This window comes from Runella sp. (genome assembly GCF_965279615.1).
Classification (GTDB): Bacteria; Bacteroidota; Bacteroidia; order Cytophagales; family Spirosomataceae; genus Runella.
The window spans coordinates 6,029,631-6,087,301 of the sequence record NZ_OZ257252.1 but is presented as its reverse complement, the minus strand read 5'-3'; the positions used below and the strand labels follow the sequence as shown (position 1 = coordinate 6,087,301).

The window sequence follows — 57,671 nt, the reverse complement described above, 5'->3', positions numbered from 1 at the left end:
ATTCCTACAAAAGAGACCGGCAAAACCATCGAATATTATATCTCTGCCGCCTCAAAATCAGGACGTAATGAGACCATGCCGCGAACGGCTCCGGACGGATTTTATACGATGAACTATGAGAAAGATTAACGTACCTTAACTTTTGAAAATTATCAAATCAGTATATTTAAAACACTTGATGAATGAGCACTTAAGTGCAGCTACTATTTAACAACCCTTTCATTTTATTCAACCCTTATGAAAAACGATTCTTTACAGCAAACGGTAGACCCTCCCCTTTATCCAATGCTTTGGGGACTGGCTGTACTTGGCGCTTTATTGCTGAATATCCAGACCTTTGGCATTACTCAAGCAAGTATCAATCAATTGATCGTCCATCCGCACGGCGGCAATTATTGGGTATTGACGATCATCAATACCGTGTTTGGCAACAAATTTTCGGCATTGCTTTCTATCCTTTTTGGGGCAGGCATTGTGCTGTTTTTTGTAAAGGTCAAATCGACCAATGGCTTTTCTATGGTGGAACTCTTCATTCGGCGGCAACTGTGGCTCATGGTATTTGGGCTGATCAATGCCATTATTTTACTTTGGCAAAACGACCTACTGTTTCCTTTCAGCATCGTAGGCGTACTGCTTTTTCCACTTTATCGCCTGTCAGCTCGGGCGTTGCTGATCGGGGCCGTAATCATGGCCCTTCTTTTCGGCGGGAAATCCTATTGGAATTTTTTCGAAACAAAACAGAAATACGAAAAATACCAAAAGGTAGTCGCCATTGAAAAGAAGAATAAAAAACTCACTAAAAAGAAACAGGTAAAACTGACCGATGAACAAAAAGCTGACACCACTGCTTGGAAAGGAATTGTCCAACGACAAAAATTTGATAAAAAAGCGAACGAAGGCGAGATAAAAGCCATGCGTTCAGATTATACCAAAGTATGGAGTCACGTTTTGCCCAACAGCCAATGGAAAGAAGCCGGTTGGCTTTATCGTATAGGCCTTTGGGAATTCGCTTCTTTGATGCTCTTAGGCATGTCTCTGGTTAAATGGGGCTTCTTTTCCAACGCATTTACTACCAAACAATACGGGCTTTTTTCTATTGCAGGACTGGTCGCAGGGCAAGCATTGGCTTGGCTATCGCTCGGAAATTTTGAATTACGAATTGTTGACATCACAAAGTATGTCACGGAAAATTACCTCCCGCTCTATGATGTGCTATTGCCCTTTGAACGCGCCCTGACTGCCATGGGCTGGGCATCTTTGGCTATCGTATTGTATCGGTCAAACATAATGACTTGGCTGTGGCGCGCCTTCGGTGCAGTGGGTGAAATGGCCCTGACCAACTATTTATTACAAACCATTGCCTGCACGTTGTTCTTCAATGGTTACGGCATGAGTTATTTTGGAGAGTTGAAATTTTATCAGTTGTATTTTATCGTTGCCGAGATCTGGTTATTACAATTGATACTCAGCGTCGTTTGGTTGCGCGTTTTTCATTTTGGCCCTGCCGAATGGCTTTGGTACTCGCTGATCCAATGGAAACGGCAACCCATGCAAAAAACGGAATCCACTACCTCTGTCGAATCCTCTATCACTGCTTAACCTACTCATTTTATGGAAACTACAAATACACTCACTACTGATATACTCACCGAACTGATTCCTGATCATACACCGCGCCCCGTTGCCAAAGCCGACCGGATTCAAACCATCGACCTTGTACGCGGATTTGCTCTTTTAGGTATTTTGATGATGAATATCCCGGGGTTTGGTTTTTTGAACTCCGGTATTTTTGCGGTAGTAAAAAATACCAAAAGCGCTGATTTTTATACCTTTGCCACCGTTGGTGTCGCTTTTGAAGGAACCATGCGGGCACTGTTTTCAATGCTTTTCGGGGCAGGAATGGTCTTATTTATGACCACTAAAAAAACAACCGAAAACGGCGTTCCCGTTGCCGAATACTACTATCGGCGCTTAGTCTGGTTAGTACTTTTCGGGGTTTTCAATGCCTATGTGTTGCTTTGGTGGGGCGATGTTTTGTACTTCTACGGTTTGTGCGGTATGCTTTTATTTCCTTTCCGAAAATTCAAACCTGTCTGGTTGATCGTGCTTGCCATTGCCTGTATGGGTGTAAATTTCTACCGAAACGATCTGTGGTTTGACGGAATGCGCGAAAACAGAGCGGGCTATAAAGAGGCCGTCCGTCTTGAAAAAGCCAAGAAAAAGCCAACGCCCAAACAGTTGGAAGCTAAATCCGGTTGGGAAGAATTCGAAAAAAGATTCAAACCCGACAAGAAAAAAGACGACCAAACGCTGAAAGAAAGGCGGGGAAACTATGGTTCCGTATTTATGAATCTCTTACCCGAAAACAGCAACGGTGAAAGTTGGGGAATGTATTTTGGTTGTTGGGATATGCTGGCTATGATGTTTGTCGGCATGGCGTTATTCAGTTGGGGATTCTTTTCCAATAAATTACCGAACTCCACCTACGCCGTAACATTGTTGGTCGGTTATGGAGTCGGCTTACCCATCAGTTGGTTCTATGTTAAAACACAGGCCGAATGGCTCGTAAATCCCGGCCAGTTTGTTGATTATTTTCGAGTCATCCCTTTCAATGTATACGATATCAGAAGGGCCCTGTTGGCAGTAGGGCACGCCAGTCTGTTGATTTTGGTCTACCGGTCAGGCATCGTTCCGTGGCTCATGAAATCGTTGACCGCCGTTGGACAAATGGCTTTTACCAATTACCTGATGCAGTCTATTATTTGTACCCTCATTTTTCATGGCTACGGCTTGGGTTATTACGGCAAATTGGCGTATTACCAACTCTATTACGTCGTATTCGGTGTATGGGTATTCCAGATGATCCTATCGCCCATTTGGCTCAATTATTTCCGTTTTGGCCCTTTTGAATGGGCATGGCGCAGCCTAACCTACTGGAAACGCCAACCCATGAATGTGGTACGGACGGCCCGTCCGTAAACAAAAAATCAAACCGAAGAAAAAAAGTTAATATGCGTATTTGCCGAAGACGCATTCAGTAAGCCATAAAATCAACGTTACTCCTTAGTAAACATCAATGAAACCAACCCAATCCATCAATTACCGCTACATCACTGTATTCTTTATTGTCTTCTTTTTGTTGGCGGTCATTGGTTTTTGGAGTTCTTATTTCACCAAAATTTTTGTTCAGGAAAGCTACCGAATGCACACGCACGGCATTGCTCTGATTTTGTGGCTTGCTTTGCTCATCATTCAGCCTTATTTGATACAGGCAAAAAAAGTACGGCTTCACAAAACGCTTGGAAAATTTTCCTACCTGTTGGTGCCCGTGTTGGTACTCACTACCCTGGACTTACTGAAATACAGCTTATCAAAGTTGGAGCAGCTTGGAAACACCGGCTATTTTTTCGTGGCGTTGGTCGTCAATGCGTTGATTGCCTATTTGATTTTTTATGGATTGGCGATTTATCATAAGCGCAAGGCCAACATCCACGCCCGTTACATGATCTGTACGGCGTTTCCGATGTTTACGCCCATTACGGACCGCATTATTGGCCATCATTTCCGGTCGTTAATTGCTTACGTACCCACTATTGACAGCATGCCGGTTGTTCCTGTCATCGGGTTTCTAATGGCCGACTTGATCGTACTGGGGTTATGTATTTGGGACATTCGCTCCAATAAGCGATGGAATATTTTTCCGGCTGCCCTGGTCATCTTACTGTTCTACCATTTTTCGGTACTCAACTTTTATAAATATCCTTTTTGGCAATCGTTCTGTGAATGGTTTCATGCAATTTAATGAGGGCTCGGAAGGTGAAGTAACAACGTTTATTATGAAACTTTCTATTTAAACCTACCGACAATTATACACCCGTTCTGACCGCATATCTGACTCAAAAAACAACCAACATGAAAAGCACCCTACTGTTTGTATTCTTCATTTTCTCATTTTCGGCAATTAGCCAAACGCAGTCCTCTAAACGGGAAATTCGAGAAGTCCGACTTTCGGGCAGTGGCTATGCATTGGGCCTGCAACACGGCAAACTCTTGAAAAAGGAAATCGGAGAGCTTGTTGTTAAGATGAAAAAGAACACTGCCGACAATCTGCACAAAGACGCCGATAAGGCCATAAAGGAATTTTTTGACTATGCCCAATTTACCGATGACATCAAGAAGTATACGCCCGAACTGTACGAAGAAGTCAAAGGCATTGCCGACGGCTCGGGACAGTCTTTTAACGACATTATGTTGTTCAATCTTTTGGACGAGTTTTGGGTGTATATCGACGCTATTTCAAACCATCATTGCAGCGGCATAGGCGTGCCTTCGGTCAACGGAAGTGTGGGCTATATCGCTCAAAATATGGACATTGAAAGTTACACGGATGGCTATCAGATTTTGATTCGATTGGAAAGAACAGACAAACGCCCGGAGCAATTTATCCTAACGCACCCGGGCGCTATCGGTTTCAACGGCATGAACGAAGCAGGCATCGGCGCCTGTATGAATACGATAATGCAGTTGAAAGCCTCTAATAAAGGATTGCCGGTAGCGTTTATCGTACGGCGTATTCTCAACTCAACCGACAAAAATGATCTGCTGAATTTTATCCAAACAGTACCGCACGCTTCCGGTCAAAACTACCTCATCGGTATCCAAGGCGAAGTGTATGATTTTGAAGCCTCGGCCAACAAAGTCGTTCGATTTGACCCTAAAAATCCCAATAGAACGGTCTATCATACCAATCATCCGATTGTCAATGATGATGTGAAAGAATGGGCCAAAAGATTTGACCCAACTTCAGCAACAAAGCCCATAAATTCAAACAGTTACATTCGATTAGCCGCGGTTCAAAATAGAGTGATGGCAAGCCCAACCCTGAATGATGTACTCATAAAAGAAACATTGCGCTCCAAAGATGACAAAGAAAATCCCGTGTGCAGGGCTCCCAAAAACGGCGGATTTACCTTTGCCTCGGTCATCATGACGCTTACCGGTACGCCTAATCTCCAAGTCACGGCAGGGCCACCCGATGAATCGGAATATAAGCGATTTGACTTTAAGTAGATGCTCTGGATTTGTTTGACCCCATCCGGGGTCAGACGTTTGTAGCTAGATAGGCCAATTTCTACAAACATATGACCCCGGATGGGGTCAAACAGCAAGCGAAACTTTGATTCCTAATCTTCCAAATAATATTTGATTACAACAACTTTCTTTTCCTGCCATTAACCGGTATTCTTTTATTTTTTTTGTAAAATGCATAGAATTCCGACCTCTCATTTTCAACGCATTCTTATCCCTTTTTAAATCATAAAATTCTTTTTTTGATGCAAAAAAAATACCCGATCGCCTGGCTGTTGCTTTTTACCATTTCAGCCAATGCTCAAACCCAAAAGGTTTTTACCGCAGCCGATTATGATCGTGCCGCCACTATGCTCGTCCCCAACGCGACCAAGTACATTGACAATCAGATACAGCCGCAATGGTTGCCCGATGGTCGACTTTGGTATCGTATTTTGACGGCCAATGAATCAAAATACGTTTTATACAATCCCGCTGACGGCAAAAAAACTACGGCAAATTCGAGAAAAGAATTGTTGGAAGGTGTAGCTGCCGCGCCAACTCCGCCAAAAGTTTCCTTTATAGAAGCGCTGTCGCCGGATGGCAAAAAGGTTGTCTTTATCCGCAATTGGAATGTATGGGTAAAAGACCTGAGTACCGGCAAAGAAACGGCCCTGACCACCGATGGCATCAAAGACTTTGGCTATGCTACCGATAATGCCGGCTGGAAACATTCGGCCAAAGCCATTGTAAGTTGGTCGCCGGATTCAAAAAAAATTGCCACGTATCAGCAAGACCAACGCCATACCAAAAGTATGTATTTGGTAAAAACAACGGTAGGTTCGCCCGAATTGGAAGAGTGGAAATATCCCCTGCCGACCGATTCCGCCGTTATCAAAATTCATCGGGTTATTATTGATATTGAATCGCCCAAAGTGATTCGCCTTGCCTCAAAGGCCGATGACCGACGCAGCACCCGAGGCGATGATATATCGCACAATGGCGAATTGGATGATACGGACTGGAGTGATGACGGTAAGCAGCTTGCTTTTGTATCAACCACCCGAGATCACAAACAGGCTACCCTACGCATAGCCAATGCCGAAACGGGTGAAGTAAAGACTGTTTTTGAGGAAAAAGTAAACACTCAATACGAATCCGGGCAAGGGGCCGTCAACTGGAAGTTTCTGCCGAAGACCAATGAAATCATCTGGTATTCGGAAAGATCAGACTGGGGGCATTTATATCTCTACGATGCCACGAGCGGTAATGTTAAAAATCAGATCACTACCGGCAATTTTGTGGTTACCCGTGTTCTGAAAACAGATGCTTCGCAACGCGTGATCTATTTTGAAGGAAAAGGAAAAGAACCCGGTCAAAACCCCTATTTCTCTTATGTGTATCGGGTTGATTTCAGCGGTAAAAATTTGACATTGCTAACCCCCAATGCCGGCCATCACACGATCAGCTTTTCGCCCGACGGGAAGTATTTTACCGATACCTATTCCCAACCGAATGTACCGCCCGTTACAGAAGTACGCGATTTGAAAGGCGCATTGATTACGACTTTAGAAAAGACCGACATAACGCGCTTAAAAGCCATTGGCTGGACTCCGCCAACTCCTTTCAGCGTAAAATCGGCAGACAATAAATGGGACTTATATGGCCAGATGTTTACTCCCTCCAACCTAAATCCTTCTGAAAAATACCCCGTGATTGTCTACATCTATCCCGGTCCGCAGGGCGGCAGTGTGGGTTCGTGGAGCTTTTTAGGAGCCACCCGAGACAATCAGGCGTTGGCCGAATTGGGCTTCGTGGTGGTGGTTTTGGAAGGCAGTTGTAACCCGAACCGTTCCAAGTCTTTTCATGATGCCTGCTACGGCAATATGGGCGAAAACACCTTACCCGACCAAATGGCGGGGCTAAGACAACTGGCCGAAAAATATACGTATCTGAATTTGAATAGTGTCGGCATTTGGGGACATTCCGGAGGAGGATTTGCGACGGCTGCCGCGCTGTTCAAATACCCTGATTTCTTTAAGGTCGGCATTTCAGAATCCGGCAATCACGAAAACAGAAACTACGAAGATGATTGGGGCGAACGCTACATTGGATTGGAAACAAAAGGCGAAATGGGCATTTCTAACTATGAACAACAGGCGAATCAGGTATACGCCAAAAATTTAAAAGGAAAACTGTTACTGGTGCATGGCGGCATGGACGATAATGTTCCTCCCTATAATTCGTATCTGGTAGCCGATGCATTGATCAAAGCCAATAAAGACTTTGATTTTCTTATTTTCCCCAATGCCCGCCACGGCTATGGAGAAAGCACTTATTACATGATGCGCAAGCGATGGGACTATTTTGTACAACATTTGATGCAGGCAACACCTCCCAAAGAATATCAGATCAAAATAACATCTGACCCAAGAGCGAAGGAATAGAACGATAAGTAGCCCACTAAACCCTGTGATTATTTTACGATGAAAAAGGTGTTCCTCCTTCTGTTCGCAACCTGTTTACTTCAGTTAAAGGCCAATGCCCAAAAGCCCAGGGTAATCGTCTTGGCTACCGGAGGAACCATTGCCGGAAAAGGGGCTAATCCGGACCGGGCCGCTTATGAAGCGGGAAAAATCCCCATTCAGGATTTGTTGGTCGCTATTCCCACCATCAATAAATTGGTCGATGTACAGGGTGAGCAGATAGCCTCTGTCGGCAGCTACAAGATCACGATTGACATTTGGTTGAAATTGGCAAAGCGCATCAATGAAATAGTCGCTAAAAATGAAGCGGACGGGATTGTCATTACCCACGGAACCGATACGCAGGAAGAAACTGCCTACTTTTTAAGTCTCACCACCGGTTCAGCTAAACCGGTGGTGCTGACCGGCTCCATGCGTCCTTCAACGGCCATCAGCACCGACGGGCCTAAAAACCTGTACGATGCTATTTTGGTAGCCGCCGCTCCCCAAAGCCAGGGCAAGGGCGTGATACTGAGCTTTAATGAACGGATCTATGATGCAAAAAATGTAACAAAGATCAATACACTGGATGTCAATGCGTTTGATTCACCCAATACCGGCTCCATCGGAAAAATACACGACGGTCAGGTTAAATATCATAGTCAACCTCTCTACCTCGGTCTGAAACCTTTTTTTGACATAAGCAAAATTTCTGCTTTGCCCAAAGTGGAAATTGTTTCCATGTATGCAGATGCCTCCGCAATACCTATAAATGCCTTGCTTAATGAAAACATTGACGGAATCGTGATTGCCGGCGTCGGTAACGGCCATTATAATCAAGCCGTTCAAGAGGCCATCCAAAAGGCAAAGGCAACAAAAACCATTATCGTGCGCTCCTCCCGGGTAGTTTCAGGAAATACCGAGATCGCTACCGAAGATGAGTTTAACGACGTTAAAATGAACACAATAGCGGCCCTTGATCATAATCCTCAGAAAGCACGTATCTTATTAATGTTAGCCCTCACCAAGACGCAAGACCGGGAAAAAATACAGGAAATCTTCCTGACCTATTAATGCATCAATGCTGAACATAAGTAGGTATCTTTAGCCCAATACTAATCACAGCCGGTGCCGTGGCAGGGTTCTTTTAACAACTGGCAGAGTCTAAGCAATTAAATCATTCATTTAATCAAATTCTACATGAAAGCTTCTGTTGGTGTGTTTGTTGCGTTTTTAGGATTAGGAACTATGGCAGTAGCCCAAACCAAAGCTACGGCTGTTTCGCGCTCCGTTACCGTTTCACAGGGAGGGGTAGCGCGTTGGGCAGGCAATTGTTTACGATGTAGTTTTGAAAAACAGGCTTGGAAAGCCGTGGAAGGAACGTGTTATTATCCCGTGGACATGGAAAGAAAGCCGGGTGTTTATAGTATATCACGCCGAACAACCGGTGGCAAGCTTGAAAACGCCAAGATGACAGTTGAATTAAAAGAGTGTGAGAAAGAAGACATCACTAATTTTACAAAAACCGAATACATTGATGTTTCCGCCGAAAATTTGGCAAGAAATCGAAAAGAGTCCGCCGTTATTCGTCCTTTATTGGCTTTCAGCAAAGCCGAAACAGCGCCCACTTTTGACCTGCCTTTAAGCAAACCCGCCAAACCGCTTGCCAAAGGAACTGACAACTTTGGCACTTGCCGCACCTTTAATGGTCAAGCCCGCGACCGCCATACCGGCACCGACTACCCAGTAACAGGCGGCGAATCCATATTGAGCGTGGCCGATGGAACAATTATTCTGGCAGCAGGTCATTTTTACAGTGGCAATTCTATTTATATCGACCACGGCAACGGGCTTATCAGCGAATATTTTCACCTCAAAAATATTGAAGTAAAAGAAAATCAAGCAGTTAAAAAGGGGCAAAAAATTGGAACGGTAGGTGACACCGGCCGCACTACGGGGCCTCATCTGCATTTGGGGGTGCGGTGGCACGGTGCTCGTATCGACCCTACTTTGTTGTTTGGTGACCCAACCAATTTGCCTGATGTACGATAATTCGGCCGCTTTTCATCGCGATCTGTATCCACACCCTTGTAAGATTTAAGAGTCGATTTTACCAAGAAATAAAGCCATTCGTATGAAAAATGCAGTCATTCTTGTCTTACTTTTTTGTGTACAAATTGGATACTCCCAAAAGCCGCGAGCAAGAACCCTCGGAATTCCTTTTGACGGTACACCCGGCAAATTCAACGCCATTACCGACGTAAAAGGCGTGGAAGTGGGCTACAGTACCATCATCTCGGGGCAAGGCAAAAACGTGCGCGGCAAAGGCCCGGTCCGAACGGGCGTAACGGCTATTTTGCCAAGGGGACGAAACAATAACCCGGTGTATGCCAACTGGTATTCGTTAAACGGCAACGGCGAAATGACCGGCACCACATGGATCACCGAATCAGGATTTTTGGAAACACCCATCATGATCACCAATACCAACAGCGTGGGCGTAGTACGCGATGCGGTGTTGAAATGGTTTGTGGAAACCAAATGGTACAAAGAGGATTTCTGGTACACTTACCCCGTCGTGGCTGAAACCTACGACGGTTTTTTGAACGATATCTACGGATTTCATGTCAAAGAAAGCCATGCGTATGAAGCCTTAAATACAGCCAAATCGGGTTTATTGCAGGAAGGAAACGTGGGCGGCGGCACGGGCATGATGTGCTTGGGATTCAAAGGCGGCACCGGCACCTCCTCCCGAATTGTGAAGATCAAAGATTCAACCTATACCGTAGGCGTGTTGGTACAATCAAACTTTGGCGGCAAAAGAAACTTTACCATTGCGGGCGTGCCCGTGGGACAGGAATTGAAAGATACCTTAAATTCAGAATTCAAAGCACCTCCCTCCTACCAACCCGGTGATGGCTCCATCATTGTGGTAGTAGCAACGGATGCTCCTTTACTACCGCATCAATTAAAAAGAATCGCGGCCCGCGTTCCGATTGGCGTAGGAAAAATGGGTGGGCGCGGCGAAAATGGCTCCGGCGATATTTTCATTGCTTTTTCTACCGCCAATGCGACGGCATTTCAGCGGCAAAATTTTACGAAAGTTGATCAATTACCCAACGACTTAATCAATCCTTTGTTTGAGGCTACCGTTCAGGCCACCGAAGAATCCATCGTCAACGCCATGGTAGCTGCCGAAACAATGGAAGGCATCAACGGGAACAAAGCTTACGCTTTGCCGCATAAAAAGGTTGTTGATGTTTTGAGAAAGTATAACCGGATAAAATAACCGCACTTTTTGTTACAGTTTCAGAACATTGGGTTTGTATAGTAAGAAGTATCGTCCTAAACCTCTCATTTATTCATGAAAAAATTACTGAAAAACTTCGCGGCCGATGTCTGCACTGCGCCATGTTTTCGTATCGGTTTCTTTTTATCTTTCTTATGCTTTAGTTCAGCGTTCCGAACGGGAGCTTTTGCTCAATCCGGCAATTTAATTACTGAATCGGCCAATCAGTTTTTATCAACGCTCAACGCCGAAGAATTAAAAAAGACCACTTATTCTTTCAACGACAGTCTGCGTTTCAAATGGACAAATTTGCCCGTGGGAATGGTGCCGCGTCCGGGCATTCAGTACGGTTCGTTGTCGGATAAAAGTCGAATGGCGTTTCATCGCGTCCTTTCGGCCATGCTCAGTTCGCAGGGATATTTGAAAACGACGAGTATTATGCAATTGGACGACATTCTGAATACGCTCTATCAACAGGCTTTTGATAAGGGCGAGATCAATGATAAAACCCTCAAAATGATTCAGGGATTAAATTGGTCGCACGGTAATTATTACATTTCCATTTGGGGAAAGCCGCAGAGTAAAGAAGCGTGGGGGCTTAACTTCGGCGGCCACCACATGGCGCTGAATCTCACATGTCGCGGCCAAAACGTCACAATGTCACCTTATTTTATCGGCACTGACCCTTCGGAAGTAAAGTCGTCTAAATATGCCGGTTTCAGGGTGTTGAGCAAGGAAGAAGATTACGGTTTTATGCTTATCAATGCGTTGTCGGAAGCCCAAAAAACCATCGCCGTTTTGAAGCAAAAGGTTCCCGGCGATATTATTACCAATCCTCAAAGCAGCCAACGGATCACTGACTATTACGGCATTGCCGCTGCCCAATTTGACGAAGGCCAAAAGGCATTGCTAAAGCTTCTTATTCAGGAATATATCCACAATTTTGAGCACCAAAAAGCGCATCAGTTGTTTGAAAAGATCATCAAATCCGGCATCGAAAAAGTGTATTTTGCCTGGATAGGAAGTTTGGAAAACAATAAGCCGCATTACTATATCATCAACGGTCCCGATTTTCTGATCGAGTACGACAACGTAGGCTTCCAAAACGACGGCAATCACATTCACGCCATTCTGCGGGAGAAGGGAAATGACTTTGGTGCTGATCTGTTAAAGCAACACTATTTGGAAACGAAGCATTAGGCTCAACCCGAATACAAATAAGGTGTTTATTATTTCGCTTTAAAAGTAGTCTGATCAAAAAAATACTAAGGGAGCCGTCTCGGTCAAATCAACAGTTAATGCCATGCCTACGGCAACCGTCACCGCAGTGACATAGGCTAATAAAAATTATCAACCTTTTTGTGAATTTCTGCTTCCAACTCTAAAGTAGACATGCTTTTTGATGTTTTATTCTTTACCAAAGATAGCAAAAAGCGTTCTTTTAAAAGTCAATTATACTATTCTCAACATCTCTTCCATCTGAATCACTCGTTCGATCAATGCTTCCGCGAGCTGTTCATGAAGCGCATCAAAAGGTAAAAGCGAAGCCCGAACGTTGGGTGTGCTGTAAATACCCTGACGGTGCAAAAGGCGTTTGAAGAAATGAATCGAAATGTCGAGGTGTTGGTTGGAAAAACTCAAAACGGGGAGTAATTGATAAAAGAGCTGTTCGGCTTTCTCTATTTCTCCCGTTTTGAAACAATTGTATATCGTGGTATAAATCAGGTGCATACCTGTGGGCATAAACGCGTGCACTCCACGTTTCAGGCCCTCTATCATTTGTGTAACTGCCCAGCCACCGCTCAAATGAAGTTTTCCTTCGGTCAATTCCAAAATACGGCTATATTTTACGCCGGCAGGGACGGTCTCAATTTTTAGGCAGCGAAACGCTTCCACTTCTCGAAAAAACTCTTCGATGAGGTTGTCGGAAAGACCGACTCCGTTGGCATCCCAATCCTGCAACATGATGATTTCGGGACCGATGGCCGCCAAGTCATAAAACTGCTTTTTGAATTGCGTTTCATTCTCGAACGGAATTTGAAACAATACATGTTGGCAACCCATCTGCACGTATTGACTCACCATTTCTCGTTGACGAGCGGCGTCCCGTTCACCTGCACCTGCAAATACAGGAACGCGCCCGTCCACTTCTTCCATCACGATTTTCACCATGCGCAGCCGTTCGCTCATTGTCAACGAATAAACTTCGGAGGCCATAGCAGGCACCAAAAATCCTGCCACACCCGCTGCCAAAGCATACTGCACATTGCGTCTGAGCGACGCTTCATCTACTTGGTTTTGCGGATCAAACGGCGTATTTAAGACCGTAATAATGCCCGAAACAGGCAACAATTCTTTCATGAATTTACTGCTTCAACAACCACACGTCCGAGATCTTGGATTGTTTGCGCCAGTTCAAATGCGATTCTTCCGGCTCGTCAAACGTGACGTGCAATTTACCGTCCTGCGTCAACGAAAGCGGAATGATCCATTCTTTTACAGATTCGGTCTCACGGTTATAAACTGTCGGCTGCAAGCGGTAGTTATCTACCCGTAATAAGGCTTCGCCTTCACCTACAATACGAAGGATATAGCGCTCTCCCGGTTGAAGATTATCATACACCAATTCCGGACATTTCTGAAACAACTGAGACGAAAGCCGCGTCCGACTGAAACCGTCCTGCCACCAAGCTACGTCGGTGGCATCCTCAGAAATCGTTTTGACTCTCGGCCCTTTGGCTACGCTCGAAACATCGTCGTAAAAACTTCCGGGTCCGGGGTTTTCCCAAGTGCTGATGGTTTTCAGTCGTTGCAGTTTGGCTTCGTTGGAAGGCAATGCGCTGACTTTCTTAAACTCATCGGCCAACCACCAACGGTTGTTAAGCGGATAATCGACAAAATCCAATACTGCACCGCGCTCGTAGCCTTTGGCTTTATGTTTGGGAACGCTCGTTTGTAGGCCAATGGATGTGAATAAATCAGCACATAATTGTTCGATTTTCTGACGCAGTTCGGGAGCAATGTTTACTTTATCGGCTTTGTTTACCGTTTCCAAAGCAGACTCCATCGCCTTGTCTGTGCCTATTTTCGGAGCAGTTGCCAAAATCGCATTTGCCTGTTTTTCAAGCAATTGTTCATAGGCTAATCTGCGTTTGGTGTAAGTATCATAATAAGCACGCAGCAAAAGCATTTGCCAACGCCAGTTTCCTTTTAATGTCGGATTCGTCGTTTCTAAGTTTTTCCAAAAAGCAAACGTAGCCTCCACGCCGCCATTCTGCGCGAGCGGCCCTTTCCAGTTACTTTCGAGTGCGGCAATACCGTCGGCAGTAGGGCCGGCAACGTTTTTGTTAAAGAAAAAATTACCATAATCTTCCAGAATTTCCCGCACATCCATTTGGGTATCCCAAGCGCGCATACTCCAAATCACTTTATTAACATCATCATGACAACCGTCAGAATACGAAACAAACCCATTGGTAAACGGCGCATATGTCTGATGGATTTCGGCAAAGGCGTACGGGCGTGGATTGGCAGCCTCACGCCCCAATGTGAGTGCATAAGCCTGATCCCAACCGCGCACCGGAAACTCGCAACGAACGTTGTGTGTAATATCCGGGTACTCACGGTGCTGGTAGTTGGCGGGCAAACGAAAACGGGTTTCAGCCATCGGAGGGCTTCCGGGCCCTGACACCACCCCCTGCAACCAAGCGGGCTTGTTTTCTGCCAAATAGCGGTAAAAATAATCCACCTGCTCTACGCTGAAGCCCTGTAATGAGATCCAGATTTTAGCTTTGGGGTGGTATTTGGTCAAAATTTGGTGTAAGTCTTTCAAAAACGGCATCACTTCGCGCGGGTGGTTTTCGCCGGGATCCCCACCGGGCACAAAAATATGGTCAAGACGTGGGCAGTTCTTATAGAAATCTTCGTGCAATTTCAGTTCGGCGGCGCGTTTTTCTTTGTCGGTCAGTTCAAATGTTACAGGCGTCCAAACCCAATAATCCATGTCGTACAGTTGGCACAAAGCGCCCATTTTCACGCGCATTTCGGAGGCAGGAATCGCAAAATGCGGATTGGGTCTTTCATCTTCGTGAAACGGAATTCCTTCGATGGCGTTGGTTCCAAATATGGCCAAATCCCGAAAGTATTGCTCAAACTGCGCCACACTCCATTTATCGTACGAATTGGCGGTGTGACGATAACCCAATTGATGCCCGCGTATAGGATAGTCAGGGGATGAAGCAATGTCTATATTACCTTCCAACTGCGCCAAGCCGGGCGACAATTGCAGTTTTCGAAGCAACCAACCTGTTCCAAACAACACACCACGAGCATCCGCACCGATGATCCACAAAACGCCGCCTTTGTCGTTGGTTTCACTCACTACCCGAAACCCTTCGGTTTGGTATTCAGCACCGCTTTTATCGGTTCGGACAGGGATGGTTTTTCCCAACAATTCGCGGTCACCTGACAACACAAATGCAATGGTGACCGCATTGGTTTTAGGCCAGGCCGTTGCCGTTTTAAACACTAAATTGGTACGCTTAGCGATCTCTTCCGTCAACATACGCGGGGCCGTTTCCTTCATAGGCAAAGGCACCGACGGCGCAACGATAACAGTGGCATTTTTGAGATTGATGGGTTGGGCTTTCAGCGACAATACGCTGCAAAGAAGAAGCCCAAAGAAGTAAAAAGTACTTTTAGAAAGCATGGTTTAATGAATCAAATGAATGTAGATGTAGTACTCTTTTTACCTTGATTTGGGCTATTGAAAAAGACACTGTAATGTAAAATCGGGAATGATTATGTTTTGTCATTTATTGTTGAAAAAATGCTCCATAGAAGCTAATCTGCCACTTTAAAAAAAGGGTTGTACCTACGGTACAAATCAAATTCGGTTTGTATTCTTTTGCTACAAACAGGTAACTCCCACGGAGCATCATTGCCTCTTTTTTTGATAATTGAATTTCAATGATGAGTAAAGAAGTGCAGTTCTGCTCCGTGAGAGCTACCTATTTATAGAATTCGGAAATAACAAAATAACACCTTTTTGCTCCGTAGAAGCTACCCTACTGCTTAAAAACATGGGTTGTGTCTACAGCACAAAACAAATTTGGAATGTATTCCTTTGCTACAAATAGGTAGCTCCTACGGAGCAAAAACTATGCTTTTAGATGCCTGCTTGGGCGGCTCTGTCCGGCATGATAAACAATGGCTTCTGTAAAGTAGGAAGACTCAGCATCAAAAGCTTATTCCGGTATTACAACGATAGCCTTTTTCACCCCCAAAAAAGTACTACGAATATGCCTGATTCTAAACCTGCTATTATGAAAAACCTGTTTCTTTTAATTTTCTTAAGTACCCTTCTATTTACAGAAAACACGCACGCACAAAAGCTTTCACCTCAACCCATCGCAACGGGGCAATGGCTTAAAACATGGCTGCTATGTGGGCCATTTCCGTTGGAAACGCCCAAAGATGCTTTTCAACAATGGGATCATTTAGTGGGTTTTAACAAAGATTATTTAACCAAGATCGGTGGCGAAAAGAACCCTCAATTTCAAGCGGGGGATGTTGTCAAATACGCCACGGGTACTGCAAAATGGGTACTTCACACCACCCCCGACTCCATCATTGATTTGAATAAAACCGTTTCCCGCAATGACAATGTTATTGCCTACGCTTACACCGAAGTGATGGCCGCAGAGGCAGGAGTTTGGTTTGTGTCCTTAGGTACTAACGATGGCGGAAGGTTGTGGGTCAACGGCGTAGAAGTATGGGATGTGCCGGAAGCGCGCGGCTTGACCGTCGATGATGATGTTATTCCCGTTACACTTAAAAAAGGCACAAATACCTTGCTTCTGAAAGTGGAAGAGCGCGGAAATCGTTGGGAGTTTTGCGTTCGCCTGTTTCCTTTTTCGACCCAAAAATTGGTTGAAAAAGGCGGCATTTTTAAAATTACGACCAAAGAAAACGGTGAAGCCGAGCTTGTTTCTGAGTTATCGACAACGGTACTGAATGAGTTAGTGAAAAAGGTTCACTATTCCATCAGTAACAGTCAGAAAAAGGCGGTGACAAGCGATGAACGTTCCAAGGATTTTTGCCAAAAATTAAACATCAAAACGGATAATCTGCAACCTTACGTTGCCCAATTGACGATAATCCTGAAAAGTGGTGAGCAAATCAATCAGAGTATTCGATTTGAAGCAGGGAAACGAATGAATTACAGTTTGTTTTCTAATCAAAAATCAACCTATCGCATTGCCTTGGCCGCCAATGCTTCCGGTTCTGAACAATGGGCGGCTCAGGAATTGCAGCGTTGGTTGAAAGAAATCAGTGGAGTCGAATTGCCCATTCAATCGTTGAATCAGGCATACGATGGCCCGCAAATTGTGGTAGGTTTCAATGAATTTGTTACAGCTAAAACGGGCGCAACCCAACCCGCTGTTACGGATGAATCGTTTCGCTATTGCAACGCCGGGCAGGATATTTTGATCTACGGCGGTAGTCAACGAGGTACGATGTACGGCGTGATGACTTTTTTGGAAAACGAACTCGGTTGTCGGTTTTATACCCCGACGGTTCAAATGATTCCCAAAAGAGATGAATTGATCTTCAATCACTTCGATCATGCAGAATCCCCGGGCGTGCGGGTTCGCAATGATTTTTATTACGAAGCTTTTGATCCGACATGGGCTGCGCGCAACAAGATGAACGGTGCTATGAATGAGCGCAAGCAGCCCGGCGGCGTAGAAGCGTATTGGTCGGTGCATACATTTTATCCATTGATTCCTCCTGCGGAGTTTTTTGGCAAACATCCCGAATATTACAGCCTGATCGAAGGCAAACGTACCCACGACCGCGCGCAATTATGCCTTTCCAATCCGGAAGTGCTGCAAATCATGATCGAACGTATCAAAAAAAGAATGCGCGAAAGTCCTGATAATCTGATCTATGATGTTTCGCAAAACGACTGGTACAATCCATGCCAATGCGATAAATGCCGGGCGATTGTACAACGTGAAGGCGGCGAATCGGGAATTAATATCTGGTTTGTGAACCAAGTAGCGGAAGCTGTAGAAAAAGAATTTCCCAGCAAATTTATCGGAACATTGGCATACCAATATACCCGCACACCGCCCAAAAGCATCCGCCCGCGTAACAACGTTGTGGTTCGTCTTTGCAGCATTGAATGTTGTTTTGCGCACGATTTTAAATCCTGCCCTGAAAATCAATCGTTTCTGCAAGACTTAAAAGGTTGGTCAACGTTGGCACCGCACATGTACATCTGGGATTATGTGGTCAATTTCAGTCATTACATCATGCCTTACCCTAATTTCAAAGTATTGCAGCCCAATATCAAGACGTTTCAGGAAAACAACGCCATTGGCATCATGGAACAGGCCGCTTATCAAAGTCGCGGCGGAGAATTTGCGGAACTGAAAGCGTATCTGATCTCCAAATTGCTCTGGAATCCGGACTGTGACGTCAACGAAGTTGTAGATGATTTTATGTACGGCTATTACGGCCGCGCGGGGAAATTCATTCGTCAATATTACGATCTGATTCAGGGGCAAATCACCCCTAATACGCACATTCATTTAGGGCTCAAACCTGATGATCCAATCTTTGCGGGCGATTTTGTGCAGCAGGCCTCAAAGCTCTTCAAAGAAGCCGAAAAAGTAGCGGACAATGTTGAAATGTTACGTCGGGTAGAAATGGCCTCGTTGCCGTTGCTCTACCTCAAATGCCGCAAAAATCCCACGTTTTCGCGCGTAGACGGCACATATTTAAAATTTAATACAATTGTCAAAAGAGAAGGTATCACGCATTTCGCCGAGGAGGGTGCGCCGAATGTAAATGGATTTCACAGTTGGGTTGAAAATGCGAAATAAGGTAACGGAACCGGCTTCGGAGAAGCCCAACCTTTGTAGCAAAAGAGAGGTAGATACCTAATAAATCGTAAAGCTTCGGAGAAGCGCAACCTTTGTGATAGTTGCGTTTCTCCGAAGCTTCAAGGTGTATGGGTTACGTTAATCTTTATTCTACAAATGTTGGGCTTCTCCGAAGCCGGTTTTAATACACCATTTCCATCACACGTTTCTACAATGGTTGGGCTTCTCCGAAGCCGGTTTTAATACACCATTTCCATCACACGTTTCTACAATGGTTGGGCTTCTCCGAAGCCATTTCAAGATTACGCTTCTCCGAAGCCTTTTTCTTTCATTACAAGGCCAAATTCCCTTCCAAATTATACCCCTTCACCCGCACCGCAGGCGCTTTGGAATCAGCATCTTTTTTGTAACATTTGACACTGACGGTTTTAGTTTCGCCGGGTAATAATGACACGTAGTTATCCGTCCAGAAAACAGGTAAAATGGCCGGGCCGTTAGTTTCTTTCGCCAATTCCAGTTCGATGAAAAACGCCACTTTATCCGAAGGATTTGTCAGTTTTACCGAGACTTCGTATTCATCGCCTTGTTCTTTGACCGTCTTTTCGGTTTGAACTTTCACCTTGGGCAAGGTATTCAACGCGGTGAAATCAGCGTATTGCTTTTGCGGCGTATAAAACCAGAAGTATTGTTTCCAATCCAGTTCATCCGTTTTTGTTGGGAGCCAATAAAAATTATCGGCAATCACTTCGCCCGTGTTATTTTTGAGTTTTAAGGACAGGAAATACACTTGGTTTTTACCCTGTAAAGCAGGCACTTGCAGCCATTTTTGTACTGTATTTTCAGCCAGATCAGCCGTTTGTTTCTGCTCAAAAATCACTTTTGAGTTTTGATCCAACAGCTTTACTTCCGCCTGATAGCCTTTGATGGCCGTGCGCGTATCATTGCTGACGTGAAGGGTACGATTGTAATAATCATAAATAATATTGATGGGTTGCGCGGCTTTTTTGGTGCCGTAATACGCTCCCGTTGGCATGAGGTAGTAATCGTACATTTGCCAATAAAAATCGGGCCAAGGCGAGTTGAGCATCCACTGCACCACACCCGTCGCCACCGGGCGATTGATAACATGTGATTCAAACATGGGGCGAATGGCCTCGTAGCTCATCAATTGTGCTTTCATGGCTAAATCGTCCAAATTGGCCGGCTGACCGTGTTTGTTATTGAGCGCTTTCAGGAACACACCCAAGGTATTAAAATCTTTGCGCCCTGAGTGGTAATTCCACATTTTGTTATCAGCAGGCCATAGGTCAGCTTCGGGCATCATTTTTCTGATACTTTCCACTGGCGGGATCTGCGGCCCGGGGCCAACTTCGGAATTAAAGCCGTAAGCACCGCCCAGTTTTTTATCTTCATACCAATACACCGGCGGCACATATTCATAAGGACCGTTCATTTTCATACCCGACGAACCTGTCAATGTACTCACAAAAGCTCCCGACGATACCAAAAACTGACGCGTAGGGTCGTATCTTTTGAGGGTTTCCTGATACATTTTCTCCAACGACGGCTTCGGCATGGCATCGCTGCCACCCGCCCACGTAAAGATACTCGGGTGATTGCGCAGCCATTTGACTTGATCACGGAAGTAGTTGGATAACAGCATTTCTTCATCCGGTCTCAACTTTACTGCATACAAATCCACACCTTCATTGATCGGGAGGTTTTCGTCGCCGGGCTTTATTTTCAACTCCATGCCCAGGTAATCAGGCCATTCCCACTGACAACTCCAACCCACCATGAGCAGAATCCCGTTTTCGTCGCAGAGGTTATACAGGTTGTGGTTGTTTCCCCAAATTCCTTCAAAACGCAACGAATTGAGGTTCATTTCTTTCACATAACGCAATTGTGCCGCATCTTTTTCGGGCATATAACGCAAAAACAGATCGTCTACCCAACCGGCACTTTTGATCAACACATCACGCCCGTTGACCTTATAGCCCCGCACGCCTTTGTCGTTGAGTGCAGTTTCGATTTTGCGCACACCAAATTTTGTGGTTTGTGTATCCTGCACCACTCCCTGCTCATTTACCTCCAACTTCAATTCATACATGGCCGGTTCACCTAATCCGTTAGGCCACCAAAGTCGCGGATTTTTAAGATTAAGTTGCGTAAATTCCTGCGGTGTAAACTTCACCTCCTGCCGTTCGTTGGGCGCTAATTTGACCGTTTTCTTAAAGGTGATGTCTTCAATTTTACCCGAAACTTCTACCGTTTTAGCTTCACTTCCGTGGTTAAACACCTCAGTGCTGATGGTCAAGCTCGCTTTGGTTAGATCTTTAGTATCCACATCAGGAGCAACAAAAGGCGCATTGAGCGATACTTTGCCCGAACGTTTGAGGTGAATGTCCCGGTAAATGCCCATAAAATGATCGGGAGGCGTAGGTGCCCAATCCACATAGCCCATGTAAAAATCACGGACTTGGGGCGGAAATATCTCCACCAAAATCGTATTCTCTCCACTTTTGGCAACGTCAGTAATGTCCAGATCAAACTGGCGAAAAGCACCGAAAAGCGTATCATGCGTGGCTACCTGTTTGCCATTTATCCAAAAATCAGCGCGGTAATTGATGCCTTCTATCAATAAGCGTAATTGCTCTTTTTGGGCATCAAAATCTTCGACTTGAAACGTATTCCTGAACCACCATGTATTTTCAAAACGTGCACGGGGAATTTTTTCGAGGTTTTTGCCGTAGAAAACATCTTTGTATTCTCCCGCATCTACCAATGCGCCCAAAACGGTGGTGGGCAAAGTAGCTTTGTACCATGCATCAGAATAATTGGTTAGACCTGACAAGGCGATGGCATCCCCTTTTATTTCTTTGGAAGAAGCGATCATCCAGCCATCACGCAAAGTACGGTCCTCAATCTTGATCTTGGAACCACAGCTTGTGAGCAGCAATAATGTAATTAAACAGAAAAATATACTTTCTTTATTCATGGTTCTATTATTCACTTAACCGCGATAGACGCAAAGAGAAAAACTTGCGCCTATTGCGAAACCTATTGCGTCCATTGCGGTAAAAAATCAGATAACTTCACTTTTTATTTTACGAATGGCCGCCGCAAACGACTCCATATCTTCCTTCGTTCCCAACATCGCATGTTGTAAAATCCACACGGCTTCGTCGCTACACGCACGTTCCGCTACGGGGCAATATACCTGCGTATAGTCCACATCGTCAGGGAGGGCGTAGCACATAAAATTCTTGTTTTGGAATAACGGCTGTTTGTACAAAGGATGTGGATAACCTCGGAAACAGGGTACACCTTCCGCCGCTAAACGCTCCGCAAATTCAACTTTGCTGAGACCGTTAAATTGCGTTTGGTCGTACTTGAAAATATAAATATGATAACAATGCCGCGTTTCGCCTAAGCCGCGTTTCAAAGGTGTAATTCCTTCAATTTGCTCCAGTAATTCATTCAAATACAGGCCATTCCCATTTCTGGTAACGGTTTGCGCTTCCAAACGTTTGAGTTGCGCCGAGAGCAATACCGCCTGCATTTGCGTAATGCGATAGTTACAACCCGGATTATAATGATCGTACCATTGGCCGCCTTCGATGCGGCCCACATTGCGAAGGGAGTTCATCATGGCGTACAATTCATCGTCATCCGTTACCACAATTCCACCTTCGCCCGCCGTCAGATTTTTAGATGATTGAAAACTGAAACTGCCGACGTCGCCGATGGAACCCAGTTTCTTTCCCTTATATTCAGCACCGTGAGCGTGAGCGGCGTCTTCGATCACGCGCAGATTATACCGCTTGGCAATATCCATAATGGCATCCATGTCGCAGGCCTGTCCACCGAAATGCACCGGAATAATGACCTTGGTGCGCGGCGTAATGGCCGCTTCGATGGCTTGGGGCGAGATATTGTAGGTATCGGGGTCCAAATCTACGAATACAGGCACGCAGTTGACTTCGACGACGGTGGAAGCGGTGGCAATGAATGTATAAGGAGGCACAATAACCTCGTCACCGGGTTTTACGCCACAGGCAATCAACGCCAAACGCAACGACACCGAGCCGTTGACGCAGCTAATGGCGTATTTGCTTCCGCAATAGGCGGCAAATTCTTTTTCAAAAGTTTCGACCAGATCGCCGCAATCGGGATTTCCCCATTTTCCGCTTCGTACCACTTCGGCTACGGCTTCTACTTCTATTTGATCAAATATAGGCCAAGAAAAGGTCTTCTTGACAGTTTTTTCGGCTATTTCCACTTTTATATAGGGGTCTTTATTTCTTGTATATTACTGCAATCAAGTCATTTTAGGCTATTCTTTTTCGACACAGAGTTACTCAGAGTATATACACAGAGTTTCACAGAGAGAAAACTTCGTGTAACTCTGTGCTATACTTCGTGCAACTCTGTGGCCTAAAAACTAACTTAAAGTAGCCTTTTTTTTCTATAAAACTGTATATCTACAAATGAACCTAAACCCTCAAAATACCCTTTCTTATAATGAAAAACAAACAACTTTACTTTGCCATGCTCATGGCGGGGATGTCGCTCGGAACAGCTTGGGCCATTCGCGGACAATTTGGTCACGAATACGGCGCAGCTTGGGCCGGAGCGGTCGGCTCATTGAGCGTTTTACTCGTAGCCAAGCGGGCAGATTGGTACACCAAAATCTTTGCCGCTACCCTTGCCGGAGCGTTGGGCTGGGGTTTGACCGGCTTGGCGAGTTATGGCATCGTGGTTGGATATGGACGCGGTATTGAGTTCGTCAACGTGTATTATGGATTATTGATGTTGTTTGTCATTGGAGGTTTGTACGGTTATGTGGGTGGCGGTTTGTTTGGTTTGGCGTTGGCAGACTCAGCAGCCAAACCCGTTAAATGGGTTGAGGTTATTGTAGAAATGACAATCGGAGCTATTCTTTTTTACTTTTTTATGATCGAAGAATTCGGATGGCTCATGACTCCGCCACGTTCTGAAATGTGGGCAGCCTGCTTTGGTGCAGCGGTGGCATTGACGTGGTACTTGGTGCGCCACCAACAGTCCTCGGCCCTGCGTGTAGCCGTTTTCTCAGGTCTTGGCGGTGGCTTTGGCTTTGCTTTTGGCAATACCTTGCAGGTATTGGGCGGCTTGACGGGCGTCAAGTTCAATTTCTGGAACGTAATGGAATATTCGCTAGGTTTTTTCGGCGGACTCGGCATGGCCTATGGAACGCTCACTTCGCAGTGGGAAAAGGGTGAAAATCAACAACCTAAATCCAAGATTTGGTTTCCATTGCTAATGGTAACGTTGGTGATCCCATTCATTGTTTGGGAACGATCATTTGATCTGGAACGCCTTCAGGGAATTTTCACTAAAATAGAAGTAGCGGCCGATAGCCCCATACTTGTAGGTATACAATGGACGTCGATTGGAATGATATTGGTGTTAACGGCTTGGTGGTGGATGCGTTTTTATCAAAATAGAGCCAATGCGGTGTCTTATACTAAAAATGAAGTGTATGCTTTCTTCCTCTCCCATTGGGGATTGTATACCATGTTCAGTTTTCTGATTACGGGCGCATTTATGAGTGGCTACCGTATCGAACAATACCTTTATCTGGTAAATTGGATCATTGTGGCCTTCCTGATTGGCAAAACGCATCCTGAATTTACGCCCAAACCCCTTGCACCGAAGAAATGGAGCCTCAATTTTGGCATTCTGTTAGTCTTCTTTGCGTTATTGGCGTTCATCCTCATCAATTCTCACGGCGAGTTAAAAGGCGCTCAAAAACGCTTTGGTGTGCCTCCGCCGGTAGAGGAGGCGAAGTGACCTCCTAATTGAATCATATCATTCCGGTTACTAATTCCGTTATTTTTGATATGAGAAACAGTTTAAATAACTGGTTTGATAGCAAGAAGATGTTAAATATATGGCACAATTCTTATACTTTTGTAATTGAAACAGATATATCAAATGCTTGATAAACTTAGAGAAATAGCTTTTAGATTTCAAATTGATCCTGATAAAACTGTAGGCCACGCAGCTCGTATATCTTCTGTAATAAGTGTATTATCAAGTATAAATCAGTCTTTTCAAAGTTTTTTGGAGGTAGAATTTTTCAAAAATGAGGATTTTGTAAAGGCATATGAGCAAAGTAATAAAGTACTTGATTCTTTAAAAGAAGACCTTGAGCTTTTAATTGTAGATTTAAAATTCAGCAGTTTTGAAGCTGCTGCAGTCCCTAATATAATCTCCCCCCCCTCGCTCTTCAACGACCATGTAAACAGGTGGAAAAAAGAGACTTACGAGGACTACAAGGAAAATATCTTATATGGAGACTATGAAGACCCTAAATATTTACGCAAGGTATTGGATCGTTTTAGCGATATTGAGCGAAATCAAATATTTAAACCTTTATTTTCTGCTGTTTCTCCGGAGCGGCCTTATAAGTTAAATTTACTTAATGAAGGTGTAAAAAAGGTCCTAAAACAGCCGGCAAAAAATTTATATTCATTTTATGTTCCCAAAGTTAAAAAATCAAAAATCAATGAATCCGTGCATAAAATAGTACAATTTTATGCACAAGTACGGAAGGATGAAAACGGATATAGCCTTTCTAAAAAAAATATAAAGCAGGTATATTTTTGGGAAGAATTAGACCATGAAACTTACCCTTACAAACCTAATACCATTGCTTTTGAAAATACAGTATATATCCTAAATAAACGTATTGATTGTCAAGTTGAATTTGAGGATGGCATGTATGTTATTCAAAATTTAGAGTATGATATTACAGTTTGGGGTGAAACTCGTGAAGAAGCTGAATATTCATTCGGCTTTACTTTCCATTCTCTTTACCAAAATTTTGCCTTAGAAGAGGATAAGAAATTATCAAAAGCAGCAATATTACTAAAGGAAAATCTTATAAAAACAGTTAAAAAAGTAATCAATGAAAGTCAGAAAAGCTAAGGATATACAAAAAGTCCTTACTAAAAAAGGCTTTGTTTTCTACCCGGAAAAAGATCATCATCAATTTTACTACCTTGAAATAGATGGAGTAAAGCAAAATGTTTATACTTATTTTAGTCATGGACTAAATGAATATGGTACATCATTGATGGGGAAAATCAAAAAGCAATTAAAGTTTGCGGAAACTAATAAAGCAGAAGACTTTTTTGACTGCCCGATGAGTGGACAACAATATGTTGAAATGCTGAAAGAGCTTGGTGTGCTTACCGATTAAGCTCCTTTATAGTATGTTAATTTTGCTCATTGCCTTGCCTTCCAAAGGTTAGCTTATCAAGGTGGTTTTTCCCTCCAACATTCATAGGTGTTCCTTTTACCCTCATTATCAGGAATTAGTGGAAAACTTAATCATTGAATCCGATGAATAAAGCCAAAAAGCACGATAGCGCCATTATGCGCAAAGTTCAAGAAAGAATTACTCCTGAACTAAAAGACCAAATCGACCGACGAATGAATCTGGCGGTTCAAATTCATCATGCCTTACAAAAGTGAGGATTAACTAATCAGGAATTTGCTTTTATGATGGGCAAGAAATCTTCCGAAATCAGCCGTTGGCTAAGTGGTACGCACAACTTTACTACCGAAACACTTTGGGAAATTGAGCGAGTATTAAATATCCAACTTTTGACAAGTTCACCGATGAAAGAAAAGCAAACAACAGAATTGAATGAACTTAGCGAATTTATTATAGAAGAAGTTCATAAAGCTCTCCAACTTTTCTTACTTCAAAAGAAAAGGATTGTAGAATCATAAAGAAGCTTGTCAAGCGACAAAATAACGTTGGGTAGCTGACGCTTTTTGTCGTTTGACAACTTTGTTTGGTTAAAAGCATCGTAATCTATAAATTTGTTAAAAGGGTAATAATCAACCTTTTTTAGTAATCGTGCATTTTTAACCTAAACATTTATCAATATGAAAACACTTGCCTTAGCATTCATTTTTCTTACGGCTTACGGCATTGAAAATGACAAATCCGACGATAAAAAAACATATTATTACTACTGCAAATCACGGCCTTGGGACATGAGTACAGTAACGGGTAAAGCAGAATTCAAATACACAAAAATCACCAAAGTTGAAGCCAACGATAATGATCTGACCGTCTTGACAAAAGAATGGGCGAATTATATGAAAGCGAATTGTAACTACGGAAAATGTACCAGCGATTTCAATTATTATTATTCATTCGAACAGGCGTCTCAACGACAGAATGCAATGCTCAATGACCCGGAAAATCTCAACAAGTTTAATTTTGTAGAAGTAGATTTTAAATAGAGGTTTCCAAAAAGATCGTTTTTTGAAGGTTGGCGGTCTGCTCCATCGCCAACCATTTTTATAGTTTTCCTTAAAATCCTTGCCCAATCACCCATAAATTGGTTATTTGCCTCCTCACTTTGAGATGCAATGCTTCAACAAACCAATGAAAAAACTTCTCCTGTCTCTTTTACTTTTCGCACCTGTAAGTGCCTTCGCCCAAGACTTGGCGAAAGATACCGTGGCCATCAAAAATGTCATTGCTGATTTTTTTGAGTTGTTTTCCCAAGATGACCTCAAATACATGGAGCGAAATTGCACGCCTGAGTTTGAGTTGTATGAAGTGGGTAAATTATGGACGATAGACACGCTGCGAAACTTTGTGTCTAAAAGACAGACACAGAAGCGCATTTGGGCAAGAACCAATGAGTTCAGGTTTATCAAATTTACCGTCAAAAAAGACATCGCCTGGATTGGTTATTACAACAATGCCTATTTGACCAATACCGCTACCAACGAAAAACGCACCGTACGATGGCTGGAAAGTGCCATTTTGGTCAGGAAAGACCGGGAATGGTGGCTTACTCAAATGCATTCCACGCCCATTACGAAATAAGTTAATTCCCGATGCTTGGCGGTAGGCTCGTGGTACTGTAGGTACACCCGCTGATCTGCGCCGTAAACGTTGTTGCAGCATTGGTTTCAAACCCGGGTGTGAACAAAATGGCATTGGATGCCGTAAAAGTGGTAGTACTGTTGGTCGCCAACTTTGCCGTAGAAGTAATGGATTTGTGAGCCGTGACCGCAGTAGTGCCCGATAGCGTACCGCCGACGGCCGGTTGGATAGGGCAATCTTTTACTACATGAACCTCTTTTCCCGTAATACCGTCATTGGCCAGAAACAGGATGATCTTTCGCAAGGGAGAATGGTAAAAATTGGCAGGTGCAGAGGAGCCGGTGTTGGGCGCAATGTCTTTTAAAAGCAGCGTGTTCTGAACCGTTCCGTCCGAAAAATAAGGCTCACCGTCAATGCCTGTGTTGGACAATCCTGAAAAAGCCAAACCATAGTTGGTTGTTCTTACTTCCAATAACGTTTTAATGTCTAATTGATAAGTCCCCGCTGAAGTTAGATCAGACACGGTCAATTTGCGTTCTCCTCCTGCTGTAGTAGTGATAAAGTAGACTTTATTGTTGAATACTGCAAACGAATTTTGATACGAATTCATCGGGTTTGAATCGCCGTCCGGGTTTAGGTCTTTGACCATTTGTGTGCCGCCGGTAGTGCCGTCCGATTTCCATAGTTCCATGCCGTTTACCCCGTCATGGCACGAAAAGACCAAATACTGATTATTGAAATTGGTCATAAAATCAGGGGCGTACCCTATTCCCGGATAAATATCCTTTACCATTGTGGTCCCGCCGTTGGTGCCGTCGGTTTTCCATAGTTCGCTTCCCAGTATAGGATCGTAAAAAGTAAAAAATAAGGTGTTCCCTACCGGTTTAAGGTTATACGAATTATTGGGATTATTGGCTCCCGCCACCAGTTCTTTTGCGATAAATGTTCCGCTCTCAGTACCGTCCGTTCGCCAAAGTTCTTCGCCGCGAGTCTGATCATATCCCACAAAAAAAAGCAGGTTGTTGGCTACTGTAAATCTGCTCAATGGTAGGGAGCCGTTGGGGTCAAGGTCTTTCACTAACACTGTCCCGGCTTCTGTACCGTTTGTTTTCCAGAGTTCATCCCCAATATTGAAGTACAATAAACCATTATAAACCGCCAAAGCATAATTGGTTGAGAAATTACTGCTCGGAGAGCTCTTAAATATGCTCGGAACGCTTACGCCGTCAGTGACCCAAAGCTGCTGATTGACAAAGAAATACATTTTGTTGCTGTACCAAATAAACTCCGAGTCGAAACGACTTGAATGGCTGTAAAAGTCAAAAGTGGAATATACCTGATACGGACTTTGAGGACTTACAGGGTAGGCATTGAAGTCATAAAATAGCCGGGTTCCGTTTTGAGTACCGTCGGTTTTCCATAATTCCAACCCGTCTTTGCCGTTGTCAAACGTAAAAAATATTCCTTGGCTGCTCTCCGATACCTTTCTAAAGTCCTCATTATTACTGAAACCTCCCGTTTTAATATCTTTCACCAATGCTACTGCTCCGCTATTTATTCTGTACAATTCATACCCTGAAGAAGGAGCATAGGCGCTGAGATAAAACGCGGCACCTGATTTTTGAATTGGGTACACATTTGTAATATTCAGCGCGGGATTAATGGACTCCAGCGTCTCTGTTCCGGCCAATGTTCCGTTTGATTTCCAGGCTTTAAACCCCTGCCCTGTTCCGTTGGCGATAAAAAGTAATTCATTTTCAAACGCCCGAAAATACGAATAGTCGGCAGAAACGCTGCCTGTCATTAGGTCTTTCACTAAATAAGTACCCATTTCCGTTCCGTCCGACCGCCAAAGTTCATAGCCGGCGGTGCCATTGTTGGCAATAAAAAAAAGCTGCGTACCGGTACCGATGAAAGTTCTTTTGGCAGCGTCGGTCGGGAAGGTGACATCACCAGTGGCAGTGGAAGGATTGATATCTTTGACGGGAAGCAGATTATTCGTTGTGCCGTCTGTTTGAAACAATTCCCTGCGTGCGTTTGAATCCTCAGCCGTAAAAAACAATTTCCCGTTGGCAATGGTCAAATCTTTGGGATCGTTTACGTAAATGGCCGCAAGTTGAGCACTGAAAGCATTGGTTCGAAACAGCCCTCTGTTACTCGGAACAGTATTATAATTGGCGGTAAAGTACACCTGATTGTCATAAACCGTCAACTCTTTTGGAACAGCATCGCCACCATAAGGGTTTTGGTAGGCCATTGCCAAAAAGCCAGTTGTAGAATAGGCAAACAAGGCTTTGCCATACATACTGTTATGGACCGGGAAGTACAGGTACTCTGACGTAGCCACCGGCAGCGGGGTCGTAAAATCAACTGTACTCGCGGTACCGGGGTTAAGCTGACTGTCTGTTACAACAACGGTACCGTCAGGTGTACCGTCGGTTTTCCATAATTCTACGCCGGTTGTGGCACCGGTTGCGTAAAAAAAAGCGTTTCCGTTGAAGATCGTAAATCCTCTGATAAGGGAGGAAGAGGTCCCGGTGTAAATATCTTTGCAAAGCTGTGTACCGTCGGTCGTTCCGTCGCTTATCCAAAGTTCTTCACCATAGGAGGGATGATAAGCCGTAAAAAGGAATTTTGTTCCCAGTTGCACAAAGTTTCGGGGGCTTGATCCGCTGCTGCCCGGATTTATATCTTTGAGCATTTTTGTTCCCGCCGCCGTACCGTCCGAAATCCATAATTCGCTATTTTGTCCAAACTGATTGTCGTAGGCCGAAAAGATCAATTTATCATTGAATTTAAAGAAAAAGTATTGCAGACTGTTTGTGAAAAACGGCCCCGGAACGCCCAGAGAAGGGTTTTTGACCAATGCAGTTCCTGCTTCTGTCCCGTTGGACCTCCATAGTTCGGCATATTCTGCATTATTGGTTTTTGCCAGAAAAAAGACGGTCCCGTTCACATCGGTCATTTGGCGAGGATACGAAGAACTGTTATCGGTCTTTATATCTTTAAGCAGCGATTGCGCCTGCAGGCAGGTGCAAAAAGCAAAAAGTGATACTGTTAAAAGTAAAATTCTCATTTTTCAGGTTAAATAAGTGGTTTATACTACTTTACTTCATGTTTCGTACTCTTATCCACGGTGCGTGGTTCCAGGTTTTATTCGTTCTTTCAAATCAACTTTCAACCCTTTAGCGTATTCTTTAAATCACAATGAAAAAACCATTTCTTTTGGCTGTAACGGCCTTGCTGTTCACCGCTCATCTGCTTTCAGCGCAATCGGGGAAGGTATTCGACAACCTTTCGGTGCCGAGTAAAATCCTGAAAAGCGATCGAAAATTTGCCATTTACCTACCTCCCAACTACGAAACCTCGCAACGTACCTATCCCGTATTGTATTTACTGCACGGTGCCGGCGATGACCAAACGGGTTGGGTGCAATTCGGTGAAGTACAGCAAATAGCCGAAAAAGCATTCAGCGAGGGTACCGCCACGCCCATGATCATCGTGATGCCCGATGCCAACACGGGAACGAGAGGCTACGCCAACGATGCCAAAAATGAATGGCGCTACGAGGATTTTTTCTTTCAGGAATTAATGCCTTATGTAGAAAAAACGTATCGTATCAAAACAGAAAAACGCTTCAGAGCCATTGCGGGCTTATCTATGGGCGGTGGCGGTTCATTTACCTATGCACTGCACCACCCGGAGCTTTTCTCATCGGCCTGCCCGCTCAGCGCCGCTACCGGACCGCTTACGCTTGAGGATACCAAAGCGAACCTGAAAAGAGCCAAACCGGACGTTACCTATACCGATGCCGAAATTGAGGCCTACTACAAGCGTCAAAGCGTGTTGGAATTGATCAACAGTGTGCCCGATGACCGGAAAAAAGCCGTACGTTGGTACATTGATTGCGGCGACGATGACTTTCTATACGAAGGCAATGCACTGGTACACATCGCGATGCGTAAAAAAGAGATCCCGCACGAATTCCGTATTCACGACGGTGGACATACATGGACTTATTGGCGTAAAGCGCTGCCTACTGTTTTGTCTTTCATCTCCGATGCCTTTCATCAATATTGATTCAGGAATCAGAAGCTTGGCCGTTGGCGGTGAAAAACACCGCCAACTTCCTTTTGCCTGCCTGTCAGACGCTAAATCAATAGCGTCGATCAATTCAGTATTCCAGCTTCACAGTCCAATCGGCACCGTTTTGAGTTATTGTTCGTTGTGTAGGAATGCCCTTGCTATTGTATTGGTAGCGGTAAGTAGTAATTGCCGGCTCACCACCTGAAGCATACGAAGTCGTTTGTTTGCCGGGATTGTTAACGTGAAACTTCACCCAAGGTACATACGGATAAAACGACAGCAGATCGAAGGGGTTGCCCGAAGTATCAAACTCGCTGTAATCAATTGATTCATAAAGCTTATAGCTGTCTTCCATAAAAAGGAAGTAGTCGGTATGGACACAATTGCCCTTGGCATCGTAGGTGTATTTCCATTTGGTTTTGGCAGGAGCATCGGGCAAACGGTGCTCTTCCGGAACAACCTCTTCACGCTCGGCCACTTGCCCTTTTGCATCAAACAGGAAGTAGGTAGTGGAGATCAGGCGATTGGCCGACCGGCTTTCAACTTTTTCCAGTACGCCGTTTTTATAAACGTAATTGTGAATACCTGCATCGGAACTCAGCGTAGTAAGTTGCCCGGCAGCATTGTACACAAAATTTTGTTCTAAGCGACGGATTTGACTCGGGTCCGATTGTACAAACTGCCATTGTGAAACGTATTGGGTTATACGTCCGTCGGAATCGTATTTAAATTGCTGAAAATCCGTTGCTGAGCCTACTGCTTTCTTTAATTTAGGCGCGGCCTCCTCAATAGGATCAGGCCTGTCAGGAAGGTCGTTATTATCTTTGCAACCTAACGTCAAAAAAGCCATTGTTATGACCGGTACTGTCCATTTTAACCATTCTGTTTTCATAAATAAGAGCTGTTATGTAATTTAAATTCGAGCTGCAAAATTGAGGAGCAGGTTTCTTGAAAGCGAGGGGCTCTTTGCCGGATTGACAAAAAAAGCCGGTGAAGCGTCAAAAAAAGGGTTTGTTACGTTCAATAAACACTTCTCCATTTATCCTTGATTTTAACCGTTTGTAAAAATATACGCATCTGCAAGGTACTATGCATTGCAAAGTATCTTATATAACACGTATATTTACATTAGCATTAACATCCATTTTAAAAGCAGCATCTCATGAAAACATTCGCATTTCTCATCGCATTTTGCCTTGTATCTGCCCTTATCAGTTATCCTTTTTTAAAGCAGGAACTCAACGGCGACAACCTCAGTATCAGTGTCAGTGAGTCCGATGATATGTATAAGATTTCGGCCGATTATCCTGAAGAAAAAACCCGCAAAATGCAGCGTTTTTTGGACGACCATTTGGAGCCGTCGGGTATGTCTTTTGTAAATGCCCAACTAGATGGAGATATTGCGCCCGACAACGGAATGCATTTTTACATCAAAGCTTCTCCCGGCACGCTCAGAATCAAGTTTGACAAACGTAAAAATTCGGCGGCCTCCTATCGTAGAATGAAGAAAATGGGAGAAGAATTGAAAGGCTTACTGACGGAAAAATAAAAATCGGTCAAAAAGATGGTTGAGATCTTTGATAACATTCACAAAATTTATCAATACAAAGCTCCGTGTGCGGAACTCGCCGATTACATTGAGTTTTTCTCTGAATCTTCCTACGAAGCAACCGGGCGCTATATGGCGAACCAAGGTTTTACGGTAAAGCTATTTCCAAGCTGGACGCCCACTTTTTGGATAAATCTTGGCTCGCCCTATCAGTTATTATTGGATCAACAGCGCTATTCTATCAAATCCGAAGAGGATGTGCTCATTTTAAGAAATACGATCGTAGAGCGACACAACCTACCGACTGACCATATCTTTACGGTCAAGTTTTCACCGGGCGGATTTGAAGCCATTTTTGGAATACCACAGGCCCAATTGGCCGATAAAGTGGTCGGCCTCCATCACGTACTGCCTTTTCAACTGATCCAAAAGGTGAAGCGAATTGATTCATTTGAGGAAAGAATGGAGTTGTTGCAGAACTTCTTTTTGAATATGCATAAAGAGAAGAAGGCCAAAAGTCATTATTTCAATGTCGTAAAGAAAGCCATTGAAACCTACGGCAACGGCAACATGGAGTATAGCAACGGCGAAATTGCCAAAGAACTCTTTGCGACCAACAAAACCATTTATCGCTACTTCAACAACGTGGTCGGCACAACCCCAAAAAATTACTTCTCTACCTTACGGGCAAGAACTGCCTTATCAGAGTACGTAATCGACAAAAAACTCTTTTCACCCTATGATTATGGTTACTATGATATGAGCCATTTTTATAAGGATGTGGTAAAGTTTACGGGCAAAAAATTAATCGAACACCGCGTTTAAATTGTCCTTTTTTTACTAAATTTTAGGTTGGACGGCGCGTAGTTTTGTCGAAAATTAATCACAAACAGCATGAAAAGATTTTCGACACTAACGCTTGTAACGGCTATTTTGGGCTTGCAACCGGCATTTGCTCAACAAAAGGCTACCTATCAACCAAAGATCGAGCCCTGCCCCTGTGCTTTCAAAGCAGACAGCAGTTTAACCACCAAATGTGCCTATTTGATCGTTCCTGAAAACCGAAATAAACCGGCAGGGAAAACGGTAAAACTGCCTTTTATCGTAGTAGAAAGCAATAATCCATACAAAAAGAAAGACCCTGTCCTTTTTACCGGCGGCGGTCCGGGAGCGAGTTCCCTTGGGATCGTGCGCTCGGTTCATATGCGTTCGCTCATCAAAAATCGCGATTTCATCGCCTTTGAGCAGCGCGGAACCCGCTTTGCCGTTCCCTCGTTGGATTGCAATGAAATGGGCGAAGCGCTCAAAAATGCGTTCAAATACAACTTGCCGAAAGACAGTATGATCTTGGCGGGCGTCAAACGTTGCCGGGAAAAGTTGGCAGCGCAGGGCATTGATCTTTCAGGCTACACAACCCTCGAAAGTGCGGCGGATATTGAAGACCTGAGACGGGCGTTGAAAATTGATTCGCTTAATCTTTATGGCATTTCTTACAGCGGTGGCCTGATGATGTCCGTTCTGCAACATTTCCCGACGGGCATCCGATCGCTTATACTGGATTCTCCACTTCCGGAATTTATCAACATTGACGAAGAAGAACCTGTCAACTTCAATGAAGCGCTCCATACCGCGTTCAAAAGACATTCTTCTGATTCGCTCAGCAATACCGTTATCGGGCCTGAAGAATTAAAATTCAAGCGTTATTTTTCATCCATAAAAGGCAAAAAATTTCTCATCCGGTACGTGGAAAAAGGCACAAAGGATACGTTAACGCTCCACTATTCAAGCAGTGAACTGATCGGTATTTTGGTCAACAAACTCTATGATTTTTCGCGACTGAAAGATGTTCCGGCCATTGTTTCTGAGATGGTTCGGGGCAACCATGAGCAATTTATAAGAGACTTTCTGAACGGGATTTTTCAGGGAGGCGGCCCTTCCGGTATGCGGCTATCGGTGTATTGTTCGGATAAAATGGCCTATGCGAGAGATGAAGTGATCAGGCAACAATACGACCTTTATGCTTACATGGAAGGAGCGGGCTACTACCTGCATGACGTTACGCGGCCCATGTGCGATTGCTGGAAAGTTCCTTCCATTCCGGTCAAAGCCAAAACACCTTTTTATTCAAACGTGCCGGTATTGCTTGCTGCCGGAGATACCGATCCGGCGTGCCGGCCCGTTTATAATGATCAAATCCATCATTATATGCCCAACAGCCAGCGGCTGCTTTTTCAAAATCGCTCGCATGGGCCGCTTATTCGGGAAGAAGGCAATATATTTATTGAAAAATTTCTCAATAATCCTAACGAAAAAATAGTTTCCCACAAAAAGGACATTATCGCTTATTAATGCACCATTATAAACATGAAGAACTCTCAGAAAACAGTTTTAACTTCTATCTTTATTTTGCTCTCTATCACCCATTTGTGGGCACAAACGAGCAAATCAAAAGAGATTGAAACGCTCATGGATCGGGCGCACCGGTTAGGAATTTTCAATGGAAATGTGTTGGTCGTTGAGAAAGGGAAAACCATCTATGAAGCCTCTTGGGGATATGCCGACGGAAGCAAATCCCGAAAACTGACGCCTGCCGACCGCTTTAATATCGGCTCTATCGGCAAAGAATTCAACGCCGTTGGCATCATGATGCTGAAAGAGCAGAGCAAACTTACCCTAGACGATAAAGTGTCAAAATTCCTACCCGATTTGCCGGAATGGAGTACCAAAATAACGATCAAAAATCTTCTGCAATATTCGAGCGGTTTGCCCGACATCAATTGGAAAACCATTCAAAGCGACGCCGATATTTGGAACGATATGAAGCAGATTCAGGCACTGCAATTTGAGCCCGGGACCAATTACGCCTACAACAACAGCAATGTGTTTTTGCAACGTCGCATCATTGAAAAAATAACGGGTATGCCTTTTCATACCTTCGTAGAAACCAGAATGCTTACACCCTGCGGCATGAGCGCCTCGGAAGTAGACCCCGACATGAAGGGAAACAACGGGACCATTGCTTTTAACAATGACGGGGTAGAATCTCCCCGCCAATTCAAGTACGTTATGACAGGATGGACGGCCGTGACCGCGCAGGATCTTTATAAATGGAATGAGTGTCTGCACAGTTTTCGTTTGATCAACAGGGATTCTTTTAAAGAAATATTGACGCCCTTTGCGGCCAACAGACAATCGGGTTTGGGCGGAGGAAGTATGGAAGGAGGTGTAATAAAAGAGCATTTTCACCACGGGTCATCGTTTGATTTTGAGTCTTTCATGTATACTGCCCCTTCCGAAGGAATAAGCATTATGCTGTTGACCAATAACATGAATTCCAAACTTTTCGAGATCAAGGATGCCATCAAAGCTATTTTGCAGGGCAAACCCTATACCGCACCAAAGAGATCGTTGTTTATGACATTACGGAAAAATAGTGAAAATCAAACCATTGAACAACTACTGGCGCAATACAACGACCTGAAAGCCAATCAATCCAACGATTATAACTTTGAGAACGAAGATGACTTGAATCAACTTGGCTATTACCTCATGAACAGCAAACGACTGGACGACGCCCTCCGAGTTTTTGAGCTAAATGTGCGCTTATTTCCCGAATCAGCCAATGTATATGACAGTCTGGGAGAGGCTTATTTGAACAAAGGCAACAAAGAACGTGCGCTGGCAAACTATAAAAAATCATTGGAATTGGATCCTAAAAATAACGGTGCAAAAGAAGCCATTGAGCAATTGAAAAAGTGGAAATAAAAAAGGTAACCGTAAACATACAACCTTGCGTTGAGGTTTGCCGTCTATAAAAGAAGTAATGTACTCGACACGCTGGCGTTCTTAGTACTTTCTCCATCTTTTATCGGCTATGTTTATGAAAACATACTTTTACATTTCTATTATTTTTTTAGCCTCGTTTCATAGAAGTATCGCTCAAAACAAACCCATAGGACGAGAAGTCACGATCAATCTGCCAACCCTTGTCTCTCAATTGCAGGCAAACGCGACGGCAACCAACGAAGCTTATTTACCGATCATTGAATTTCCAATGCCCGGTGAGCAAACGCTTCCCTTTCGCGTGAAAGAATCACCTGTTTTTGATACTCCGGTAAAAGATACCAAGACCTACAGTGGACAGTCGCTGAATAACAAGGCAAAAATTCGGTTTTCAATTACTCCAACGGGAGGCCTTGAGGCTATTATCCACACAGAAAGCGGTTATTATATCATCGAGCCAATCGACAAAAAAGCAGGAAAATACCGCTTTTATGCGATGAATGAAGCGCCAAGCGGAGATTGTAACACCGACAGTGAAGCAAAGGCATTTGGCAATGTCCCTCCTAAAAACGGTCGAATACTCAATATTTATCCTTTCCCGGTGGGGAGTCAGTTACGCATTTATCGTATGGCTGCTGCTGCTACCGGCGAAATGGTGACGGCATTTGAGGGAACAAATCAAGCCCGGGATAAAATTGTTGCGATTCTTAATGCGACCAACCTTATCTATGAAATAGAAGCCTCTGTCCGATTTGCATTAATTTCCAAGACGACCGACTTTCCTTATCCGTTGCTGTTTACCAACGGTGCCACCGATCCTTTCCCCGTTGATTCTAATTTTGCGGGCGCTTACAACTCTCAGATCGGTTTTAATACCCTAAACAATAACGCCACTTTACCCTACAATCAATACGACATAGCGCATACTTTTAACTCGTATTCTTATTCAAATTCAGCCACTTGGGCGCGATTTTATCCGCCATCCTATTACATACGCGGTCAGGCGGGAGGAAGACCGTGTGATAATTCAACGAAAGCCGTAGGTTGGACCGAATTTGAAAAGAGTGCATATCTTGGAAGCATTGTCAATATTTTTGCCCATGAAGTTTCCCATCAATTTTCAGCGGGGCATACCTTCAACGCCATCGGAGGCGCTAACGATTTCTGCACATCACAATGGGATGGTTCATCAGCCATTGAGCCGGGCGGGGGAAGTACCTTACTGGGCTATAACAGTAATTGCGGCTGGCCGGTCAACTACACCCTCAGATCCAACTTTGACAGTTATTTTCACACCAAAAGTTTAGAGCAGATATATAATGCTGTCAATACAACAAGTACCTGCTATACACCGGTTGCTACCGGCAATACCCCTCCGGTAGCCAACGCCGGTGCCGATGTTACGATTCCGAAAGGAACACCCTTTGTGCTTACCGGCACAGCGACAGACCCTGATATCAATGACCAACTCACCTACGCATGGGATCAGTACGACGTAGCAAGTGCCGGCGATAAAGGTGCTTTTGGAAGTGACATTGTTGGGGTAGGCGGTTATACTGCCGTAAACAGCACCGAAAGCGCCCCGCTTTTCAAGAGCAAACTACTGAATGTACCCTCGCGTACCTTTCCAAGTTTGGAATTTATTTTAATTGATGCCAACAATCCCTGGGACCCGGAAGGAGAAGATCTACCGCTTAAGCCTCGCAAAATGAAATTTAGGTTTACCGTTCGCGACAATCATACTACCGGCGGCGGAGTGGACTCAGACGAAGCAATCGTGAACGTAGCTGAAAGCGGCCCGTTTTTGATAACCTCTCACAATTTACCAACCACTTGGTACACCGATGGCACCACAACGACTACTGTCCTTTGGTCGGTGAACAATACTCAACTGTCTCCTGTATCCTGCAACAACGTTAAAATCTCCCTTTCGACAGATGGCGGCAATACATTTCCGATTGTGTTGGCGGCCAATACTCTCAATGACGGTGCACAAACCGTTACAATTCCCAATCTTTCCACGACGACGGGAAGGATCAAAGTAGAAGCCATCGGCAACATTTTCTTTGATATTAATAATGTTGATATTACGATCACAAACACCTGTAGCCCTGTCACCTACACGTTGGCTCCTTCCAATGCTGTTACGGCACCGGCAGGAAGTCCTGCCCTTAACCTTTCCTTAGCGCCTACCGGCCCGGCTATCACCCGATTCGTTATTGTTAATACTGCCACTGATATTATCATTGCTATCCAAAATACTCCTAATTTGAGTAATTCAGCCATATTCACGGCCGGCACTTATGCCATTCATGGGTTTTCAAGTGCAGAGATCAACTATGACAACTATGTTGGAATTTCCTTCAGTACATTCGCGGGTTTATTACCCTCAACCGTTTGCGGGCGATTGAGCAGCAATTCAGTAGCCGTTACGATTCAACCTTGCAGCACGCTTCCTCCTTCCGTCAGCTCCGATCTGTCCATTTGTTCAGGAGACTCGGCCGCTCTTACTGCCACAGGATGTGCAGGCACTATCAATTGGACCGCAATTCCTGCCCGGTCGCCTTTGCCTTCCGGAAGTACCGGAAAGGTCGCTCCTACTGAAACAACAACGTATTATGCCACCTGTAGCAACAACGGATGTGCAAGTACTGCTGTTTCTTTGACCATTACAGTCAATCCGCTTCCCGACCCGCCTACGTCTGTTACCGGAGCTAATATTGCCCGAGGCAACACTGCAACCTTAACCACCGGCGGCTGTTCGGGCGGCACAACAGTCCATTGGCTGGCCTCACCTACTTCTAATCAGGCGCTTGGTACAGGAACTTCCTTCACAACACCGCCCTTAGCCGGCGCAACTGATTTTTATGTTGCCTGTTTTAATGGAACCTGTCATTCGGCTCGTTTACTGACGAAGGTTACGGTTAGCAATCCCTGCTTAGCGGTTGCTTCCACATTTCAACCTGCGGCTCCGGTTACGGCAGTTGTCGGCAATGCCGCTTTAGCATTAAATTTAGTCGCTTATACTGCACCTATCACAAAGTTTTCCGGAACAATCACCTTTACTGACCCTGTCACCAGCTTAGTATTTTCGTTGGATAATAACTGCCAATTAGGTGGCAATCCAACCAATTATGATGCTTATAAATTGCATGTCACTGTCGGGGGCACGTATAGTTTCAACATTTCAGGCCCGCAGGGAGTATTGGCAAATATTTATTCAGGTTCATTTGATCCCAATAATTTGTGCCAAGGTTGGATACAATCAACAACCACAAGTCAGTCTATGGGAAGTATGACAGTAACACTTACGGCCAATACGCTATACACACTCGTAGTAACAGGTTTTGGAAGTAATTATCCGGTGTATCCGGCCACCTATTCCATCAACTTTGTAAAACCGAACGGTGCTTTAATCTATGAGGTATTGCCCGCCCCGGTATCAAACTATAATTATACGTATGTAATTTCCAACAATACTACAGGACGTATTGTTGGCTTCAGCAGCGATGCCAACCTAACCAATTCTTCTCTCTATGGTGTTGGTCAGTATACCGTTCGAGGTCTTTCATACGAAGTTGGCCCTTTTACAAATCTAAATCCTTACATCAACACGGACTTTGCCGTGTTTCAGGCACAATTCCCACTGCCCAATTGCGGAGTATTCAGCAGTACTTCCAAATCGGTCAACATCATGCCCAACTGCGCCCTAACGTTGGATTTAAACGGTAACAGCACACCGGGCACCCAACAGGCTTGGCAAAATATAACCTCTACGCAAAATATCAATTCCGGCACGGCAGTCACCTATCGAGCCGGCAGTTCCATTATTTTGCTACCGGCAGAAGGCAGTGGATTTACGGCAAATAACGGCAGTGTTTTTAAAGCAGAAATTGCCGGTTGTAATTAAGAATTTCTCGCCGAAGAATTATAGAAAATCATTGAATTAGATTCAAAAATACTATTGTAAAAGAGTTAACGGAGCAGTTTAAAATGGAATAATCAAAAAAGTTCCTGTAAACATACAACCGTATATAGCGCTTATATCGTCTCTAAAAAAAAGACAAAATCATTATGCGCACACCACTCCTACTTTGTTTATTATTGATAGTAAGCGTTTTAAGTGCACAAAGCCAAAACGTAACTATTACACCTAACGGAATCACACCGGCGTCAAGCCATCCGCGCCTTACGTATGATGCTATTTTAGCCCTTCCCAATCCGGCCGAAGGAGATTTAGCATATGACCTTACCTTTAAGTGTCTTCGGGTATTTACCGACAACAAATGGGTTTGTACATTGACCAACAATTCTACCCTTAACCCCATCATCACAACGATAGACGCACCCGGCAGCACAGAAAATGATTATGGGTTCGGAGTTGCCGTAGATGCCGGCGGAAATGTGTATGTGACCGGAGCCTATGCAGGAACCGTTGCGTTTGGCAATACGTCAATTACATCCGTAGGAAGCCAGGATATATTCATTGCAAAATACAACGGCGCCGGAGCACTCCAATGGGTCAGATCGGCAGGAGGACCAAACGGGGACCAGGGATTGAGCATCGCGGTCAATGCCTCCGGAAATGTGTATATCACAGGTCTTTATAGTGCAACGGCTACCTTCGGCAATACGTCCGTTACCGCCGCAGGAGCCAATGATATTTTTGTGGCCAAATACGATAACAACGGTAATTTCCAGTGGGTACGATCCGCAGGAGGAACGGACGAAGACAATGGCCGAGGCATAGCGGTCGATGCGGCCGGAAATGCTTATATAACCGGGCATTTCAGATCTACGGCAACCTTTGGCGGCAGTCCTGTTACTTCAGCGGGCGGCGAAGATATAGTTATCGCTAAGTATGACAATGATGGTACTTTTCAGTGGGTATATTCGACCGGAAGCTCGAGTGATGATCGCGGAATGGGCATCACAACTGACGCCGCCGGAAATATGTTTGTAACCGGCTATTATTTGGAAACTATCAATTTAGGGGGTACCTCACTTACCTCATCCGGCGGGTATGACATCTTTCTGGCAAAGTACAACAGCGGCGGAGTTGTCCAATGGGCGAAAACGCTGGGCGGTCTCGGTCATGAATACGGTCAAAGTGTGGCTGTCAGCCCCAACGGTAATATTGCCGTTGCAGGAGGGTTCCAAGGGCCTACTTCATTCAGTGGAACAACCATTAATTCAGAGGGAATTCGGGATATGTTTGTTTTAAAATGCAATAGTGCCGGAGGCTTTCTATGGGCAAAAACAGGAGGAGGAACGGGTTATGATCACGGTTACAGCGTCTTTGTAGACGCTAATGACCAAACGTACGTAACAGGCTGTTTTGAGACAACGGGCAAATTTGGAACTGTGTCTAAAGTCGCAGCGGGCAGTCAGGATATATTTGTGGCAAAATATAGCAGTGGCGGCACTCTTCAATGGGTTGTATCGGCCGGAGGTACAGGCAGTGATATAGCAATGGGTGTTGCGATAGACTCCAATATCAATATCTACTTTACGGGAGGGTACAGTGCTACGGCCATTTTCGGGAACAGAACTCATACTTCCGCAGGAAGCAGCGATATTTTTGTGGGCAGACTGGACAAATAAGAAATGTGCTATTGAGATAATTTGGAAAATCAATCCATAACCTCAATGGCGGGATCAAAAGACATCTTTGTTGTTAAATATAGCAATACCGGAACGTTGCAGTGGGTACAATCGTCGGGGGGGGGATAATACAGACTATGGATTGGATATTGCGGTTGATACGACAGGTAATGTATATATTACAGGATCTTATTGGGGTACAGCCAATTTTGGAAATACTACAAAAATCTCAGCCGGTAACAGTGATGTATTTATTGAGAGAATTGAAAAATAACTTGCCCGTTTCATTTCCGAATTATTCATAAAAGAGATGGTTATTTAACATACAATGACCATAAACAAAACGGTATTCTTTTTTGACAATGAATGAAATATTGGATACTATTGTAGCCCTGATCCATCCAACTATTTTCAAATGAAACCCTCTGCCTCTCTCCTCTTTTATTGTTTGATCTTTACCGTTTTAGTATCGGCTTGCGGCGGTGATGCTGCGGAAATGGAACGACTGCAAAAAGAAAATGCAGCACTGAAGGCACAAGTACAGGAGTTGACTGCTACGCAATCGGAAAAAAAACTGAAATACATTTTAAAGATACGATTGAAGCAGGCCAATTTTTCCCTCAGCATCAAAAAACACATCAAAAACGCCATCAACGCCGTAGATTTTGAGCTTCCCGTTGACAAAGATTTTTACGATAGCGTGTCAGAAGGAACTGAAATTGTGGACAAATTTCGCTTTGGTTCCTTTGTGTTATACGGCAGTTTCGGCGATTGGGAAATGACCGTCAAAGACAAACAAATCAGAGGAATCTAAAAGATTGCGGCCATTTCGAATAGTAAATAAAGCCGTAAATGGATTTATAGGTAAATATACTTAAACCTTTTACCTGATACAATGAATTCTGCTTCTCATCCAAGCCGTCTGGCTTCGCTTGACGCGCTTCGCGGTTTTGATATGCTCATGATTTCCGGCGGCGGTGCCTTCATTTTTTTAATGGGCGGAAAAACCAACAGCACCTTTCTTAATTCTCTTGCCGCGCAGTTTGAGCACCCTGCCTGGAACGGCTTTACTTTCTACGATTTCATCTTTCCGTTGTTTTTATTTTTGGCAGGGGTTTCACTTTCCATCAGTCTTAAAAACGGTATGGCTAAAGGTATTCCACCTTCCAAATTATTGGAAAAGGTCTTTAAGCGAATGGTCATTTTGTTTCTATTGGGAATACTGGATAAAAACGCGCCCATTGATATTTTTGACCCCGCCCATATCCGTTACGGCACCGTGCTTGGTCGGATTGGAATTGCCACTTTTTTGGTAGCGGTCCTTTATCTGAACACTACTTGGATCACGCAACTTTTAATCGCCTTTGCCATTCTTGGGTTGTATCATGCAGCACTGTTGTTTATTACCGTCGGCGACTATGGCGGTGGTAACCTTACTTTTGAAGGGAATTTAGTGGGATGGATCGACCGCGCTTTCATGCCCGGACGCTTAAAGCAAACCACTTATGACGAGTTGGCGATGACGACCCAGCTTTCCGCTACTTGTTTAACCATCTTTGGCGCTTTGGCGGGTAAAATTTTACATGACAAATCTGACGTTGGCGTCAAACTGATTCGATTAGGAGCAATGGCTGCCGTTGGAATTACCGCAGGGTTACTCTGGGCTACGGTTTTCCCACTCAACAAACACTTGTGGTCAAGTTCATTTATTCTGCTGACCGCCGGTATGGCTACGCTTTTGGTCGCGCTTTTTTATTGGGTAATGGATGTCCAACGATTTACCAAATGGGCATTTTTCTTTAAAGTGATCGGCCGAAATTCGTTGGCGATTTACTTGCTTTGCCGCTTTGTCGATTTCGGCGAATCATCGCGGCTGCTCTTTGCAGGATTTTACTCTCACGCCCCCGAAAAATGGCACGAGGTTTTCAATGCCTTGGGTGGGTTGATTCTGGTTTGGCTGGTGCTGTATGTGATGTATCGCTACAAAATCTTCGTCAAAGTTTAAGCGGGTTATAAACGATTTAACGGTTGAGTCGGTCATTATTCCCAATAAGGCTCTCATTGTCAGAGCATTTTTTGCGAATTCATTACAAGAAATAAACTGCAATCTATTGTCAGTCAAAGTTGTGATTGACACACCGTAGTTTTCTTCAAAAAGTTGCCTGTTCTACAGATAGTGCAACTTTTTTTTATTTCACCTGTCTAATCTGTTAATACCATGAAATAACCCAATAACAACGTGGAAGAAAGAGACTTGATCAATAGAATTTTGCGGGGAGAATCTACACTCTTTGCGGCTATTATCAAGCAAACCCAAGGACTGGTTGCCCAAATTGTATTTAAATTGATTAAAAACCCGGAAGATCGAAAAGATTTGGCGCAGGATATTTATCTGAAGACGTATAAAAATTTATCAACCTTTCAGTTTCAGTCTAAACTCAGTACATGGATAGGTCAAATCGCTTACAATACCTGTCTTGCCTATCTCGACAAAAAGAAGCTCGTCCTGCCGGGTGAGTACGATTCAGCCCCTGAAAATGGAGAAGCATTATTAGACTATCTGTCAAATAAAACGCTCACTGCATATGACAATGAAACGGAGCAACTTTTGTTTCGGGCCGAGCTTTCCGAATTGATCCAATCCGTCATGGAAACGCTACCGCCGATCTATAAGCTTTTGATCACTCTTTATCACTACGAAGAGTTGAGTTACGACGAAATGGCCGCCATTACCGACTTGCCCGTCGGAACCGTGAAAAACTACTTATTTCGAGCCAGAAAAGCACTTAAGGACCGCTTATTGAAACACTACAGTAATGAAATTCTATGAATACGAAGCACCTTTCAGATCCGGAACTTCAGGAGTATGCCTTGAACGGGAAGAATTGTCCGTCCCAATTTGATGCGCATATCCAATCGTGCAAAATTTGTCGCCAAAAAGCAGAAATTTATCAACGGATGTTCTCCCCGATAATGAAGCCCGCCGCACCAATGTTTGATTTTGACGTAGCGGAATCAGTGATGCAACAACTGCCCGCGCCGCGACCTGTCGCTCTCAGAAAAAGCTATTCCGTCTATTGGCTTGGCGCAGGAATCTTACTAGGTGCAGGTGTACTGATCTATCTGATCTTTATGACTTCCGGAGGCTTTCTTTTTGGCAAAATTGCCCCTATGACGTTAGGAATTTCCGTTATGATGATTTTGACCCTTTTTGTAGTTCTCGGCATTGATATGTTTCTAAAGCACAGCAAACAAATGAAAGTTTTACAACTGGAATTGCAACAATTCGGCTCCCTGTCGGTCTAATTCTTTATTACATTTTTATAGAACAACCATGAAAAAAATCCTCAATTTCATTTCTCTTTTAACCGTATCCTACACGGTCCAAGCGCAAGAGGCAACCGCTTCAGGCGTCGATGAAGACGTTTTCAATATAACGGCCTCTATTTTCACTTTGGCACTGGTCATGCTTTTTTTTCTCTCCGTTATGAAACGACTCCTTGATCATCGAATCAAAAAAAGAATTGTCGAAAAAGGCGTGCCGGAAAGTGTTGCCTCGGCTTTGTTACATGTCAACCCCAAAGAAGACCGAAACAGTAATATCAAGTGGTTTACTATTCTGATGGGAATTGGCATTGCTCTGACCATTATCCACTACACCTTACCCTTGGGCATTCATTCATTGGCCATCATGGCCTTCTGCGTGGCCGGCAGTTTTTTAAGCTATTTCTTCTTTAGTAAGTACTCAGAAAAGTAACTCTCTCACTAAATCAATCAATAACATGAAATTCATTAAACGACTCCCGACAGGGAAATGGGGACGTATTGCCCTTTGGGTAGGAATGTCACTGATCGTTTCGCTTGTCAAAGCGCAGCAGACCCCTCGAATCATCACGGCTACCTCTGCCACAGCCGATATCAAAGACGGCTATGTCATTCAAAAAGGAATCTGGAATTTGTCACCGGAAGTAAAGCCGGATATTTATCATGCTTTACAACCAGCCATGGAAAGAGAAATTACTTTTTATACCGATAAAGATTCAATTTCCTTCCGGGCCAAGCCGGGACAATACTACGATTTTATCGTACTTCTCAATGGGAAAGATTCCTGCTACACTCGCATTGCCATGCCCGCAGAAAGTGCCGCCATTACTTCTGATTTGATCAGCGCCGAACGACTGGCTATGGATTTCGTTGTTTTTCGAAAATCGTTGGAAAATGAACATGCGGGATTGTATCGGTATCAATCCAAAAAAGATGTGAATCGATTATTGGACGATTGCTTACTGAGCATTAATCGGTCGATGACGCGGTTGGAATTCGGCAAAATAATCATGCAGGTCATCAGCTTTATTCAGGATGGTCATACTACCGGGAACATTTCTTCGCTCCTGTTGAAAAACTATCAGGCGCAGGGTAAACTCTTTCCCCTGTATCTTTATTTTACGGCCGACCGAGCATTTATCCGGTGCAATTATGCCGGAATATTTTCAGCCGGGACCGAGATTTTGGCCATTAATAATCGATCTATTTCTCTAATTACACAGCAAATGTTTAAGTATTTACCTTCAGACGGCAGTATTACAACCAAGAAAATTAATACCTTAAACAACGGGGCTTTTGCTTTTCTGTATCGATGGGTGATGGGCAACGATAGTTTGTTTGCGATAAAATACAAAGATGGACAGGGGCGTATCAAAACCGAGACGATTGCGGCGATTCCTGCCAATCAAATTGATTGTGAAACAAAAAATCTGCCAACAGCTCCCCGAGACTTGTATGTACAGTACCTCCCGAAGAATGCGGCTATTCTCACCGTTAAAACGTTTGACGAAGGTAGATTGCAGCGTGCCGGACTGAATTTTAAAGAGTTTCTGCAAACCATCTTTGCCGAATTAAATGCTAAGAAAATTAGTCGATTGGTTATTGATCTGAGAGGAAACGGCGGCGGATTTAATGCCTACAGCCCCTTGCTTTATTCTTATTTGACAGACAAACCTTTTCGTTATTTTGCTTCTGAAAAATCAACTTCAAAGGTTTTCACGGTCAATGACAATTACCTGCTGGGTCTTCAGCAACCTCAGGCAATCAACTTTAAGGGAACCGTCCTGTTTTTGATTGATGGGTTGACTTTTTCAACGGCGGCCGATTTTTGTGCAATTGCCAAAAGCAATCGGCGGGGAAGATTCATTGGAGAAGAAACAGCCGGTGGTTACTATGGCAATACCTCCGGGCAAACCGTACGCATTGAACTTCCGCACAGTAAACTCATAATGACCATTCCGCGTTTCAACTACGGCTTGGCAGTGAGAAAGAGTCGCTATGCTGATAGAGGTGTCTTGCCGGACTACAAGGTTGTGCCTTCTATCCAAGAAGTGATCACGGCACAGGATGTATGCTTACGCTATGCGCTCCGATTAATGGATAAACCCTAACGGGGTTATTTCTGCCATTTTGAAAAAGTTTCCTGCGTGCAAAAATTGGTTTTTAAATGCCGGAAGTTTCTTCCTAAGAGTAACTTTCCGGTTTTATAAATAATTTTAATACAGTTGCATAGAAATCACGACTCCACTTGACAATTTTGTACTTTCAGGCACTTGATATAATGACATAACGTATCGTTATTCGTATGCATTAGGAAGAAGAAGAAGAATTGCTTTGCTTTATCCTGCTCATATATAGCCGCCCCAACACTTAACGGAAGAAACATTAAATGTTGGGGCGGTTGGGCTCTCAAAGATTTCATTCTATTTCGGAAACAAAGCTTCATAATGCGCCGAAGGCTCAAAAATCCCCGCACTTTGGGCATAAAATGACGCATCTGTCGGATACACCCCTTTGATTGTTTTCGTCCACGTGGCGCCGGCCCTGGGGTGATAACTCGCAAGCTTATCCCAATTTTTATAGTACTGATGCCCGTTGGTTTCCTGCAATCCGATCGACATGTTGGGAAAAGGCGGCAAACGGGCGGCAACGGATTTATTCCAATCTACTAAAATGGGATTTACCGTCAAATCAGCGCAAAAACAGGGAATGTTTTTTTCGTAAGCGTGTTGTGCAATCTTCATGGTCATGCTCAATGTTTTGGCAATGGCTTTCACGGCAATGGCTGAATATCCCTGCTCAATGCGGCGGGCGGCGTCTTCCACAGTATGGGCACTTTCGTCGGCGGCAATGCGCACGCCGAAATCGCCAACGTACACTTCATTGTCTTCCGCAAACGGTTCTTCCACCACAGCAATCTGGTCAAAAGCACCGATTTTTTTGGCATGATCCAAAAACCGCAGCAACGTATCTTTATGTTCATAACGGCCGTTTGCGTCAAAATAATACGGAATTTTTCCGCTTTTGGTATACGGTGTTTCGTAATGGCCAATGGTCTTGTGCAATGCTGTTAAGAAAGCCAGATCTTTCTCCAACATCTCTTTTTGCGTACCCGCCGCACCCGTTTTGAGTTTCAGAATAAAATAGCCTTCGTCGGCGGCGGTTTTGATGCGTTCGGCGGTAGTTCCAACGCTGAAGGACGGAATACTCGCTACCTTGTCATGCCGATACGATAAGCCCTGACGATACGCCGCCGGAATCATTTCGTCAAAGGTTTTCATGTTGTTCTCGTGTGCATACAACAGCCATGCGGCATTGTCTACGCACACCAGCGCATTGAGGGCAAAGGTTTTGCGCAAATCAGCAATTCCGGTTATCTTTTTGCCGTAAGCCAATACTTCCGGCAATACGTGTTCCAGCAAATCGACGGGGTTTGTAAAAGACGTACCTTTGATGATCTGTAATGCACGTTCGCTCATGGTGTACATGAGGGCATTGCCGGCACTTTCAGAATGTCCTGCCGCCACCCTCGCATCCGACCAAAGTACGCCCTGGGTTCCCAATCCAACTTTCCGAACACCCGATTCTGATTCCAACATGGCCACGGCCTGCCAACTGTCGGTAATCGCGCCACCTTTAAAGCGATAGGCATTGAGAGGTTCACGCTCAAAATTCGCATCTACATTCTTTATACGAATGGGCGTTTCTTTCTGTCCGGCAAACGCTGATTCCGTCATGCCCAATGCTGCCACGGTGCCTGTATATTTCATAAATTCTCGCCTGGTAAGGGAGTGAGCTTTAATAAAGTCCATATGAATCGGGAAATCAGTTCGGGATATTATTTAACGTGTACCAAGTTTCCGAAGACCACAATGACTGACTGCTGCTGCTTTTGAGTGCATCAGGCAATCGAAAATAAACGACGTGTTCTTTCTTAAGATTTGGAATTTCCAACACTATCCGGGTTCTGTCTTTTGAAACAGTCAGTTGGCTGATACTCATCGTCGTCAGATCCATTTTTGGGCCACCGTAGTTTTTGGTCGGCAAATACCACCATTGCTGAATCAGAAAATCAGTCGGTTTCAGCTTTTGTCCGGCTTTGAGCGGCTCCGTAAATTCGATCTCAAAGCCCTGCGGTTTAGCGCGTACGGCCAACATCTCGAAGGTACTTTTACCGTTATATTTTAATTTTTGAAGGCCCCTTACCCGGTCTTTCCAACTCCAACCGCCACCCACCATACCTACTTCTCCTACGTAGAGCGCTCCATCAGGTCCCCACCGCAGGCGATTTACGCCCGCTTCAAATCCCTGCGAAAACCGAAAAACAGCACCTTGGTACTCTCCATTAATTTTTTCCAGAAAATCCCGCTGAATACCGCCGTACGTCACGTCGCCATGAAGCATTTGACCTTTGTATGGGCCGTCTTTTACCAACACAGGTTCGGAAGGTGAATTGCCGATCTCGTGCTCGGGCAACCAAATAGCGGGCGGAGTCATCGGCGGAGCCGCTTCTTCACTCAGCCATCCCCACGCCATGCCGTGATAGTCTCCTTTTTTGATGTGAATGAATTTATTACCGGGCAGCCATTGCCCTTGATTATCAGTCACAAACAGTTCATTGTCAACACCCAATCCAATGCCGTTAGGAGTACGCAGACCATAATTGACGGATTCAAAACTGCCGTCCGGCGCAATTTTGAGCGTGCGGCCCCGGTCGGGCAATTGCTTTTCGTCGGGTTTGAGGCGCATGGCCATTGAGAGTGTCACATAAAAAAAGCCTTCTTTGTAGACCAATCCAAAGGCAAATTCGTGGAAATCAGCCGTGACGCCCCAACTATTGCACACCGCCCGGTATTCGTCAATAATATCATCGCCGTCGGTGTCAATCAGTTTGGTTAACTCATGTTTTTGCAATACGTAGATGTCACCGTTTACTACTTCAATTCCCAGCGGTTCGGCCAACCCCGACGCAATACGTTTAACGGTAATTTTGTTTGTATCGCCGGTAGCTACGCCATCCAATAGGTATACCCCGCCCACCTCGTCCCACGTGGTCACGAGCAATCGTCCGTCGGGCTTAAAGGCTATTGCCCCTACGCGTGGTTTAAAGTCTTTTCGGTGCAGTGTTTGAAGGTCATAACTTGGATGTACTTTTTCCAGCGGCGCACCAAAACCCGGGCTGTTCACTCTTTTTACACTAATTTCTTTATTTTCAGTAACGGGTTTACTGACAACGGCTTCTTTGGGTTTTAAAGTAAAAATATAGCTGACCATTGTTGTCAGTTCACTTTCCTTCAGCAATGCGTGCGAATTCATGACACCGTTCCCCCATACGCCCGTGCCTCCTTCCCTGATCTTATTCACCAATTGCTCCACCGACTTTTTATTGTTAGGATAGCGCTGAGCCACGCGTTGAAACGATGGACCCACTTCGTTTTCATCTACTTTGTGGCAAACAAAACAATCGCTTTTGTCCATCAACGCCCTACCTGCATGAACGGCCTTTTCGGCCGGTTTAGGCGGAAATTGCTCCGGCAGCGGTTCAAAATAAGTAGCTAAATAAGTCGTTTTGTTGGAATACAGAATAGCTATTGTATCGGTAGATTGCAAAGAAACGGTCGCACCGGCAGGAACATTTGAAGTGCTGAACATTCGCTCCAACCCCGGTTCCCCCATTTTGTTTCTTACAAATTCGGGGCGTTCTTCCACAAGAATTGTATCTTTTGAAAGGATTAACGCAAATTTCAGGTAGATCTGCTGCCGGTTGAAAGCATAGCCTTTGTACAGCACGTTAGGCAAATGTTCCTTCCCGCCGATATTTATGCGCCATTGAGGCGTTTGAATACTATCCACCCGATAAGCCGTTCCCCATGACCCGGGCTGAATGTCTTTCTTGTTGGTATAGGCTGCGCCGTCCAATGAAATACCCCCTTTCCAAACTTTGTAGAGTTTGCACTTTGCCAGATCGTAGGCTACATAACATTCTTTGTCAAGTGCTAACGTCAACATTCGGGGCTTTTTGTCCAACACCGACCGAATCGCCCACACATCAAGCGGGCGTTGAATATCTTCTCTTTGCGGCAGTTTGCCTGCTGCGAGCATCAATAGTACAACTGCCAACAGAGGCAAAATGGAGAATCGAACCTTCATGTTTTCAATCAAAAAACAAATTCTTTCTGAAACAGGAAGGCATTTATAGGGGCTATATACTTGTTTTTTAGGGTTTATTGTGTGTATTGAACATACGTAGGTGCAAACGGGCAGACGCAATCAGGGCAGACGCAAGGCCTGCCCCTACGAAACCAACCCTGTAGGGGCGGGGCTTGCCTCCGCCCATTTGCGTCTGCCCTGATTCCTATTGTTCCAAGTACTTTTTCAAAGCCACGTTCACAATAGATGTCCAACCTTCGGCAAAGTTGCTGCTTGCGAAGTCTTTGTTAGACAGATCAAATGTTTCCAAGCCTTCGTGCGTAAGCACTAATTTGGTCTTATTGCCTTCTTCAAACAATTCAAACGTGACCAGTGTGTCGCCGGAATACCCATCATAACGCCAAGTATACGCAAGTTTCTTCTCCTTAATGACTTCGGTGATTTGGCAAACATGCAGGTATTGTATACCATCTTTACGCCCTCCATAGAATCGAAACTCAAACCCTTTTTCGGCTTTGAATTCCGGCAACTTAAAATACCACTGTTTCATTTGTTCGTTGTTGGTAAGTGCTTCCCACACTTTTTGAATCGGCGCGTCAAACACGCGCTCAATCTTTACGTCCTGTTTTGTCATGGCGTTAGTCGTTTTGATTTGTTTTTAAAAAATTATCCAGTGCATCCAATTTAGTTTCCCAGAAGATACGATACTGTTCTATCCATTCAGCTACTTCGTTCAGTTTGTCCAGTTTGGCTTCACAATACCGCTCCCGCCCTTCCTTTTTGATGATAATGAGTCCACATTGAGTCAGAATTTTGATGTGTTTTGAAATAGCAGGCCGACTGATGTCAAACTTTTCAGCTACCGCATTTAGATTCAGGGTTTGGTGCGCAATAAGGTTAATGATATTACGCCTTGTCGGGTCGGCAATTGCCTGAAAAACATCTCGTCTCATTGTTTAGTGCTATTTAAGTAACCAATCGGTTACAAATTTAAATGTAACCTTTCGGTTACGCAAATTTTTTATAATTATTTTTATGACAAATACTATCAAAGTAAGCGATGTTCAAATTGGCAGCAGCTCCGTTGAAATATTGGAAAGTTTTAAAATTTCGAGGGAACTGTTAACCCAAGAGGCTGGATTTCGTTCGCTGCTTACGGCCTGAAGAAGGATATTTACACCCGACATAGTGCCATTTTTTGTCGATGTAATACAATATTTTCGTCTACAAAATTGGTATTTTCGTAGACGAATATTAAATTGCTTCGCGATTCGCAAACCCCAATGTTCATTTATAGTTAACAATTCCCGGAAGGCGCATAAAGTCAAATTCCGTTGAGTAAAGGTAACCGTCGTTCCAACGGTAAACCTATTCAGATGTTTGGCCTTTTGTGCTTTGACGAATAGGAGAAAAATAAAAAATAATTATTACTCATTTTTAATGAGTTCTTAAGTAATGAGAGATTTTTTTGTGGAGAATTAATGTGTGTGTGTTTCTAATAGCCTAACCTAATGTCGAAGTTTTTAGGGTTTTTTCGTTCAGAAAAAACCATCCTTGCTGTCTATTTATTGATAGCGCTGATTACCTATATCCAATGTTTGGTGTTAGGAAAAAGCAGTTATAACAACTTCACCATCTTTCGGGAGGCTTTTTTTCATTTGGTTAATCATCAAAATCTCCATCTTGAATATCCTGCTCAGTACTACGATCTTTTTCTTTATACTCCGGCCTTTACTGTCTTCTTTCTTCCGTTCAGTTTACCGCCGGTCGCTGTCGGGCTATTTTTATGGCTGATTTTCAGTACTTTATTTAGTTTTTGGGCTATCAAAAAACTACCTGTTTCTCAAGACTCAAAAGTATTCATCTGGTGGTTTTGCCTCTTGGAACTTAATACCAGCCTTCATAATGTTCAGACCAATTCGAGTATTGCGGCCCTTTGCCTGTTGACTTTCGCCTGTTTAGAACGTCGGTTGCTTTTTTGGGCGGCATTGTGTCCTGCCATTGCCTTCTGCATCAAAGGATATGGGGTGATCGTAGTGGTTTTGTATTTGTTTTATCCCGAAAAAATAAAGACCGGCGGCTATTTTATACTATGTCTGGCGGCGCTGATGTTGTTGCCTTTGCCTTTTACAGGAGCACAACGTTGGGTAGAAATCTATCAGGAATGGTACGAATGCCTTCAATCAGACCGCAAAGTAAACATTGGGTTGGGTGTAATGGGTGTATTGAATGTTTTCTTCCCCGGAAAAATCAATATTCTTCTCGTTCAGATAGCAGGCATTTTAGGCCTGCTACTGACCACCGGCATTTTGTATTGGTTCTCGGCCGCAAGCCGGCAGATCAGATTACGTTGGCAATTTTTAGCTTATCTGCTTATTTGGGTGATTATCTTTAACCACGCAGCTGAGTCTGCCTCTTATATTACCGCTATTTCAGGGGTAGCCGTTTGGTATGTTTTCAGTGATCGTACCGGAATCGACAAATTCTGGCTGGCCTTCGTTTTCTTCTTTTCTATTCTTGCTCCTTTCGACGTTTATCCATCTTTCATAAGAAGCCATTTCTTCGGTCCCTATTGTATTAAAGCGATTGGCTGCATCGGTGTCTGGTGCAGTTTACAACTATCCCTATTAAAACAAACTAATCTATGGTATCCGAAGTCTATTTGAGTATCATTACCCCCTGTTACAATCCTCCTGCTGAGTGGCTTACGGCATATTTGGAACAGGTACGAGCGATTGAAAATACTTTTGAGGATTTATCAATCGAATTCATCATTGTTAATGACGGCTCTAAAAAAGATCTGTCGCCGCTTTTTTCACCATTGCCCTACCCTTCGCTTAAGTGGGTCAGTTATTCCCGTAATTGCGGTAAAGGATATGCCATCCGGGAAGGCGTGAAACATGCCTCGGGGCGCTACATTATTTATACCGATCTTGATTTTCCTTTCGGTACAGATTGTATTCAACAAATTTGTGATCGGCTTCAGAATGGGTATGAATTGGTGGTGGGAAAACGTTCAAAGGATTATTTTGACAAGCTATCTCTGAAACGTCAGGTGATTTCAAGAACCCTGAAAGCCATGAATTATTTATGGCTACCGCAGGAATTAACAGATACACAGGCAGGTATCAAAGGATTCAAAAAAGAGCTTAAATACCTTTTTTTACGGAATCAGACCAATTCCTTCGTGTTTGAGATCGAATTTTTGATTAGGGCCTCACGTTTGCAGAATTTGGAATATACCACCGTGACCGTTGCTCCCAACGAAAATATTACATTCAGTAATTTCTCCATTGGGGTCATCGGCAAAGAAATCCAAAGCCTGTTTCGCATCTTGTATCCTAAGGTAAATACCATGCAATCGGAAGAGAAAGCGTTAAAAGAGAACCGCAAGGCAAACCTCAAGAGGAACATTGCATAATCAAAATCTACGGACAAAATCGTGAAGGCAATTTTATTAACGTTTGACGTCGAAGAATTTGATATTCCGCAGGAATACGGTATAGACATGCCTATGGAACAGCAAATGGCGGTTTCCCGAATAGGCTTAGAATCGCTGCTGAGTATTTTAGAGAAATACCGGGCAAAGGCTACTTTTTTTTGTACGGCAAATTTTGCACTTCATCACCCTGAACTCATTCGAAAGATAGCTCAGGATCATGAAGTAGCGTCTCATTCTTTTTACCATGATTACCGTAAACCCACCACTTGGGAGGATATAAAAGCGTCAAAAGAGGTGTTGGAACAAATCATACAAAAACCCGTATGGGGCTTCCGAATGCCCCGTCTGATGCGCTTTGATATTGCCGATCTGGCAAAATATGGGTACCAATACGATGCCTCCCTTAATCCTACCTATCTGCCCGGGCGGTATAACTTCTTTTTCAAAAAGGCACAGCCGCATCTAATAGGGAATATTCTGGAAATTCCGTCGTCTGTGTTGCCGTGGCTGCGATTGCCTTTATTTTGGATCATGTTCAAAAACATCCCCTTGGGTCTATATAAGCGATTATGCGCAATTACCCTGAAACGTCGTCATTTTTTATCGCTCTACTTCCACCCTTGGGAGTTTTCCGATCTAACTACCTACCCGATCCCTTCTTATGTGAAAAAGAAATCGGGAAGAGTACTTTTAGACCAATTTGAAGAATTGTTGATTTTTTTATCCGGCCAAAAAGCCACATTTATAAGTTGTCATGAACTCCAAAATCATGAGCAGCGAAAGGGACTTTCTTATAAAAAGGCGCTTGCAGAGGAGACTGTCATCAAATCATAAGGCGTATTTGTACTTTGATAAAAGTCAGCATTTAACGCCTCGAACGATGAGCATAGCGGCAGAGGCGTTAAATGTTTTATCTTAGACAACATCAATCTTGATTCGTCCCTGAATAATATCCTTGACAAACTTCACTAACGGAGCAAAAAATCCTGCTTTTTTCATAGTACGAAATGTTTATAAGTAAACGAAGGTTTATGATTTTCTTGACTTCCGAATGGGTTTGCCATACTTCTGCATCATTTCTTTGGCGTGATTCCGACGCACATTTACCTTTTGATTCTTTTCGGATTTTTCGTGAAAAGCCCCACCAAACGTGTCACTCTTTACTATTTTCAAGTTAATGATCTTTGTGTAACCGGTGTCTTTTTCTTCAGCGGTCAGATCTTCCGAGATCTCGAGCAATTTAGGCAAAGGGCTTATCGGAATCGGTTGCTTCATCAAGGCTTCGATGGCCTCCTGTTGCTCTTTCTCTTTTTCAGTGATAAAACTGATGGCGATCCCTTTTTTATCTACTCTACCCGTACGCCCAATGCGGTGAATATAGGTTTCAGGAAGTTCGGGTAAATCAAAATTGATCACGTGCGACACTTCCGATACATCCAATCCGCGCGCGATCACGTCAGTAGCGATCAGCACTTTGCACGCTCCGCTTTGAAAGCGTTCAACTGCTTCAAAACGCTGAGTTTGGGCTTTGTTGGAATGAATCACGCTGACCGTTTCACCAAATTCTTTCTCCAATTGTTCAAACAACTGATTCGCCAATGCTTTGGTAGCCACAAATACCAATACCTTGACCATTTCAGGGTCGTGGCCTAAGAGAAGCTCCAACAGATTTACTTTAGTATAAAAGTTAGGCAACTGATATGCCGTTTGGTATATATTATCCAACGGTGTGCCGGCGGGCGCTGCTTCTACTTTGACAGGATGGTGAAAATATTCCTGCATCAATTGCTCAACCTCTTCGGTGATGGTGGCCGAAAACAGAAGGTTTTGGCGTTTTTCCGGTAACGTATCCAGAATGAGTTTCAACTGCGCCCGAAAGCCCAAATTGAGCATTTCATCGGCCTCATCAATGATGAATTTTTTCACGGCTTTGGGCTTGATCACGCCACTTGATAGAAAATCCACCAAACGCCCGGGAGTTGCCACAAGCACATCTACGCCCTGAGCAACCTCTGCTACCTGCGGTTTCATATTCACACCTCCGTACACTCCTACTACGAGCAGGTTCATGTAGGTGGTTAATTTCTTCACCGATTCTACTACCTGAACTACCAGTTCGCG

Annotated in this window: 45 protein-coding genes and 1 pseudogene (2 of these 46 cut by a window edge); 35 read left to right on the top strand and 11 right to left on the bottom strand. The window is 44.1% G+C overall.

Going from position 1 to position 57,671, the window contains the following annotated elements:
• The 10 genes from ACQY73_RS25505 to ACQY73_RS25460 form a co-directional block, all read left to right on the top strand.
• Nucleotides 1-129, top strand: the 3' end of a protein-coding gene (locus ACQY73_RS25505; protein ID WP_428656488.1) for an agmatine deiminase family protein. It extends 1,386 nt beyond the left edge of the window; 129 of the gene's 1,515 nt are visible here — the last part of the coding sequence; the start codon falls outside the window, past its left edge; the stop codon is at nucleotides 127-129.
• Between the two features lie 108 nt (nucleotides 130-237).
• A complete protein-coding gene (locus ACQY73_RS25500; RefSeq protein ID WP_428656486.1) occupies nucleotides 238-1,599 on the top strand; it encodes a DUF418 domain-containing protein in 1,362 nt (453 codons plus the stop codon).
• A 12-nt stretch (nucleotides 1,600-1,611) separates the two neighbouring features.
• A complete protein-coding gene (locus ACQY73_RS25495) occupies nucleotides 1,612-2,979 on the top strand; it encodes a DUF418 domain-containing protein (protein ID WP_428656484.1) in 1,368 nt (455 codons plus the stop codon).
• Nucleotides 2,980-3,076: 97 nt separating this feature from the next.
• Nucleotides 3,077-3,802 carry a hypothetical protein gene (locus tag ACQY73_RS25490; protein ID WP_428656482.1) on the top strand — a complete coding sequence of 242 codons (726 nt, stop codon included), beginning with the start codon at nucleotides 3,077-3,079 and terminating at the stop codon, nucleotides 3,800-3,802.
• Between the two features lie 110 nt (nucleotides 3,803-3,912).
• Nucleotides 3,913-5,070 carry a C45 family autoproteolytic acyltransferase/hydolase gene (locus ACQY73_RS25485; RefSeq protein ID WP_428656480.1) on the top strand — a complete coding sequence of 386 codons (1,158 nt, stop codon included), beginning with the start codon at nucleotides 3,913-3,915 and terminating at the stop codon, nucleotides 5,068-5,070.
• Nucleotides 5,071-5,333: 263 nt separating this feature from the next.
• Nucleotides 5,334-7,514, top strand: coding sequence for a DPP IV N-terminal domain-containing protein (locus ACQY73_RS25480; RefSeq protein ID WP_428656478.1), 2,181 nt, complete (start codon nucleotides 5,334-5,336; stop codon nucleotides 7,512-7,514).
• 39 nt (nucleotides 7,515-7,553) lie between these two features.
• The gene (locus tag ACQY73_RS25475) at nucleotides 7,554-8,606 is read left to right on the top strand and encodes a type II asparaginase (protein ID WP_428656475.1); all 1,053 of its coding nucleotides are present in this window, start codon (nucleotides 7,554-7,556) and stop codon (nucleotides 8,604-8,606) included.
• 126 nt (nucleotides 8,607-8,732) lie between these two features.
• Nucleotides 8,733-9,584, top strand: coding sequence for a M23 family metallopeptidase (locus ACQY73_RS25470; RefSeq protein ID WP_428656472.1), 852 nt, complete (start codon nucleotides 8,733-8,735; stop codon nucleotides 9,582-9,584).
• An 82-nt stretch (nucleotides 9,585-9,666) separates the two neighbouring features.
• Nucleotides 9,667-10,821 carry a P1 family peptidase gene (locus ACQY73_RS25465; RefSeq protein WP_428656469.1) on the top strand — a complete coding sequence of 385 codons (1,155 nt, stop codon included), beginning with the start codon at nucleotides 9,667-9,669 and terminating at the stop codon, nucleotides 10,819-10,821.
• A 75-nt stretch (nucleotides 10,822-10,896) separates the two neighbouring features.
• Nucleotides 10,897-12,021 (top strand): DUF3500 domain-containing protein, encoded by a 1,125-nt coding sequence (locus ACQY73_RS25460; protein WP_428656467.1) that lies wholly within the window; start codon nucleotides 10,897-10,899, stop codon nucleotides 12,019-12,021.
• Between the two features lie 252 nt (nucleotides 12,022-12,273).
• Here ACQY73_RS25460 and ACQY73_RS25455 read toward each other — a convergent pair whose 3' ends face one another.
• Together ACQY73_RS25455 and ACQY73_RS25450 are read right to left on the bottom strand one after the other, a co-directional pair.
• Complete coding sequence (locus tag ACQY73_RS25455) at nucleotides 12,274-13,182, bottom strand: dihydrodipicolinate synthase family protein (RefSeq protein ID WP_428656465.1); 909 nt, start codon at nucleotides 13,180-13,182, stop codon at nucleotides 12,274-12,276.
• A gap of 4 nt (nucleotides 13,183-13,186) precedes the next feature.
• Nucleotides 13,187-15,529 (bottom strand): hypothetical protein, encoded by a 2,343-nt coding sequence (locus ACQY73_RS25450; protein WP_428656463.1) that lies wholly within the window; start codon nucleotides 15,527-15,529, stop codon nucleotides 13,187-13,189.
• Nucleotides 15,530-16,145: 616 nt separating this feature from the next.
• Between ACQY73_RS25450 and ACQY73_RS25445 the strand changes: the two genes are divergently transcribed.
• Complete coding sequence (locus tag ACQY73_RS25445; protein ID WP_428656461.1) at nucleotides 16,146-18,713, top strand: DUF4838 domain-containing protein; 2,568 nt, start codon at nucleotides 16,146-16,148, stop codon at nucleotides 18,711-18,713.
• Nucleotides 18,714-19,044: 331 nt separating this feature from the next.
• Here ACQY73_RS25445 and ACQY73_RS25440 read toward each other — a convergent pair whose 3' ends face one another.
• Together ACQY73_RS25440 and ACQY73_RS25435 are read right to left on the bottom strand one after the other, a co-directional pair.
• Complete coding sequence (locus ACQY73_RS25440; protein WP_428656459.1) at nucleotides 19,045-21,711, bottom strand: glycoside hydrolase family 2 protein; 2,667 nt, start codon at nucleotides 21,709-21,711, stop codon at nucleotides 19,045-19,047.
• Nucleotides 21,712-21,798: 87 nt separating this feature from the next.
• Nucleotides 21,799-22,995 (bottom strand): DegT/DnrJ/EryC1/StrS family aminotransferase, encoded by a 1,197-nt coding sequence (locus tag ACQY73_RS25435; protein ID WP_428656456.1) that lies wholly within the window; start codon nucleotides 22,993-22,995, stop codon nucleotides 21,799-21,801.
• 242 nt (nucleotides 22,996-23,237) lie between these two features.
• On the opposite strand from ACQY73_RS25435, the gene ACQY73_RS25430 reads away from it, so the two are divergent.
• The 7 genes and pseudogenes from ACQY73_RS25430 (at nucleotide 23,238) to ACQY73_RS25400 (ending at nucleotide 27,612) form a co-directional block, all read left to right on the top strand.
• On the top strand, nucleotides 23,238-24,545 hold the full coding sequence (locus ACQY73_RS25430; RefSeq protein ID WP_428656454.1) for a hypothetical protein: 1,308 nt from the start codon (nucleotides 23,238-23,240) through the stop codon (nucleotides 24,543-24,545).
• 144 nt (nucleotides 24,546-24,689) lie between these two features.
• Nucleotides 24,690-25,685, top strand: a complete 996-nt coding sequence (locus tag ACQY73_RS25425) for a hypothetical protein (RefSeq protein ID WP_428656452.1) — start codon at nucleotides 24,690-24,692, stop codon at nucleotides 25,683-25,685.
• Complete coding sequence (locus ACQY73_RS25420; protein WP_428656450.1) at nucleotides 25,666-25,959, top strand: hypothetical protein; 294 nt, start codon at nucleotides 25,666-25,668, stop codon at nucleotides 25,957-25,959. The genes ACQY73_RS25425 and ACQY73_RS25420 overlap by 20 nt, the downstream gene beginning before the upstream one ends.
• A 143-nt stretch (nucleotides 25,960-26,102) precedes the next feature.
• Nucleotides 26,103-26,234, top strand: coding sequence for a hypothetical protein (locus ACQY73_RS25415; RefSeq protein ID WP_428656448.1), 132 nt, complete (start codon nucleotides 26,103-26,105; stop codon nucleotides 26,232-26,234).
• Between the two features lie 12 nt (nucleotides 26,235-26,246).
• Nucleotides 26,247-26,495, top strand: a pseudogene (locus ACQY73_RS25410) (helix-turn-helix domain-containing protein); the annotation flags it as partial.
• Between the two features lie 159 nt (nucleotides 26,496-26,654).
• The gene (locus tag ACQY73_RS25405; protein ID WP_428656445.1) at nucleotides 26,655-27,017 is read left to right on the top strand and encodes a hypothetical protein; all 363 of its coding nucleotides are present in this window, start codon (nucleotides 26,655-26,657) and stop codon (nucleotides 27,015-27,017) included.
• A 145-nt stretch (nucleotides 27,018-27,162) separates the two neighbouring features.
• Entirely contained in the window at nucleotides 27,163-27,612 is a 450-nt protein-coding gene (locus tag ACQY73_RS25400) for a nuclear transport factor 2 family protein (protein WP_428656443.1), read from the top strand.
• A gap of 1 nt (nucleotide 27,613) precedes the next feature.
• Here ACQY73_RS25400 and ACQY73_RS25395 read toward each other — a convergent pair whose 3' ends face one another.
• On the bottom strand, nucleotides 27,614-30,688 hold the full coding sequence (locus ACQY73_RS25395; protein WP_428656441.1) for a 3-coathanger stack domain-containing protein: 3,075 nt from the start codon (nucleotides 30,686-30,688) through the stop codon (nucleotides 27,614-27,616).
• A 131-nt stretch (nucleotides 30,689-30,819) separates the two neighbouring features.
• On the opposite strand from ACQY73_RS25395, the gene ACQY73_RS25390 reads away from it, so the two are divergent.
• Nucleotides 30,820-31,692 (top strand): alpha/beta hydrolase, encoded by an 873-nt coding sequence (locus ACQY73_RS25390; protein ID WP_428656439.1) that lies wholly within the window; start codon nucleotides 30,820-30,822, stop codon nucleotides 31,690-31,692.
• Nucleotides 31,693-31,786: 94 nt separating this feature from the next.
• On the opposite strand, the gene ACQY73_RS25385 is transcribed toward ACQY73_RS25390, so the two are convergent.
• On the bottom strand, nucleotides 31,787-32,590 hold the full coding sequence (locus tag ACQY73_RS25385; RefSeq protein WP_428656436.1) for a hypothetical protein: 804 nt from the start codon (nucleotides 32,588-32,590) through the stop codon (nucleotides 31,787-31,789).
• Between the two features lie 270 nt (nucleotides 32,591-32,860).
• Here ACQY73_RS25385 and ACQY73_RS25380 point away from each other — a divergent pair, with 270 nt between their 5' ends.
• From ACQY73_RS25380 to ACQY73_RS25320, 13 genes are all read left to right on the top strand, one after another.
• On the top strand, nucleotides 32,861-33,247 hold the full coding sequence (locus tag ACQY73_RS25380; protein ID WP_428656434.1) for a hypothetical protein: 387 nt from the start codon (nucleotides 32,861-32,863) through the stop codon (nucleotides 33,245-33,247).
• 15 nt (nucleotides 33,248-33,262) lie between these two features.
• Nucleotides 33,263-34,072, top strand: coding sequence for a DUF6597 domain-containing transcriptional factor (locus tag ACQY73_RS25375; protein WP_428656432.1), 810 nt, complete (start codon nucleotides 33,263-33,265; stop codon nucleotides 34,070-34,072).
• 69 nt (nucleotides 34,073-34,141) lie between these two features.
• Complete coding sequence (locus tag ACQY73_RS25370; RefSeq protein ID WP_428656429.1) at nucleotides 34,142-35,596, top strand: alpha/beta fold hydrolase; 1,455 nt, start codon at nucleotides 34,142-34,144, stop codon at nucleotides 35,594-35,596.
• A gap of 15 nt (nucleotides 35,597-35,611) precedes the next feature.
• Entirely contained in the window at nucleotides 35,612-37,012 is a 1,401-nt protein-coding gene (locus tag ACQY73_RS25365; protein WP_428656427.1) for a serine hydrolase, read from the top strand.
• 115 nt (nucleotides 37,013-37,127) lie between these two features.
• Nucleotides 37,128-40,940 carry a 3-coathanger stack domain-containing protein gene (locus ACQY73_RS25360; RefSeq protein ID WP_428656425.1) on the top strand — a complete coding sequence of 1,271 codons (3,813 nt, stop codon included), beginning with the start codon at nucleotides 37,128-37,130 and terminating at the stop codon, nucleotides 40,938-40,940.
• Between the two features lie 164 nt (nucleotides 40,941-41,104).
• Nucleotides 41,105-42,634 (top strand): SBBP repeat-containing protein, encoded by a 1,530-nt coding sequence (locus ACQY73_RS25355; protein ID WP_428656423.1) that lies wholly within the window; start codon nucleotides 41,105-41,107, stop codon nucleotides 42,632-42,634.
• Nucleotides 42,635-42,701: 67 nt separating this feature from the next.
• Nucleotides 42,702-42,908: an SBBP repeat-containing protein gene (locus ACQY73_RS25350; RefSeq protein ID WP_428656420.1), complete on the top strand. Its 207-nt coding sequence runs from the start codon at nucleotides 42,702-42,704 to the stop codon at nucleotides 42,906-42,908.
• 141 nt (nucleotides 42,909-43,049) lie between these two features.
• On the top strand, nucleotides 43,050-43,448 hold the full coding sequence (locus ACQY73_RS25345) for a hypothetical protein (protein WP_428656418.1): 399 nt from the start codon (nucleotides 43,050-43,052) through the stop codon (nucleotides 43,446-43,448).
• Nucleotides 43,449-43,529: 81 nt separating this feature from the next.
• On the top strand, nucleotides 43,530-44,639 hold the full coding sequence (locus ACQY73_RS25340; RefSeq protein WP_428656416.1) for an acyltransferase family protein: 1,110 nt from the start codon (nucleotides 43,530-43,532) through the stop codon (nucleotides 44,637-44,639).
• 234 nt (nucleotides 44,640-44,873) lie between these two features.
• Complete coding sequence (locus tag ACQY73_RS25335) at nucleotides 44,874-45,464, top strand: RNA polymerase sigma factor (protein WP_428656414.1); 591 nt, start codon at nucleotides 44,874-44,876, stop codon at nucleotides 45,462-45,464.
• Nucleotides 45,461-45,940 (top strand): hypothetical protein, encoded by a 480-nt coding sequence (locus ACQY73_RS25330; protein ID WP_428656412.1) that lies wholly within the window; start codon nucleotides 45,461-45,463, stop codon nucleotides 45,938-45,940. The genes ACQY73_RS25335 and ACQY73_RS25330 overlap by 4 nt, the downstream gene beginning before the upstream one ends.
• Nucleotides 45,941-45,968: 28 nt before the next feature.
• A complete protein-coding gene (locus ACQY73_RS25325) occupies nucleotides 45,969-46,391 on the top strand; it encodes a hypothetical protein (protein WP_428656410.1) in 423 nt (140 codons plus the stop codon).
• Nucleotides 46,392-46,416: 25 nt separating this feature from the next.
• Complete coding sequence (locus tag ACQY73_RS25320; RefSeq protein WP_428656408.1) at nucleotides 46,417-48,069, top strand: S41 family peptidase; 1,653 nt, start codon at nucleotides 46,417-46,419, stop codon at nucleotides 48,067-48,069.
• Nucleotides 48,070-48,381: 312 nt separating this feature from the next.
• On the opposite strand, the gene ACQY73_RS25315 is transcribed toward ACQY73_RS25320, so the two are convergent.
• From ACQY73_RS25315 to ACQY73_RS25300, 4 genes are all read right to left on the bottom strand, one after another.
• Entirely contained in the window at nucleotides 48,382-49,728 is a 1,347-nt protein-coding gene (locus ACQY73_RS25315; protein ID WP_428656406.1) for an enolase C-terminal domain-like protein, read from the bottom strand.
• A 55-nt stretch (nucleotides 49,729-49,783) separates the two neighbouring features.
• Nucleotides 49,784-52,108, bottom strand: a complete 2,325-nt coding sequence (locus ACQY73_RS25310) for a c-type cytochrome (protein ID WP_428656404.1) — start codon at nucleotides 52,106-52,108, stop codon at nucleotides 49,784-49,786.
• Between the two features lie 205 nt (nucleotides 52,109-52,313).
• Nucleotides 52,314-52,742, bottom strand: a complete 429-nt coding sequence (locus ACQY73_RS25305) for an SRPBCC family protein (protein ID WP_428656402.1) — start codon at nucleotides 52,740-52,742, stop codon at nucleotides 52,314-52,316.
• A gap of 4 nt (nucleotides 52,743-52,746) precedes the next feature.
• The gene (locus tag ACQY73_RS25300; RefSeq protein ID WP_428656400.1) at nucleotides 52,747-53,061 is read right to left on the bottom strand and encodes an ArsR/SmtB family transcription factor; all 315 of its coding nucleotides are present in this window, start codon (nucleotides 53,059-53,061) and stop codon (nucleotides 52,747-52,749) included.
• A gap of 558 nt (nucleotides 53,062-53,619) precedes the next feature.
• Between ACQY73_RS25300 and ACQY73_RS25295 the strand changes: the two genes are divergently transcribed.
• From ACQY73_RS25295 to ACQY73_RS25285, 3 genes are read left to right on the top strand one after another with little or no spacing between them, the layout of a single operon-like run.
• The gene (locus ACQY73_RS25295; protein ID WP_428656398.1) at nucleotides 53,620-54,774 is read left to right on the top strand and encodes a glycosyltransferase family 87 protein; all 1,155 of its coding nucleotides are present in this window, start codon (nucleotides 53,620-53,622) and stop codon (nucleotides 54,772-54,774) included.
• Complete coding sequence (locus ACQY73_RS25290; protein ID WP_428656395.1) at nucleotides 54,753-55,529, top strand: glycosyltransferase family 2 protein; 777 nt, start codon at nucleotides 54,753-54,755, stop codon at nucleotides 55,527-55,529. The genes ACQY73_RS25295 and ACQY73_RS25290 overlap by 22 nt, the downstream gene beginning before the upstream one ends.
• A 21-nt stretch (nucleotides 55,530-55,550) precedes the next feature.
• Nucleotides 55,551-56,384, top strand: coding sequence for a polysaccharide deacetylase family protein (locus ACQY73_RS25285; RefSeq protein ID WP_428656392.1), 834 nt, complete (start codon nucleotides 55,551-55,553; stop codon nucleotides 56,382-56,384).
• A gap of 195 nt (nucleotides 56,385-56,579) precedes the next feature.
• On the opposite strand, the gene ACQY73_RS25280 is transcribed toward ACQY73_RS25285, so the two are convergent.
• Nucleotides 56,580-57,671: the 3' portion of a DEAD/DEAH box helicase gene (locus tag ACQY73_RS25280; protein ID WP_428656390.1), read on the bottom strand. Its footprint extends 237 nt past the window's final position; the window shows 1,092 of its 1,329 coding nt (coding positions 238-1,329); its start codon lies beyond the right edge, outside the window — the gene reads right to left on this strand; it ends in the stop codon at nucleotides 56,580-56,582.

What these genes read in the sequence shown, in the direction of transcription:
- ACQY73_RS25500 (WP_428656486.1), top strand. Translation starts at nt 238, where the DNA reads ATGAAAAACGATTCTTTACAGCAAACGGTAGACCCTCCCCTTTATCCA.
- ACQY73_RS25495 (WP_428656484.1), top strand. Translation starts at nt 1,612, where the DNA reads ATGGAAACTACAAATACACTCACTACTGATATACTCACCGAACTGATT.
- ACQY73_RS25490 (WP_428656482.1), top strand. Translation starts at nt 3,077, where the DNA reads ATGAAACCAACCCAATCCATCAATTACCGCTACATCACTGTATTCTTT.
- ACQY73_RS25485 (WP_428656480.1), top strand. Translation starts at nt 3,913, where the DNA reads ATGAAAAGCACCCTACTGTTTGTATTCTTCATTTTCTCATTTTCGGCA.
- ACQY73_RS25480 (WP_428656478.1), top strand. Translation starts at nt 5,334, where the DNA reads ATGCAAAAAAAATACCCGATCGCCTGGCTGTTGCTTTTTACCATTTCA.
- ACQY73_RS25475 (WP_428656475.1), top strand. Translation starts at nt 7,554, where the DNA reads ATGAAAAAGGTGTTCCTCCTTCTGTTCGCAACCTGTTTACTTCAGTTA.
- ACQY73_RS25470 (WP_428656472.1), top strand. Translation starts at nt 8,733, where the DNA reads ATGAAAGCTTCTGTTGGTGTGTTTGTTGCGTTTTTAGGATTAGGAACT.
- ACQY73_RS25465 (WP_428656469.1), top strand. Translation starts at nt 9,667, where the DNA reads ATGAAAAATGCAGTCATTCTTGTCTTACTTTTTTGTGTACAAATTGGA.
- ACQY73_RS25460 (WP_428656467.1), top strand. Translation starts at nt 10,897, where the DNA reads ATGAAAAAATTACTGAAAAACTTCGCGGCCGATGTCTGCACTGCGCCA.
- ACQY73_RS25455 (WP_428656465.1), bottom strand. Translation starts at nt 13,182, where the DNA reads ATGAAAGAATTGTTGCCTGTTTCGGGCATTATTACGGTCTTAAATACG.
- ACQY73_RS25450 (WP_428656463.1), bottom strand. Translation starts at nt 15,529, where the DNA reads ATGCTTTCTAAAAGTACTTTTTACTTCTTTGGGCTTCTTCTTTGCAGC.
- ACQY73_RS25445 (WP_428656461.1), top strand. Translation starts at nt 16,146, where the DNA reads ATGAAAAACCTGTTTCTTTTAATTTTCTTAAGTACCCTTCTATTTACA.
- ACQY73_RS25440 (WP_428656459.1), bottom strand. Translation starts at nt 21,711, where the DNA reads ATGAATAAAGAAAGTATATTTTTCTGTTTAATTACATTATTGCTGCTC.
- ACQY73_RS25430 (WP_428656454.1), top strand. Translation starts at nt 23,238, where the DNA reads ATGAAAAACAAACAACTTTACTTTGCCATGCTCATGGCGGGGATGTCG.
- ACQY73_RS25425 (WP_428656452.1), top strand. Translation starts at nt 24,690, where the DNA reads ATGCTTGATAAACTTAGAGAAATAGCTTTTAGATTTCAAATTGATCCT.
- ACQY73_RS25420 (WP_428656450.1), top strand. Translation starts at nt 25,666, where the DNA reads ATGAAAGTCAGAAAAGCTAAGGATATACAAAAAGTCCTTACTAAAAAA.
- ACQY73_RS25415 (WP_428656448.1), top strand. Translation starts at nt 26,103, where the DNA reads ATGAATAAAGCCAAAAAGCACGATAGCGCCATTATGCGCAAAGTTCAA.
- ACQY73_RS25405 (WP_428656445.1), top strand. Translation starts at nt 26,655, where the DNA reads ATGAAAACACTTGCCTTAGCATTCATTTTTCTTACGGCTTACGGCATT.
- ACQY73_RS25400 (WP_428656443.1), top strand. Translation starts at nt 27,163, where the DNA reads ATGAAAAAACTTCTCCTGTCTCTTTTACTTTTCGCACCTGTAAGTGCC.
- ACQY73_RS25395 (WP_428656441.1), bottom strand. Translation starts at nt 30,688, where the DNA reads ATGAGAATTTTACTTTTAACAGTATCACTTTTTGCTTTTTGCACCTGC.
- ACQY73_RS25390 (WP_428656439.1), top strand. Translation starts at nt 30,820, where the DNA reads ATGAAAAAACCATTTCTTTTGGCTGTAACGGCCTTGCTGTTCACCGCT.
- ACQY73_RS25385 (WP_428656436.1), bottom strand. Translation starts at nt 32,590, where the DNA reads ATGAAAACAGAATGGTTAAAATGGACAGTACCGGTCATAACAATGGCT.
- ACQY73_RS25380 (WP_428656434.1), top strand. Translation starts at nt 32,861, where the DNA reads ATGAAAACATTCGCATTTCTCATCGCATTTTGCCTTGTATCTGCCCTT.
- ACQY73_RS25375 (WP_428656432.1), top strand. Translation starts at nt 33,263, where the DNA reads ATGGTTGAGATCTTTGATAACATTCACAAAATTTATCAATACAAAGCT.
- ACQY73_RS25370 (WP_428656429.1), top strand. Translation starts at nt 34,142, where the DNA reads ATGAAAAGATTTTCGACACTAACGCTTGTAACGGCTATTTTGGGCTTG.
- ACQY73_RS25365 (WP_428656427.1), top strand. Translation starts at nt 35,612, where the DNA reads ATGAAGAACTCTCAGAAAACAGTTTTAACTTCTATCTTTATTTTGCTC.
- ACQY73_RS25360 (WP_428656425.1), top strand. Translation starts at nt 37,128, where the DNA reads ATGAAAACATACTTTTACATTTCTATTATTTTTTTAGCCTCGTTTCAT.
- ACQY73_RS25355 (WP_428656423.1), top strand. Translation starts at nt 41,105, where the DNA reads ATGCGCACACCACTCCTACTTTGTTTATTATTGATAGTAAGCGTTTTA.
- ACQY73_RS25345 (WP_428656418.1), top strand. Translation starts at nt 43,050, where the DNA reads ATGAAACCCTCTGCCTCTCTCCTCTTTTATTGTTTGATCTTTACCGTT.
- ACQY73_RS25340 (WP_428656416.1), top strand. Translation starts at nt 43,530, where the DNA reads ATGAATTCTGCTTCTCATCCAAGCCGTCTGGCTTCGCTTGACGCGCTT.
- ACQY73_RS25330 (WP_428656412.1), top strand. Translation starts at nt 45,461, where the DNA reads ATGAATACGAAGCACCTTTCAGATCCGGAACTTCAGGAGTATGCCTTG.
- ACQY73_RS25325 (WP_428656410.1), top strand. Translation starts at nt 45,969, where the DNA reads ATGAAAAAAATCCTCAATTTCATTTCTCTTTTAACCGTATCCTACACG.
- ACQY73_RS25320 (WP_428656408.1), top strand. Translation starts at nt 46,417, where the DNA reads ATGAAATTCATTAAACGACTCCCGACAGGGAAATGGGGACGTATTGCC.
- ACQY73_RS25315 (WP_428656406.1), bottom strand. Translation starts at nt 49,728, where the DNA reads ATGAAATATACAGGCACCGTGGCAGCATTGGGCATGACGGAATCAGCG.
- ACQY73_RS25310 (WP_428656404.1), bottom strand. Translation starts at nt 52,108, where the DNA reads ATGAAGGTTCGATTCTCCATTTTGCCTCTGTTGGCAGTTGTACTATTG.
- ACQY73_RS25305 (WP_428656402.1), bottom strand. Translation starts at nt 52,742, where the DNA reads ATGACAAAACAGGACGTAAAGATTGAGCGCGTGTTTGACGCGCCGATT.
- ACQY73_RS25300 (WP_428656400.1), bottom strand. Translation starts at nt 53,061, where the DNA reads ATGAGACGAGATGTTTTTCAGGCAATTGCCGACCCGACAAGGCGTAAT.
- ACQY73_RS25295 (WP_428656398.1), top strand. Translation starts at nt 53,620, where the DNA reads ATGTCGAAGTTTTTAGGGTTTTTTCGTTCAGAAAAAACCATCCTTGCT.
- ACQY73_RS25290 (WP_428656395.1), top strand. Translation starts at nt 54,753, where the DNA reads ATGGTATCCGAAGTCTATTTGAGTATCATTACCCCCTGTTACAATCCT.